General features: G+C 68.1%; 55 protein-coding genes and 1 pseudogene (1 of these 56 running past the window's edge). 24 read left to right on the top strand and 32 right to left on the bottom strand.

The genetic code is table 11. From position 1 onward, the window contains the following. Positions 1 to 180: 180 nt before the first annotated feature. The 5 genes from A5789_RS29325 to A5789_RS29345 all read right to left on the bottom strand — a co-directional run bounded on the left by A5789_RS29325 (position 181) and on the right by A5789_RS29345 (position 5,185). The gene (locus tag A5789_RS29325; protein WP_051757277.1) at positions 181 to 1,368 is read right to left on the bottom strand and encodes an acetyl-CoA C-acetyltransferase; all 1,188 of its coding nucleotides are present in this window, start codon (positions 1,366 to 1,368) and stop codon (positions 181 to 183) included. A gap of 9 nt (positions 1,369 to 1,377) precedes the next feature. Continuing rightward, on the bottom strand, positions 1,378 to 2,040 hold the full coding sequence (locus A5789_RS29330; protein ID WP_063010039.1) for a TetR/AcrR family transcriptional regulator: 663 nt from the start codon (positions 2,038 to 2,040) through the stop codon (positions 1,378 to 1,380). Between the two features lie 45 nt (positions 2,041 to 2,085). Further along, positions 2,086 to 2,820 (bottom strand): hypothetical protein, encoded by a 735-nt coding sequence (locus A5789_RS29335; protein ID WP_063010041.1) that lies wholly within the window; start codon positions 2,818 to 2,820, stop codon positions 2,086 to 2,088. A gap of 211 nt (positions 2,821 to 3,031) precedes the next feature. After that, on the bottom strand, positions 3,032 to 3,826 hold the full coding sequence (locus A5789_RS29340; protein ID WP_064906842.1) for an SDR family oxidoreductase: 795 nt from the start codon (positions 3,824 to 3,826) through the stop codon (positions 3,032 to 3,034). 75 nt (positions 3,827 to 3,901) lie between these two features. Further along, a complete protein-coding gene (locus tag A5789_RS29345) occupies positions 3,902 to 5,185 on the bottom strand; it encodes an acyl-CoA dehydrogenase family protein (protein WP_082941043.1) in 1,284 nt (427 codons plus the stop codon). A gap of 141 nt (positions 5,186 to 5,326) precedes the next feature. Between A5789_RS29345 and A5789_RS29350 the strand changes: the two genes are divergently transcribed. From A5789_RS29350 to A5789_RS29400, 11 genes are all read left to right on the top strand, one after another. Continuing rightward, positions 5,327 to 6,874, top strand: coding sequence for a FadD3 family acyl-CoA ligase (locus A5789_RS29350; protein WP_064906841.1), 1,548 nt, complete (start codon positions 5,327 to 5,329; stop codon positions 6,872 to 6,874). Beyond that, on the top strand, positions 6,871 to 7,773 hold the full coding sequence (locus A5789_RS29355; protein ID WP_255359499.1) for an enoyl-CoA hydratase: 903 nt from the start codon (positions 6,871 to 6,873) through the stop codon (positions 7,771 to 7,773). The genes A5789_RS29350 and A5789_RS29355 overlap by 4 nt, the downstream gene beginning before the upstream one ends. Then, complete coding sequence (locus A5789_RS29360; RefSeq protein WP_030518688.1) at positions 7,774 to 8,931, top strand: acyl-CoA dehydrogenase family protein; 1,158 nt, start codon at positions 7,774 to 7,776, stop codon at positions 8,929 to 8,931. It begins immediately after the preceding gene. A gap of 55 nt (positions 8,932 to 8,986) precedes the next feature. Next, positions 8,987 to 9,991 (top strand): acyl-CoA dehydrogenase family protein, encoded by a 1,005-nt coding sequence (locus A5789_RS29365; RefSeq protein ID WP_063010045.1) that lies wholly within the window; start codon positions 8,987 to 8,989, stop codon positions 9,989 to 9,991. A 31-nt stretch (positions 9,992 to 10,022) separates the two neighbouring features. After that, positions 10,023 to 11,123, top strand: coding sequence for an acyl-CoA dehydrogenase family protein (locus A5789_RS29370; RefSeq protein WP_064906840.1), 1,101 nt, complete (start codon positions 10,023 to 10,025; stop codon positions 11,121 to 11,123). Between the two features lie 297 nt (positions 11,124 to 11,420). Beyond that, the gene (locus A5789_RS29375) at positions 11,421 to 11,921 is read left to right on the top strand and encodes a MarR family winged helix-turn-helix transcriptional regulator (protein ID WP_030518691.1); all 501 of its coding nucleotides are present in this window, start codon (positions 11,421 to 11,423) and stop codon (positions 11,919 to 11,921) included. Positions 11,922 to 11,929: 8 nt separating this feature from the next. Beyond that, the gene (locus tag A5789_RS29380) at positions 11,930 to 13,183 is read left to right on the top strand and encodes an MFS transporter (RefSeq protein ID WP_064906839.1); all 1,254 of its coding nucleotides are present in this window, start codon (positions 11,930 to 11,932) and stop codon (positions 13,181 to 13,183) included. Between the two features lie 834 nt (positions 13,184 to 14,017). After that, positions 14,018 to 14,353 carry a hypothetical protein gene (locus tag A5789_RS29385; protein ID WP_063010200.1) on the top strand — a complete coding sequence of 112 codons (336 nt, stop codon included), beginning with the start codon at positions 14,018 to 14,020 and terminating at the stop codon, positions 14,351 to 14,353. Beyond that, complete coding sequence (locus A5789_RS29390) at positions 14,331 to 14,852, top strand: DUF6879 family protein (protein WP_063010051.1); 522 nt, start codon at positions 14,331 to 14,333, stop codon at positions 14,850 to 14,852. Before A5789_RS29385 ends, A5789_RS29390 begins: the two co-directional genes overlap by 23 nt. After that, complete coding sequence (locus tag A5789_RS29395) at positions 14,849 to 15,718, top strand: helix-turn-helix transcriptional regulator (RefSeq protein WP_082941044.1); 870 nt, start codon at positions 14,849 to 14,851, stop codon at positions 15,716 to 15,718. The genes A5789_RS29390 and A5789_RS29395 overlap by 4 nt, the downstream gene beginning before the upstream one ends. After that, positions 15,715 to 16,464: a DUF427 domain-containing protein gene (locus A5789_RS29400; protein WP_064906837.1), complete on the top strand. Its 750-nt coding sequence runs from the start codon at positions 15,715 to 15,717 to the stop codon at positions 16,462 to 16,464. The genes A5789_RS29395 and A5789_RS29400 overlap by 4 nt, the downstream gene beginning before the upstream one ends. 57 nt (positions 16,465 to 16,521) lie before the next feature. Here the strand turns inward: A5789_RS29400 and A5789_RS29405 are convergent, their stop codons facing one another. From A5789_RS29405 to hsaA, 5 genes are all read right to left on the bottom strand, one after another. Further along, positions 16,522 to 17,430, bottom strand: coding sequence for an AraC family transcriptional regulator (locus A5789_RS29405; RefSeq protein ID WP_063010057.1), 909 nt, complete (start codon positions 17,428 to 17,430; stop codon positions 16,522 to 16,524). Positions 17,431 to 17,653: 223 nt separating this feature from the next. Next, positions 17,654 to 18,244 (bottom strand): 3-hydroxy-9,10-secoandrosta-1,3,5(10)-triene-9,17-dione monooxygenase reductase subunit, encoded by a 591-nt coding sequence (gene hsaB / locus A5789_RS29410; RefSeq protein ID WP_030517281.1) that lies wholly within the window; start codon positions 18,242 to 18,244, stop codon positions 17,654 to 17,656. 23 nt (positions 18,245 to 18,267) lie between these two features. Further along, positions 18,268 to 19,167 (bottom strand): iron-dependent extradiol dioxygenase HsaC, encoded by a 900-nt coding sequence (gene hsaC / locus A5789_RS29415; protein WP_030517282.1) that lies wholly within the window; start codon positions 19,165 to 19,167, stop codon positions 18,268 to 18,270. A 67-nt stretch (positions 19,168 to 19,234) separates the two neighbouring features. Next, complete coding sequence (gene hsaD, locus A5789_RS29420) at positions 19,235 to 20,116, bottom strand: 4,5:9,10-diseco-3-hydroxy-5,9,17-trioxoandrosta-1(10),2-diene-4-oate hydrolase (protein ID WP_030517283.1); 882 nt, start codon at positions 20,114 to 20,116, stop codon at positions 19,235 to 19,237. Continuing rightward, positions 20,116 to 21,285, bottom strand: a complete 1,170-nt coding sequence (gene hsaA, locus A5789_RS29425; protein WP_030517284.1) for a 3-hydroxy-9,10-secoandrosta-1,3,5(10)-triene-9,17-dione monooxygenase oxygenase subunit — start codon at positions 21,283 to 21,285, stop codon at positions 20,116 to 20,118. Before hsaA ends, hsaD begins: the two co-directional genes overlap by 1 nt. Positions 21,286 to 21,510: 225 nt before the next feature. Here hsaA and A5789_RS29430 point away from each other — a divergent pair, with 225 nt between their 5' ends. Both A5789_RS29430 and A5789_RS29435 read left to right on the top strand, forming a co-directional pair. Then, complete coding sequence (locus tag A5789_RS29430; protein WP_064906844.1) at positions 21,511 to 22,734, top strand: Rieske 2Fe-2S domain-containing protein; 1,224 nt, start codon at positions 21,511 to 21,513, stop codon at positions 22,732 to 22,734. Continuing rightward, on the top strand, positions 22,734 to 23,051 hold the full coding sequence (locus A5789_RS29435) for a hypothetical protein (protein ID WP_030517286.1): 318 nt from the start codon (positions 22,734 to 22,736) through the stop codon (positions 23,049 to 23,051). Before A5789_RS29430 ends, A5789_RS29435 begins: the two co-directional genes overlap by 1 nt. A 142-nt stretch (positions 23,052 to 23,193) precedes the next feature. On the opposite strand, the gene A5789_RS29440 is transcribed toward A5789_RS29435, so the two are convergent. The 6 genes from A5789_RS29440 to A5789_RS29465 all read right to left on the bottom strand — a co-directional run bounded on the left by A5789_RS29440 (position 23,194) and on the right by A5789_RS29465 (position 28,078). Next, positions 23,194 to 23,601 carry a cupin domain-containing protein gene (locus tag A5789_RS29440; RefSeq protein WP_063026290.1) on the bottom strand — a complete coding sequence of 136 codons (408 nt, stop codon included), beginning with the start codon at positions 23,599 to 23,601 and terminating at the stop codon, positions 23,194 to 23,196. Positions 23,602 to 23,721: 120 nt separating this feature from the next. Continuing rightward, positions 23,722 to 24,327 carry a TetR/AcrR family transcriptional regulator gene (locus A5789_RS29445; protein WP_063010068.1) on the bottom strand — a complete coding sequence of 202 codons (606 nt, stop codon included), beginning with the start codon at positions 24,325 to 24,327 and terminating at the stop codon, positions 23,722 to 23,724. 318 nt (positions 24,328 to 24,645) lie between these two features. Beyond that, a complete protein-coding gene (locus A5789_RS29450) occupies positions 24,646 to 25,131 on the bottom strand; it encodes a hypothetical protein (protein WP_063010070.1) in 486 nt (161 codons plus the stop codon). A 176-nt stretch (positions 25,132 to 25,307) separates the two neighbouring features. Next, positions 25,308 to 26,357 (bottom strand): 4-hydroxy-2-oxovalerate aldolase, encoded by a 1,050-nt coding sequence (gene dmpG / locus A5789_RS29455; RefSeq protein WP_062994502.1) that lies wholly within the window; start codon positions 26,355 to 26,357, stop codon positions 25,308 to 25,310. A 13-nt stretch (positions 26,358 to 26,370) separates the two neighbouring features. Beyond that, the gene (locus tag A5789_RS29460; protein ID WP_030517291.1) at positions 26,371 to 27,282 is read right to left on the bottom strand and encodes an acetaldehyde dehydrogenase (acetylating); all 912 of its coding nucleotides are present in this window, start codon (positions 27,280 to 27,282) and stop codon (positions 26,371 to 26,373) included. Between the two features lie 10 nt (positions 27,283 to 27,292). After that, entirely contained in the window at positions 27,293 to 28,078 is a 786-nt protein-coding gene (locus A5789_RS29465) for a 2-keto-4-pentenoate hydratase (protein WP_063010072.1), read from the bottom strand. A gap of 152 nt (positions 28,079 to 28,230) precedes the next feature. On the opposite strand from A5789_RS29465, the gene kstD reads away from it, so the two are divergent. Then, positions 28,231 to 29,934, top strand: coding sequence for a 3-oxosteroid 1-dehydrogenase (kstD, locus tag A5789_RS29470; RefSeq protein ID WP_082856678.1), 1,704 nt, complete (start codon positions 28,231 to 28,233; stop codon positions 29,932 to 29,934). Positions 29,935 to 30,058: 124 nt separating this feature from the next. Next, positions 30,059 to 30,922: a MaoC family dehydratase gene (locus tag A5789_RS29475; protein WP_064906836.1), complete on the top strand. Its 864-nt coding sequence runs from the start codon at positions 30,059 to 30,061 to the stop codon at positions 30,920 to 30,922. Positions 30,923 to 31,193: 271 nt separating this feature from the next. Here A5789_RS29475 and A5789_RS29480 read toward each other — a convergent pair whose 3' ends face one another. The 6 genes from A5789_RS29480 to zapE form a co-directional block, all read right to left on the bottom strand. Next, the gene (locus A5789_RS29480; protein ID WP_064906835.1) at positions 31,194 to 31,643 is read right to left on the bottom strand and encodes a hypothetical protein; all 450 of its coding nucleotides are present in this window, start codon (positions 31,641 to 31,643) and stop codon (positions 31,194 to 31,196) included. Further along, positions 31,640 to 32,914, bottom strand: a complete 1,275-nt coding sequence (locus A5789_RS29485; protein WP_063010078.1) for a DUF58 domain-containing protein — start codon at positions 32,912 to 32,914, stop codon at positions 31,640 to 31,642. Before A5789_RS29485 ends, A5789_RS29480 begins: the two co-directional genes overlap by 4 nt. Next, positions 32,911 to 33,873 (bottom strand): MoxR family ATPase, encoded by a 963-nt coding sequence (locus A5789_RS29490; protein WP_030517297.1) that lies wholly within the window; start codon positions 33,871 to 33,873, stop codon positions 32,911 to 32,913. The genes A5789_RS29485 and A5789_RS29490 overlap by 4 nt, the downstream gene beginning before the upstream one ends. 49 nt (positions 33,874 to 33,922) lie before the next feature. After that, entirely contained in the window at positions 33,923 to 34,414 is a 492-nt protein-coding gene (locus A5789_RS29495; protein WP_063010206.1) for a hypothetical protein, read from the bottom strand. A gap of 5 nt (positions 34,415 to 34,419) precedes the next feature. Then, entirely contained in the window at positions 34,420 to 35,358 is a 939-nt protein-coding gene (locus A5789_RS29500; RefSeq protein ID WP_227463120.1) for a DUF4129 domain-containing protein, read from the bottom strand. Positions 35,359 to 35,471: 113 nt separating this feature from the next. Beyond that, complete coding sequence (gene zapE / locus A5789_RS29505) at positions 35,472 to 36,578, bottom strand: cell division protein ZapE (protein WP_227463119.1); 1,107 nt, start codon at positions 36,576 to 36,578, stop codon at positions 35,472 to 35,474. A gap of 87 nt (positions 36,579 to 36,665) precedes the next feature. On the opposite strand from zapE, the gene A5789_RS29510 reads away from it, so the two are divergent. Then, the gene (locus A5789_RS29510) at positions 36,666 to 37,268 is read left to right on the top strand and encodes a TetR/AcrR family transcriptional regulator (RefSeq protein ID WP_064906833.1); all 603 of its coding nucleotides are present in this window, start codon (positions 36,666 to 36,668) and stop codon (positions 37,266 to 37,268) included. Positions 37,269 to 37,321: 53 nt separating this feature from the next. Here A5789_RS29510 and A5789_RS29515 read toward each other — a convergent pair whose 3' ends face one another. From A5789_RS29515 to A5789_RS29540, 6 genes are read right to left on the bottom strand one after another with little or no spacing between them, the layout of a single operon-like run. Next, positions 37,322 to 38,497, bottom strand: a complete 1,176-nt coding sequence (locus A5789_RS29515; protein WP_064906832.1) for a lipid-transfer protein — start codon at positions 38,495 to 38,497, stop codon at positions 37,322 to 37,324. Next, positions 38,494 to 38,913, bottom strand: a complete 420-nt coding sequence (locus A5789_RS29520; protein ID WP_030517303.1) for a MaoC family dehydratase — start codon at positions 38,911 to 38,913, stop codon at positions 38,494 to 38,496. Before A5789_RS29520 ends, A5789_RS29515 begins: the two co-directional genes overlap by 4 nt. Beyond that, entirely contained in the window at positions 38,910 to 39,860 is a 951-nt protein-coding gene (locus A5789_RS29525; RefSeq protein ID WP_082941055.1) for a bifunctional MaoC family dehydratase N-terminal/OB-fold nucleic acid binding domain-containing protein, read from the bottom strand. Before A5789_RS29525 ends, A5789_RS29520 begins: the two co-directional genes overlap by 4 nt. Positions 39,861 to 39,882: 22 nt before the next feature. Next, positions 39,883 to 41,052, bottom strand: a complete 1,170-nt coding sequence (locus A5789_RS29530) for an acyl-CoA dehydrogenase family protein (RefSeq protein ID WP_063010086.1) — start codon at positions 41,050 to 41,052, stop codon at positions 39,883 to 39,885. After that, positions 41,037 to 42,116, bottom strand: a complete 1,080-nt coding sequence (locus tag A5789_RS29535; protein ID WP_063010088.1) for an acyl-CoA dehydrogenase family protein — start codon at positions 42,114 to 42,116, stop codon at positions 41,037 to 41,039. Before A5789_RS29535 ends, A5789_RS29530 begins: the two co-directional genes overlap by 16 nt. 54 nt (positions 42,117 to 42,170) lie before the next feature. Continuing rightward, entirely contained in the window at positions 42,171 to 44,354 is a 2,184-nt protein-coding gene (locus A5789_RS29540; protein ID WP_064906830.1) for an acyl-CoA dehydrogenase, read from the bottom strand. 150 nt (positions 44,355 to 44,504) lie between these two features. Between A5789_RS29540 and kstR the strand changes: the two genes are divergently transcribed. The 5 genes and pseudogenes from kstR to A5789_RS29565 form a co-directional block, all read left to right on the top strand. Next, the gene (kstR, locus tag A5789_RS29545; protein WP_030517308.1) at positions 44,505 to 45,161 is read left to right on the top strand and encodes a cholesterol catabolism transcriptional regulator KstR; all 657 of its coding nucleotides are present in this window, start codon (positions 44,505 to 44,507) and stop codon (positions 45,159 to 45,161) included. A 166-nt stretch (positions 45,162 to 45,327) separates the two neighbouring features. Further along, positions 45,328 to 47,901 carry a trehalose-phosphatase gene (otsB, locus tag A5789_RS29550; RefSeq protein ID WP_063010092.1) on the top strand — a complete coding sequence of 858 codons (2,574 nt, stop codon included), beginning with the start codon at positions 45,328 to 45,330 and terminating at the stop codon, positions 47,899 to 47,901. A gap of 136 nt (positions 47,902 to 48,037) precedes the next feature. Next, the gene (locus tag A5789_RS29555; RefSeq protein WP_082856661.1) at positions 48,038 to 48,967 is read left to right on the top strand and encodes a metal ABC transporter solute-binding protein, Zn/Mn family; all 930 of its coding nucleotides are present in this window, start codon (positions 48,038 to 48,040) and stop codon (positions 48,965 to 48,967) included. Between the two features lie 230 nt (positions 48,968 to 49,197). After that, a complete protein-coding gene (locus A5789_RS29560) occupies positions 49,198 to 50,040 on the top strand; it encodes a metal ABC transporter ATP-binding protein (protein ID WP_064923430.1) in 843 nt (280 codons plus the stop codon). Continuing rightward, positions 50,037 to 50,927: pseudogene (locus tag A5789_RS29565) on the top strand (metal ABC transporter permease); the annotation flags it as partial. The gene A5789_RS29560 and the pseudogene A5789_RS29565, both read left to right, overlap by 4 nt. A 138-nt stretch (positions 50,928 to 51,065) precedes the next feature. On the opposite strand, the gene A5789_RS29570 reads toward A5789_RS29565, so the two are convergent. Then, positions 51,066 to 51,953, bottom strand: a complete 888-nt coding sequence (locus tag A5789_RS29570; protein WP_174554943.1) for an A/G-specific adenine glycosylase — start codon at positions 51,951 to 51,953, stop codon at positions 51,066 to 51,068. Positions 51,954 to 52,114: 161 nt separating this feature from the next. Between A5789_RS29570 and A5789_RS29575 the strand changes: the two genes are divergently transcribed. Further along, the gene (locus A5789_RS29575) at positions 52,115 to 52,738 is read left to right on the top strand and encodes a carbonic anhydrase (protein ID WP_030517314.1); all 624 of its coding nucleotides are present in this window, start codon (positions 52,115 to 52,117) and stop codon (positions 52,736 to 52,738) included. 148 nt (positions 52,739 to 52,886) lie between these two features. Beyond that, positions 52,887 to 53,540: a hypothetical protein gene (locus A5789_RS29580; RefSeq protein WP_063010098.1), complete on the top strand. Its 654-nt coding sequence runs from the start codon at positions 52,887 to 52,889 to the stop codon at positions 53,538 to 53,540. 36 nt (positions 53,541 to 53,576) lie between these two features. Here the strand turns inward: A5789_RS29580 and disA are convergent, their stop codons facing one another. The 3 genes from disA to A5789_RS29595 all read right to left on the bottom strand — a co-directional run bounded on the left by disA (position 53,577) and on the right by A5789_RS29595 (position 56,990). Next, positions 53,577 to 54,680, bottom strand: a complete 1,104-nt coding sequence (disA, locus tag A5789_RS29585; RefSeq protein ID WP_064903600.1) for a DNA integrity scanning diadenylate cyclase DisA — start codon at positions 54,678 to 54,680, stop codon at positions 53,577 to 53,579. 125 nt (positions 54,681 to 54,805) lie between these two features. Beyond that, positions 54,806 to 56,209, bottom strand: coding sequence for a DNA repair protein RadA (radA, locus tag A5789_RS29590; protein ID WP_030517317.1), 1,404 nt, complete (start codon positions 56,207 to 56,209; stop codon positions 54,806 to 54,808). 52 nt (positions 56,210 to 56,261) lie between these two features. After that, positions 56,262 to 56,990: a hypothetical protein gene (locus A5789_RS29595; RefSeq protein ID WP_063010102.1), complete on the bottom strand. Its 729-nt coding sequence runs from the start codon at positions 56,988 to 56,990 to the stop codon at positions 56,262 to 56,264. 272 nt (positions 56,991 to 57,262) lie between these two features. Between A5789_RS29595 and carD the strand changes: the two genes are divergently transcribed. Next, positions 57,263 to 57,671 carry the 5' portion of an RNA polymerase-binding transcription factor CarD gene (carD, locus tag A5789_RS29600; protein WP_019931623.1) on the top strand. Its footprint extends 80 nt past the window's final position, so 409 of the gene's 489 nt are visible here — the first part of the coding sequence; its start codon is at positions 57,263 to 57,265; its stop codon lies off the right edge, out of view.

Raw genomic sequence — 57,671 nt, forward strand, 5'->3', positions numbered from 1 at the left:
CCCCCCCCCCCCCCCCCCCCCCCTTTTTTTTTTCCACCCCCACCCCGCAAACCGCTCTGCCGGCTAGGCGGGGGGGCGCGGTTTTTTTTATAAGACACATATATGAGAAGAGGCCCCGCGGCGGGGGGGGCCTCTTCCGTGTTCACCGGATCGGATTCGCCTGACGAAAGGCGAAGCGGCTCAGGAGATTCGCTCGATGATGGTGACGTTGGCCGTGCCGCCGCCCTCGCAGATGGTGAGCAGGCCGTAGCGGCCGTTCACCCGCTCGAGCTCGTTGAGCAGGGTGGCGAACAGCTTCGCGCCGGTGGCGCCGAGCGGATGTCCGAGCGCGATCGCGCCGCCGTGCACGTTCACCTTGTCGGGGTTCGCGCCGGTCTCCTTCAGCCAGGCCAGCACCACGGAGGCGAATGCCTCGTTGATCTCGACGACATCGATGTCGTCGATGGTCAGCCCGGTCTGCTCCAGCGCCCACTTGGTCGCCGGGATCGGCGCGGTGAGCATGTAGATCGGGTCGGCGCCGCGGGCGCTGACGTGGTGGATGCGGGCGCGCGGCTTCAAGCCGTATTCGGCGACGGCCCAGTCGGAGGCCAGCAGGGTGGCGCTGGCGCCGTCGGAGATCTGGCTGGCGACCGCGGCGGTCAGGCGGCTGCCCTCGCTGAGCGGCTTGAGTCCGGCCATCTTCTCCAGGCTGGTCTCGCGCGGGCCCTCGTCGATCCAGAAATCGCCGACCGGCACGATCTCGCGATCGAAGGAACCCTCGGCGATGGCCTTGCGGGCGCGTTCGTGGCTGCGAAGTGCCCAGCGCTCCATATCTTCCCGGCTGATATCCCACTTCTCGGCGATCAGCTGCGCGCCGTTGAACTGCGAGACCTCACCGGTGCCGTAGCGGTGGTCCCAGCCCTTGGCGCCGACGAACGGTGAGTCGAAACCGTATTCCTTACCGGCCAGCATGGCGGCCGAGATCGGGATCGCGCTCATGTTCTGCACGCCCCCGGCGACGATCACCTCGGCGGTGCCGCTCATGATGGCCTGCGCGCCGAAATTGATCGCCTGCTGGCTGGATCCGCACTGACGGTCCACCGTGGTACCGGGGACCTCCTCCGGATATCCGGCCGCCAGCCAGGCTGTCCGGGCGATGTTGCCGGCCTGCGGGCCGATGGCGTCGACACAGCCGAAGATCACATCGTCGACGTTGCCGGGATCGATGGCGTTGCGGCCCAGCAACCCCTGCAGTGCCGCCGCGCCGAGGTCGGCGGGATGCACACCGGCCAGCGCACCGCCGCGCTTACCGATCGGCGTCCGCACGGCATCGATGACGTAGGCCTCGCGTACCGGCGCGTACCGGCGGCGATCGGACGGTGTGGACATGTAACGCTCCTATTCGGATGTGCCGGATTCGGCGCCGGACTGAGATGCTCCGGAATGAACTGCGCCGGAACGGTTCTCGGGGTTGGTGAGCCCATCGAGCACGATGGTCAGATACTGCTTGGCGAGGGTGTCCGCGGTGATGCGGCCGCCGGGCTGATACCAGCGCACCGCCACCCAGACGGTGTCGCGCAGGAAGCGGAAGGCGAGCTCGACATCGAGCTCGGGGCGGAAGCTGCCGTCGCGCACGCCCTCGGTGAGCACATTGCGCCACAGCTCCCGGAATTCCCGGTTGTATTCCGCGATGTACTCGAAACGCGGTGTGTCACTGAGCCTTTTGGCCTCGGCCTGATAGATCGCGACGGCCGAATGCCAGCGGTCGAACGATTCACAGGAGGCGATGACCAGCGCCTCGAGCGTGGCTCGCGGCGACAGGTTGGAGGCGACGATCTCGCGGTAGCGGCCGAACAGATCGTCGAGGAAGCCGCGCAGAATCTCGTCCACCATCGCCTCTTTCGAGTCGAAGTGGTGGTAGAGACTGCCGGATAGAATCCCCGCCGCATCGGCGATATCGCGGACCGTGGTCGCACGCAGGCCGCGCTCGGCGAACAGGCCGGCGGCCAGGCCGAGCAACTCGTTGCGGCGTGCGGATTTGGAGGCCTCGGATGCGGTCACTCGGCCATAATACAACCAAGCATTTGCTTGGTCTACGGTGGTGGCTCACCGAATGGAATAGCGCAGCGGCGAGGACATCGACAGATCGACGAGGAGCCGATCGCAGATCTCCATCGGCGGGATACCGGCCCGTTTCATCCGTGCCACCAGCGCGAGCCGACGCTCGCAGCTGTCCCATTCCACCGTCAGCGGCCCCCGGCCGGGTCCCGCGTCCACGGTCGCCATCGCCCGCGGGGGGCCGGCCGGATCCGGGATCTCACTGAGTTTGAGCACGATGCCGCGCCGCCACGCCAGATAGGTGTCGCGATCGGCGGCGCCCTCCAATTTGCCGGTGGCCGCGGCCAGTCCTCGATCGATGCCGTCGGCGAAGGCGAGGCGATCGAATCGGAATCGCCGGCAGCGCCGGACCACCTCCAGTAGATCGGCGCGCACCTCGCACAGCAAGGCGGTCTGCTGCCGGCGGCGTTCCCCACCGGGATCGGCCTCCCCCGGGCCGCAGCCGGCGCCGATGCGCCGCACTCGCCGCCGATCGCGGGCCATATCCGCACGCAGGGCGGCACGCGGATCGCGTGCCACCTCGGCCTCGTCGACCTCGTGTTCGTGCAGAATCTGCGCAGCGCGGGTCGCCGTCGCGTGCGCATCGGGGTGATCGAGCAATTCCGCACCGAGGGTGAGAGCGGCGAGCACGACGCTGTCCTGCCGCCGCCGCGCGAGCACCACCTCGCGAATCAACTCGAGTTCCAGTACGTCGTTGTCTTCCTGTCGACCGTCCAGACCCATGGGTCGTGGTCCCTTCGAACTGTCGGAACCGGACGTTCTCAGGATCCCACAGGTAAGGGCAGTCGGCGCCAGTGTTTTTTCGCCTCCGCTTCGCTGCGGCGGGGTTCTCGGCCCCCTGGGCCGAGAACCACCAGGGTGTACCTCTCGCAGCTGTGCACCCTGGTGCGTTACCTCAGGGCCGTCGGGGCGTGCCTCTCGCAGAGGTTTCCTCTCAAGCGCGTTGGCTGCTTACCGAGACGACTTCGCCTGTCATGTAGGAGGTGTAGTCGCTGGCGAGCATCGCGATGGTGGCGGCGACCTCCCACGGCTCGGCGGCCCGGCCGAAGGCCTCGCCCGCGGCCAGGCGATCGAGCAGTTCGGTGGAGCTCACCTTGTCCAGGAAGGGGTGGCGGGCGATGCTCGGCGCGACCGCGTTGATCCGCACGCCCAGTTCCGCGGCCTCCACGGCGCTGCAGCGGGTCAATGCCATGACACCGGCCTTGGCGGCCGCGTAGTGGGCCTGGCCGTGCTGGGCCCGCCAGCCGAGCACGCTGGCGTTGTTGACGATCACGCCGCCGTGGCCCGCGGTGCGGAAGTAGTTCAGCGCGGCGCGGGTGCAGCGGAAGGTGCCGTTCAGCGTGATGTCCAGGACGCGATCCCACTGTTCGTCGGTCATGTCGACGACCGGTGTCTCACCGCCCAGGCCGGCGTTGTTGACCATGATGTCGATGCGGCCCAGGCGCTGCACCGCGGCGCGGATCAGTTCGTCGACCTGTTCGGTACTGGTCACGTCGCAGACCACCGAGGCGACCTTGCGCTGCGGGAATTCCGCGGCCAGCTCCTCCTCGGTCTGCTTCAGCCGGCGTTCGTGCCAGTCGGAGACCACGACGTCGGCGCCCTCGTTGAGCATGCGGCGCGCGGTGGCCGATCCGATGCCCGTGCCGGCGGCGGCGGTGATCACCGCGACCCGGCCGGCGAGCAGTCCGTGACCGGAGATCGGCTGGGGCGGAACCGAGAGATCAGGCACTGTAGGTCCTTCCTTACGGCCGAACAGCGGCTTCGGCCGATGGTTTCCGGCCGAGCGTTCGGCCGGGCGGGGTGGTCAGCGGGCTTCGCGGGGCAGGCCGAGCACGCGTTCGGAGATGATGTTGCGCTGCACTTCGTTCGAGCCGCCGTAGATCGTGTCGGCGCGGGTGAACAGATAGAGGCGCTGCCATTGGTTCAGATCGTCCGCCGGGTGCGGATCGAGGGCGGAGCCGGTGCCGCCGACCGGAGGCCGGGCGATCAGGCCTTCGGCGCCGAGCACGTCCATGGCCAGTTCGCCGAGGCCGCGATGCCAATTGGCCCACAACAGCTTCGAGACCGAGGCCTGGCCGGCGGCGGTGCGGGCGTCGACGTTCTGATGCGCCGATTCCAGGGTCCGCAGCGCGTGTGCGCGCAGCACGCGCAAACCCACCCACGCCTGGTCGATGCGTTCGGCCAGAGCCGGATCCGCCAGCGCGCCATTGGCTTTCGCCACCGCCTCCAGATTCGACAGTTCGCGCGCGAACCGGATCTGCTGGCCGACGGTGGAGATGCCGCGCTCGAAGGTCAACGTGCCCATGGCGACTCGCCAGCCCTCACCGGGTTTGCCCACCACCAGATCGGCGGCGGTGCGGGCGTTGTCGAAGAACACCTCGTTGAATTCGGCGGTTCCGGTGAGCTGGATGATCGGGCGCACCTCGATACCGGGCTGCTTCATCGGCACCAGCAGATAGGACAGGCCGTGGTGGCGGGTCGAGCCGGATTCGGTGCGGGCGATGACGAAACACCAGTCCGACAGATGCGCCAGCGAGGTCCAGATCTTCTGGCCGTTGATCGACCATTCGTCACCGTCGAGCCGGGCGCTGGTCGACACGTTCGCCAGGTCCGAACCGGCCCCGGGCTCGGAATATCCCTGACACCATAGTTCGGTGACCGAGCGGATACCGGGCAGGAAACGCTGTTTCTGCTCCTCGGTGCCGAAGGCGAGCAGGGTCGGGCCGAGCAGCTCCTCCCCCAGGTGCGAGACGCGCGCCGGGGCATTCGCGCTCGCGTACTCCTCGTGGAAGATCACCTGCTGGCGCAGCGTCGCCGCCCGGCCGCCGTACTCGAGCGGCCAGCCCAGGCAGGTCAACCCCGCCGCGGCGAGGTGGCGGTCCCACTCCAGCCGCTCGTCGAAGGCTTCGTGCTCACTTCCGGGCCCGCCGAGCCCGCGCAGCTCGCGGAACTGCCCGTTCAGGTTTTCGGCCAGCCATTCCCGCACTTCGGCGCGGAATTCCTGGTCGGCTGCGTTTTCCGTACCGGGGGCCGCCGTGCCGGAGGCATCCGCGCCGGCGGCGGAATCGGGGGTCTGGATCGCACTCACTCCGGTAGAGTAACCTACCAAGCACTTGCTTTGTAGGGCGGTGAGCTCTGCAGCGCGAATCGACCGACGGACCGAGCCGTCACCACGCCGGACAAGCCGGCTGCTCGGCCCGTCGACCAGCGTGTAGAAGACGAGGACGACGTGACACCCCCTGTGCAGACCACCCCTCTCGCCCTGCACGAAGCCGCGCGCATCCACGGCGATGCGGCGGCGGTCAGCGACGGCGAGGTGCACCTGAGCTGGGTGCAACTACTCGATGCCGTGCGGCAGACGGCGGGGGCGCTGATCGCGCGCGGAATCCAGCGCGGCGATCGGATCGCGATCTGGGCGCCCAACACCTGGCACTGGGTGGTGGCCGCACTGGCCACGCACTACACCGGCGCCGCACTGGTTCCGCTCAACACCCGCTACGTCGCCGACGAGGCCGCCGATGTAATCGCCCGGGTCGATGCGAAGGCGCTGTTCATCGCCGATCCGTTCCTGGGCCGGCAGCGCCTCGCGGAATTGCGCGCGGCCGCACCGGAATTGGCGGTCGGCACGATCATCGTCATTCCGGCGGACGGCGAATCGGCCTACGACGATGCCGTCGCCTGGTCGCAACTGGCCGAACTCGCCGCGCAGACGCCGGTGGAGAAGGTGATCGCGCGCGCGGAATCGGTCGAGCCCGAAGACATCGCCGACATCCTGTTCACCTCGGGCACCACCGGCCGCAGCAAGGGCACGCTCGTCGCCCAGCGCCAGGCGCTCGATGTGGTGCGGGCCTGGGTGGAGCGGTCGACGCTGAACAGCTCCGATCGCTATCTGGTGATCCCGCCGTTCTTCCACAACTTCGGCTACAAGGCGGCCATCCTCGCCTGCCTGGTCACCGGCGCCACGATCGTGCCCCAGGCGACCTTCGACGTGCCGCAGACGATGCGGATGGTGCAGGAGCAGGCCATCACGGTATTGACCGGTCCGCCGACGATCTACCAGACCATCCTGGAACATCCCGCCCGCGCCGATTTCGATCTGAGCAGCCTGCGGGTGGCGGTCACCGGCGCGGCGACCGTACCCGTGGTGCTGGTCGAGAGAATGCGCAGCGAACTGGAATTCGAGGTGGTCGTCACCGCGTACGGCCTCTCCGAATCCTCCGGCTTCGGCACCATGTGCCTGCCCGACGACGATCCGGAGACCATCGCCAATACCTCCGGTGCGGCCATGGCCGGATTCGAGGTGCGCATCGGCGATCACGGCGAGGTGTTGCTGCGCGGGCCGAACGTGATGGTCGGCTATCTCGACGATCCCGAGGCCACGGCCAAGACCATCGACGCCGACGGCTGGTTGCACACCGGCGACGTCGGAATCCTCGACGAGCGCGGCTATCTCAAGATCACCGACCGGCTCAAGGACATGTACATCTCCGGCGGCTTCAACGTCTACCCGGCCGAGATCGAACAGACTCTGGCCCGGCTCGACGGCGTCGCCGAATCCGCCGTGATCGGGGTGCCGGACGAGCGGATGGGCGAGGTCGGCAAGGCCTACATCGTGCGCCGGGCGGGTGCCGAACTGTCCGAAGACGACGTCGTCGCCTACGCGAAGAAGACCCTGGCCAATTTCAAGGTGCCGCGATTCGTGGAGTTCCGGGACCGGCTGCCCTACAGCGCCGCCGGCAAGGTGCTCAAGCGGCAACTACGTGAGGAGATCTCGTGACCACAGACGCAACCCCCGCGCCGATTCCGGACGAGGGCGAAGTCGTCACCTACGAGCGCCGTGGTCCGATCGCCCTGGTCACGATGAACCGGCCCGACTACCGCAACGCCCAGAATTCGGTGATGACCTACGCGCTCGACGCCGCCTTCACGCGGGCGGTCGAGGACGCCGAGGTCAAGGTGATCATCCTGGCGGGCAGCGGAAAACACTTCAGCGCCGGGCACGACATCGGCACGCCCGGACGCGACCACCACATCGAATACGACAACAAGGCCGCGCTGTGGTGGGACCACGTCGACCGGCCCGGCGGCGATCAGCGCTTCGCCCGGGAGCTCGAGGTCTACCTCGGCATGTGCCGGCGCTGGCGGGAGATTCCCAAACCCACCATCGCGATGGTGCAGGGCGCCTGCATCGCGGGCGCGATGATGCTGGCCTGGGTGTGCGACATGATCGTCGCCGCCGACGACGCCTTCTTCTCCGATCCCGTTGTCCGGATGGGCATTCCGGGCGTCGAGTACTTCGCGCACCCCTGGGTGCTGGGTCCGCGGCGGGCCAAGGAGGTGCTGTTCACCGGTGATCGGTTCAGCGCCGAGCAGGCCTACGAGTGGGGCATGGTCAACCGGGTCGTGCCTCGCGCCGAATTGGAATCGCACACTCTCGAGCTGGCCGAGAAGATCGCCACCATGCCGCAATTCGGCTTGGCGCTGACCAAGAAGGCCGTCAACCAGTGCGAGGACCTGATGGGGTTGCGCGCCGGTATGGATTCGGTCTTCGGCCTGCACCACTTCGCCCACGCCCACAACGCCGAGGTCGGCACCGACTCGCTGGCCGGTATGACCGCCAAGTCGATGAAGGCGACCGCAACGACCGCCACGACCGCAGAACGGAGCGGCAAGTAGATGGATCTCGAACTCGATTCGGCCGCAGCGCAATTTCAGCTCGAAGTGCGCGAATTCCTGCGCGCGAACGTCCCCGCCGAACCGCTGCCGTCGATGGACACCCGGGAGGGTTTCGAGGCGCATCGAGCCTGGGAGCACACCCTCGCCGATGCCCGGCTCTCGGTGGTGTCGTGGCAGCGCGAATACGGCGGGCGCGACGCCTCGCTGCTCGAGTGGGTGCTGTTCGAGGAGGAGTACTACGCCGCGGGCGCGCCCGGGCGGGTGAGCCAGAACGGCATCTTCCTGCTGGCCCCCACCCTGTTCGAACACGGTACGCCGGAACAGCTCGAGCGCATCCTGCCGAGAATGGCTCGCGCCGACGACATCTGGGCGCAGGCGTGGTCGGAGCCGGAGGCCGGTAGCGACCTCGCGGGCATTCGATCCAGCGCGAAGCGGGTCGAGGGCGGCTGGGTGCTCAACGGGCAGAAGACCTGGAGTTCGCGAGCCTCGTTCGCGGACTGGGCCTTCGGCCTGTTCCGCAGCGAAACAGAGGAGGAGCGGCGCAGTAAGGGTTTGGCCGCTTCGCGGCATTCAGGCCTCACCTATGTGATGTTCCCGCTGTCCGCGGACGGTGTGACCGTGCGGCCCATCCCGCAGCTCGACGGCGAGCCCGGTTTCGCGGAGATCTTCCTGGACAACGTCTTCGTCCCCGATCGCGATGTGATCGGCGAACCGGGCGCGGGCTGGCGGGTGGCGATGAGCACCTCCAGCAACGAACGCGGCCTGTCGCTGCGCAGCCCGGGCCGGTTCAACGCCACGGCCGCGCGCTTGATCGAGCTGTGGCGCGAGACCGCCGATCCGGCCGACACCGCGGCCCGCAACCGCGTGGTCGACGCGTGGATCGGCGCGGAGGCCTACCGGCTCAACACCCTCGGCACCGTGACCCGGCTGTCGGAGGGCGGCAAACTCGGCGCGGAATCGTCGATCAACAAGGTCTTCTGGTCCGAACTCGATATCGCGATGCACGAGACCGCCCTGGATCTGCTCGGCGCCTCGGCCGAGCAGAGCAGCGCCTGGACCGACGGCTACCTGTTCTCGCTGGCGGGCCCGATCTATGCCGGTACCAACGAGATTCAGCGCAATATCGTCGCCGAGCGCCTGCTCGGGCTACCGCGTTGAGATCCGCCATGTGCCACCCCGCCTCCCCGCGCCGCACCCCCGAATGGACCCATCGATGAGATTTGCACTGTCCCCCGAACAACGCGACTTCGCCGACAGCCTGCGCAAGATGTGCGATGCCGCGGGTACGCCCGCCGTCATCCGCAACTGGAACGGCGGCGGCGCCCGTGGCGGCCGGGCACTGATCCGGCAACTGGCCGGCGCCGGCGCTCTGGGCCTGGCCGTGGCCGAGGAATACGACGGGATGGGCGCCGAGACCATCGACCTGGTGGTGGCGTGCCGGGAATTCGGCCGGGCCGCGGTGCCGGGCCCGGTGATCGAGACCGCCGCGGTGATTCCGGCGCTGTTGCAGGCGCTCGACGATTCCGGCCCGGCGCGGCGATGGCTGCCCGGCTTCGCCGAGGGTGAGTCGCTCGGCACCATCGCGCTCTCGCCGCAGACACCGGCCCTCGACGCCGATTCCGCCGATGTGGTGCTGGTCGTGGACGGTGACAAGCTGTGCACGGCTCGCCGAGGCGACCGGATCGAGTCGGTGGACGCGGCGCGGCGGCTGTATACGGTGAGCCCGGACGAGGTGGTGGCACAGGGTGATTCGGTGCTCGCCGCGGCGGAGACGGCGTTCGACGCCGGTGCGCTGGCGGCGGCGGCCCAGCTGCTGGGCGCGGGTAACGCGATGCTGGCCACCAGCGTCGCCTATGTGATCCAGCGGCATCAGTTCGGGCAGCCGATCGGGCGCTACCAGGCCATCAAACACCATCTGGCCGATGCGAAGATCGGCCTCGACATGGCCGAACCGCTGCTGTACCGCGCGGCGCTGAGCTTCGGCACCGCCGACCGCGCCCGCGATGTCTCGGCGGCCAAGTTCGCCTGCGCGGAGGCCGCGTACCGGACGGCGCGGATCGCCCTGCAGGTGCACGGCGCCATCGGTTACACGGCCGAATGCGATCTGTCGCTGTGGCTGACCAAGGTGACCGCTCTGCGATCCGCGTGGGGCACCGCCGATTTCCATCGCGCCCGGATCGCCGCGGCGCTGCGTACGCCGGTGGCGGCCGGCGCGTGAACCACCGAGACGACGAGACGGGAGTACGGCGATGACCGATACCGCGGAACTGCAGGAACTGGCCGCGACCGTACGCGCCGTCCTCACCCGGCACGGCGACCGGGCCGTCCTGCGGCAGGCGATCGACAGCGAACTCGGTTACGACGAGCGGCTGTGGCAACTGCTGTGCGAGCAGGTGGGTGTGGCCGCGCTGGCGATTCCGGAGGAGTACGGCGGCGTCGGCGCCGGGATCGATACGGCGCTGGTGGTGATCGAGGAACTGGGGCGCACGCTGCACAACCCGCCGATGCTCGGATCGGCGGTCCTCGGCGTCCAGGCCGTGCTGGCGACGGGCGATGCCGCCGCGGCGCAGCGATTGCTGCCCGGGGTCGCCGAGGGCAGCCGGACGCTAGCGGTGTGCTGGGCGGACGAAAAAGGCTGGGCGACAAGCGCAGTCGCGAGCACCGGTGCGGCTCGCGGACCCGCGGGATACGCGGTGCGGGCCGACGGCGGCACATTGACCGGGACCGCGCACTACGTCCTCGACGGCGCCAACGCCGACACCCTGCTGGTGGTGACAGCCGACGGACTCTACGAAATCGACGCCACCGCACCGGGAGTCACCCGCACCGTCGTCCGGACCATGGATCCGACGCGGCGCCTGAGCACCGTCGCCTTCGACGGCGCGGAGGCCACCCGGCTGGGCGGGGATGCGGACGCGATCACGGCTCGCCTGCGGGCGGTGGCCTGGACCGCCCTGGCCGCCGAACAGGTCGGCGCGGCCGATCAGTGCCTCGACACGACCGTGGAGTACAGCAAGTCGCGCGTCCAGTTCGGCCGCCCGATCGGCAGTTTCCAGGCGCTCAAGCACCGCATGGCCGATATGTACGTGCTGGTGGAATCGGCCCGCTCGGCCGCGTACGCCGCGATCGCGGATCTCGATCGACCGGTGACCGCGGAGACGACGCTCGACCTCGAGTCGGCGCGCATCCACTGCTCACACGCGTTCCGTTCGGTGGTGTCGGAGACCGTGCAGATGCACGGCGGTATCGCCATCACCTGGGAGCACGACGCGCATCTGTATTTCAAGCGGGCGCACGGCGATGCCGAACTGTTCGGGATGCCGGGGCGGCCGCTGGCTCGACCCGCCTGATCCGGCATCGCCCGACAATTCACGCGGCCGCGCTCGCGTACTCCGACCCCGCGCCCCACGGTCGCGGGGTCGAGTCGTGTTCGCGACCCGGCCGTCCGGCTCTGCCGTTCCGCCCCGTTCAACCCTGCTGGTACAGCCGCCTGCCGCCACCGCCGCCACCGACAGCGAAGCGGCTACCGTTGCGGCTGCGGCCGCAAGAGCGGCGCTGACCTGCCTAAACTAGCTGTGCGCGAGGTCACCGGAAAATAGATAGTTAGGCTATGTACATACATAGTTAGCTTATGTAACATAATTTTCGTGCAGTCGAACGAGTCGCCCACTCTCCCCGATTCGGCCCGGAGCTCGGTCTCCGCCCCGGATCCGGCCGAGGTGCTCATGGTCGACATCGCCGTCACCGCCGCGCGGCTCACTCGACTGGCCGGCACGCTGGGAACCCGAGCGCTCCCGCGTGCGATGGTGCGGGCGCTGTCCACGCTCGAAGAGCACGGTCCGCTGCGAATCAGCGAATTCGCGGAGATCGACGGTTGCTCCCAGCCCTCGGCAACGGCGCTGATCGGCCGGCTGACAGCCGCCGGACTCGCCGCGCGCACCAAAGACCCCGACGACTCCAGAGCCGTGGTCGTCGAGCTGACGCCGGCGGGGCACGAACAGTTGTCCGTGTCCCGTCGCGCGTTCGGCACCGCCCTCGCGGCCCGGTTGCCCGACTTCGGCATCGACCGGCTCAGCCACCTCGAAAGTGAACTGACCGATCTCCTCGAAGCCCTGAAATCGGCTGCACCGCACACAGTCTCGAAGTAGGAGCGTTGATGAGCACCACTCTCTCATCGCCGACCGCGACCGAGGCGACGACCACTCCGACGACCAAGCAGCCCAAATCGGTATGGGCAGTAGCTTTCGCCTCGGTCATCGCCTTCATGGGTATCGGCCTGGTGGATCCGATTCTGAAACCGATCGGCGAACAGCTGCACGCATCGCCGTCGCAGGTCACCCTGCTGTTCACCAGCTACATGCTGGTCACCGGTGTCGCGATGCTGATCACCGGCGTGGTGTCGAGCCGCTTCGGCGCCAAGAAGACGCTGCTCGCCGGCCTGGCCATCATCGTGGTCTTCGCCGCGCTGGCCGGATCGTCGGGAACGGTCGGGCAGATCGTCGGCTTCCGCGCCGGATGGGGACTGGGTAACGCGCTGTTCATCGCGACCGCATTGGCCACCATCGTGGGCGCGGCCAGCGGCGGAGTCGCCCGGGCCATCGTCCTGTACGAGGCGGCACTGGGCATCGGTATCGCCGCCGGACCGCTGGTCGGCGGATTCCTGGGCGGATTCAGCTGGCGCGCACCGTTCTTCGGTGTCGCCGTCCTGATGGCGGTGGCGTTCGTCGCGATCGTCGCCCTGCTGCCGGAGATGCCGAAACCGGCCCACCACACCTCGATCACGGCCCCCTTCAAGGCCTTACGGCACCGCGGACTGCTGCTGGTCAGCATCACCGCACTGCTCTACAACTACGGGTTCTTCACCCTGCTCGCCTACACCCCGTTCCCGCTGAACATGGGCACCTATTCGATCGGGTTCATCTTCTTCGGCTGGGGTCTGCTGCTGGCGCTGGCTTCGGTGGTCTTCGCGCCGCGACTGCAGCGCATATTCGGCACCGTGCCGATGATCGCGACCGCGCTGGCGCTGTTCGCCGCGGATCTGGCCGCGATGGCGATCTGGGCCGATCACAAGCCGGTGCTGATCGTGGGCACCGTATCGGCGGGCCTGTTCCTCGGCGTGAACAACACCCTGATCACCGAGGCCGTGATGATCTCCGCCCCGGTGGAACGCTCCACCGCCTCGGCCGCCTACAGCTTCGTCCGGTTCGTCGGTGGCGCCGCCGCCCCGTATCTGGCCGGCAAGCTCGGCGAACATCAGATGGCCCTGCCGTTCTGGGTCGGCGCCGCGTGTACCGCGGTCGGCGTCCTGGTGCTGCTCGGCGGCCGGTCGGCCCTGTCCCACATGGACGAGCACGACCCGGCCGAACACAGCCCGGCCGAAGCCGAAGCCATCACCGTCGGCGACGACTGACCGAGCTCGTCGTCCCGAGCGGCCCACCCCGTCGCCGTGACGACACCCTCCGCTGCGGTACCCCTTCTCTGACCGCAACGGCGGCGAGCCGGAATCCCCTCGCGAAACCCGCAGGGGATTCCGGCCTTTCCTATCCACGTCGCCGCTCGTGCGGCTGGAACCGGTGAACAAATCGTGCAAACCTGGCCGTTCTCGGCAGTTTTCTCGCATTTCCGCCGAGGTTTGCACGAAAAGTTCGGGCATACCGCTGCGGGCCGGTGCCGCGTCGACCTTTCCCGGCCGAACACCCGTACCGGTAGGGCCGGGCAGCCCAGACGACCACACCCAGCGGCAACCCGACGACGACAATCCACGCCACGGTAAGCACGCGGTTATGCCTCCCACCGACGCAGCGACCGGAGAACTCGTCCGCACGTCTCCGCATCGGCAGAATCGATCGGGCGAAGAGGCGGGGGTACATCGGATGCGGATGAAACACGCTGCGGCAGAGGCGAACTTCTGAACTCCAGGTAAACACCACCCGAATCGCCGTCCCCATAATCGGCTATCTCCAGCACGCCACCGGGAAACACGTAAAGCCTTGCGCGCCTGGGCCTTGCTTCCATGTCGTCTCCATCCCCTCGTGCGCCGTGGTATGGCACCCGGCACCGGGGAAGTCGTTTCGGCCCGGTGCCGGGGCTCGGTCAGAACGGTAGGAGCGGGCGCATCAGTCGGTCTACCAACTTGGCATTACTTGGCAAAAGTGCCTTACCTGCGACGAAAGCCGTCGATTTACGAGAAAATACTGCGAGGAAGAGTCAAGAAGTGCCACACCTCTGGACGGGAGATAGGACGTTGAACCTGAAGTTCCTGGGCAAAGGCGGATCCGACTCAGGCGGCTGCCCCAGCCTCTACGCAACCGATCGAGGCACCTACATCGTGCAGGGATGGGAGACGCCAACTGTTGGAACCGTTGAGATCCCGCATTTACTGCCGGCATTTGCGGAGCCGGATACGTTCATCGGCTCAACGATGACCGACACCGGCCGCGGTACGTTCGCGGTGTCCGGCCGCGCGATCAGCGAACCGGACGTGTTCAGCATGCTCACCTTGGCAGAGAATGAGACGGCGATCGAGGTTCCGAAACAAGTACGGAGGTACTACGGCAATGCTGCTGCGCCCCAACACTGAGCCGGACCTGTGGCCGAACCTGTTTCGTGAGCTCACGCGGAGCGCCTTCCATCTCGAAGTTCGGGACGAATACCACGTACCCGACGAAGAATCCCGGGTACGGGCATTCCTCGCCGGCGAGCCGGCACCGTACAGCCACACGCCCTGGCAAGACCTCATGCGAGAAACAACCGCTCGAGGTGTGACAGTGTCCCGGGTACGCGTGGTTACCGAGCCGCATTCGGACTACCAGCGGTGGTTGCTGTCGGTCACCGGGTCGAATATCGATGCCGGTGAAGACATCCGATACGTACCCCGCCACATCGCTGGACAAGTGCCGCCGGACGACTGGTGGTTGATGGATGCACAACGCGTGGTCTACAACCTGACTGATTCGGCCGGAGTGCCCGCCGGCGGCCTGGCGGTCACCACCGATCCCGAAATCGTCGAGTACTGCCTTCGAGTACGCGAACGTCTGTGGAAGCTGGCAATCCCGTATGCGGAGTACGCCAAGCAGTGACGAACGCAATCCATGAACAACGGCGAGCCCTCGGGGCGATCCTCCGAGGGCTTCGTCGCGACGCCGGCATGTCCGGCCGCCAGCTGGCCGCCCTGGCCGGCTGGCACGAATCGGTGGTGTCGAAGATCGAGACCGGCGACAGAAGCCCGACAGAAGCACATTTACACGCCTACTGCGCCCACACCGGTAACGAGGACCAGCTGCCGGACCTCATAGCCACGTTGCGAAACGTCCAAGCCGCATATCTCGAATGGCGGAAGGTTCTCGGCACCGGTACGAAACGTCGCCAGCAGGAAGCGGTGAAGCTCGCCGAAGAGTCGAAACTGATGCGGATCTTTCAGCCGAACATCATCCCCGGCATCCTGCAAACCGCCGAATATGCGGCGGCCGTCTTGCGCCGGTACATCGACTTCTACCAGGTGCCTGATGACCTGGACGAGGGCGTGTCGAAACGGCTCGAGCGCCAGCAAATGCTGTACCGCGGCGATCACCGGTTTCACATTCTGGTGGCCGAGCAAGCCCTACACACCACTGTCGGCACGGACGCGGTAGTGCTCGGACAACTCGACCGGCTTCTAGCCGTCATCGGGCTCCCCCGAGTCCTCCTCGGCATCGTTCCGGCACAAGCCGAAGTACCGATGCAAACGACCAATTTCGTCATCTTCGACGAACGACTGACACTCGTGGAAGCTGTCACGGCCGAGTTGACGATTACTCAGCCGCGAGAGATCGCTGTCTACGGTCGATTGTTCGCTGAACTCGCCGAAGAATCCGTGACAGGAGACAAAGCCCGAGAGATCATCCGCCGCGCGATCGAATCTCGGACGCACACCGCGTCACCTTCCGCGCGTACCGTGGTGCAATGACCGAGACGAATCGGGGGCGGGTACGGACCGAGGCGGGTCACCGGCGAATCCGGGCCTATGTGGACGGGCACGTCGTCGCGGACACCATCCGTCCACTGCTGGTCTGGGAGAGCCCCTACTACCCCACCTACTACGTGCCGGTCGAGGACGTTCGCGCCGAACTGGTCGCGACCGGATCAACCAAGCATTCCACCAGTCGCGGCGAGGGCGACATCTACGACGTGGTGATCGGCGATACCACCAGACCCGCTGCGGCCCTTCGCTATCCGGAGTCGCCGATCCCGGAGCTGCGCGAGCACATCCGCTTGGAGTGGGAACAGATGGATCAGTGGTTCGAGGAGGACGAGCCGATCTACGTCCATCCGCGCAATCCCTATACGCGCGTCGACATCCTCGCCAGTTCACGCACCGTGCGGGTGGAACTCGGCAGCGAGGTGGTGGCGGAATCGGATTCGCCGCACATCCTCTACGAGACCGGGCTCGTCCCCCGCTACTACCTGCCGCTGACCGATGTGCGGATGGATCTGCTCACGCCCTCGGCCACCACGACGAGCTGTCCCTACAAGGGCACCGCCGAGTACTACAACATCCGCGTCGGCGACACCGACTATCCCGATCTGGTCTGGTACTACCGCACTCCCCTGCCGGAGAGTCAGAAGGTCGCCGGGCTGGTCTGCTTCTACAACGAGAAGGTCGAGCTGTACGTGGACGGGGTCCGGCAGGAACACTCGACCCCGTTCAGCTGAATCACGGCGCTACCTCCGGCCCGCCGGCACAGGGCTTTCCGGACGCCTCCGATCTCCTCACACCGCGAGGACGGGCGGCAACTCCTCGGCGCGGCGATAACGCCCGGGAGCGAGGGTGTACTCGCGCTTGAACGCCTTGGCGAAGGCGAATTCGGAGCCGTAGCCGACCCGGTGCGCGACCGCCGCGATCGGCAGGTCGGTCTCGCGCAGCAGGCGCGCGGCGGTGAGCATGCGCCAGCGGGTCAGATACGCCAGCGGCGCTTCGCCGACGGTCGCCGCGAAGCGGCGGGCCAGGGTGGCGCGGGAGACTCCCGCCACCGCGCTCAGCCCCGGCACGGTCCAGGCCCGCGCGGGTTCGGCGTGGATGGCGCGCAACGCGGCCGACACCGCCGGATCGGCAAAAGCGCCCGCCCAGCCGGAGGTTTCGGCCTGTTCGTACCAGGAGCGCAGGACGAACAGCAGCAGCGTATCCAGCAGCGCGGGTACGGCGGCGTCGGTGCCCGGCCGCGGTTCGGTGAGCTCGCCGACGAGCAGATCCACCGCGGCACGCAGCGCCGGGGAGCGGCCCGGATCGGCGGGTAGATGCAGGAAGTCGGGCAGTTGGTCCAGCAGCGGGTGGCTGCGGCTGCGGCTGACCTCGTACGCACCGCACAGCAGCGTCGTGCGCGCCCCCGGTCCGGGAAGTTCCCGTGGCTCCCCCGGCCTGGCCACCTCGGTGACCGCACTGTGCGGACTGTCCGCTATCACATGCGCCGCACCGCGTGGCATGAACAGCACATCGCCCGGCCCCATCACCACCGGCTCCGAATCCGGTGCCACCAACCAGCATTCACCCTGCAGCACGATATGGAATCCGGCGCCCGGAACCAGCGGATACCGCCTCCCCCACGGTGCATGCCGCACGAACAGCCCGGAGGCGGGCATTCCGGTTCGCACCGCCGCCACCGTCTCGCTCAAGATATCCACACACTGCCCCACTCGGCCGATCTCACACCGCGACGATCACCAGCATGCTGACCGATCCGGCAACGGTCAACGCACCGGCATGGCGGCGCCCGGCTGTCACCGTGCGACGCCGACGCGCGGGCCCACTACGACCCGCCCGACGTCTTCCGGATCCCGACCGGCCACGCGAAACAGCGGAGGGCGGCCACCCGGAAAGGTGCCCGCCCTCGACGATCGCCCGGACCTACAGCCAGGTGTCCAGGGTGGTGGTGGTGAGGAAGTGTTCGAGGTCGGCTCGCCAGGGGGCCGGGGTGGTCTTCTCGGGTTCGATGGCGGTGTACTGGCCGCGGTAGAAGAGCAGCGGCCTGCCGGAGTCCGTGGACTCCGACAGGGCCTGTACCCGGCCGATCACGATGTAGTGATCGCCGCCGTCGACGACGCTGTCCACCGTGCACTGGATCGTGGCCAGCGCGTCGTCCAGGACCGGAAGTCCCAGCTCCGAAGTGCTCCAGCCGATTCCGGCGAACTTGTCGGGTTCGCGGGAACCGAAGCGGGCACACACCTGTTGTTGTTCCTCGGCCAGGACGTTCACGCAGAACCGCCCCGACTGCTCGATCGCGGCCCAGGACCGCGACCCCTTGGTGGGGCAGAACAGCACCAGCGGCGGGTCGAGGGAGAGGGCGGCGAAGGACTGGCAGGCGAAACCGATCGGCGCCCGCTCGGCGTCCTCGGCCTCGGTGAAGGTGGTGATCACCGTGATACCGGTGCAGAACTGCCCCAGCACATTCCGGAACTGCCGGCCGTCGATCTCCGGGTATTCGCCCGTGGCGGTCATGGTTGTCGCCCTCTCCGCGCTCGCTACTTGAATCCCACCGTGAAGTCGTGACCCCACAGGCTCACCGCGGTGGATTCCCGCGCGATCCAGGAGTGGTCGTCGACTTCCAAACCCTCACAGCCGAATTCGATGTCGAATCCGCCGGGGGTCTTCATGTAGAACGACAACATCTTGTCGTTGATGTGCCGGCCGAGGGTGGCCGACATCTTGACCTTCTTGCGCAGCGCGCGATCCAGGCAGAGCCCGACGTCGTCGGAATTCTCCACCTCGACCATGAGGTGCACGATGCCGGTCGGATTCGGCAGCGGCAGGAACGCCAGCGCGTGATGGCGGGGATTGCAGCCGTAGAAGCGCAGCCACGCCGGGTCGCCGTCGGCGGGCCGGCCGACGACCTGGGGTGGCAGCCGCATCGAATCGCGCAGCCGGAAACCGAGCACATCCTGATAGAACGCCTGCGCTTCGGCATCGTCGTTGCAGGTCAGCACCACATGGCCCAGACCCTGTTCGGCGGTGACGAACTTGTGGCCGTAAGGGCTGACGAAGCGCCGGGCCAGGTACTGGGCGCCGTAGAACGCCTCGAGCGTATTGCCGGAGGGATCCTGGAAGCGGATCATGCCCTCGACGCGCCGCTCCGCGAGCTCGTCCTTGGTGCCCTCTTCGAAGGCGACGTCGGCCTTGGTCAGCGTCTCCCGAAGTCGTTGCAGCCCAGGGGCGTCGGTGACCTCCCAGCCGGAGACCTGCAGGCGGTCCTTCTCGCCCGGCACGATCACCAGGCGGGCGGGGAAATCGTCCATCCGCAGGTAGAGGGCGTCGGGGTTGGGCCCGTCGGCCTCCATCATGCCGAGCACCTTGAGCCCGTACTCGCGCCAGGCGGCCACGTCGGTCGCCTCGATGCGCATATAACCGAGCGCACGAATACTCATCGGGTCTCCTTTGCTTTGCGGGACACCCGCACCCGGTCGGCCCGATGACCGGCTGCGCCGTGGTAGGTCATCGGGCCTCCTTCACACCGAAGAGGAAATCGGTTGCCAGCCGGTTGAATTCGTCGAACTTTTCCAGCTGCGCCCAGTGCCCGCAACCGCCGAACACGTGCAGCTGCGCGCGCGGGATGGTCTTCAGCGCCACCAGCGCGCCGTCGAGCGGATTCACCCGATCCTCACGGCCCCAGATGAGCAGCACCGGCTGGCGCAGCTTGTAGGCCTCCCGCCACAGCATGCCCTTCTCGAAATCCGCACTGGCGAACGACTTTCCCATCGCGCGGGTCGCGGCCAGCGCTTCGGGCGTGTTGGCCGAGGCGAAGCGCTCGTCGAGCAGTTCCGGCGTGATCAGCGACTGGTCGAAGACCATGATCCGCAGGAACTTCTCCAGATTGTCGCGGGTGGGCTCGACGTTGAACTTGCCCAGCGCCTTGACACCCTCGGTGGGGTCCGGGGCGAACAGGTTGGTGCTCAGTCCGCCCGGACCCATCAGCACCAGCTTGCCGGCCCGGTCCGGATAGTCGAGGGCGAAGCGCACCGCCGCGCCGCCGCCCAGCGAATTGCCCAGCAGGTGAACGCGGTCGGTGATGCCCAGGGTGTCGAGCAGATCCTTCAGCGCCGAGGCGCTGTGCACGAAGTACTGCGGGTGATCGGTCGGCTTGTCCGACTGCCCGAAGCCCGGCTGGTCCACGGCCAGCACGTGGAAGTGCTGCGCCAGCACCGGGATGTTGCGCGCGAAGTTCGACCACGACGAGGCACCCGGACCGCCGCCGTGCAACAGCACGATGGTGGGGCCGTTACCCTCACCGGCCTCGTGGTAGTGCAGCTTCAGATCCGGGCGGACCTGGGCGAACTTCGAGGTGGACTCGTAGGTCAGCTCCGAAACGGCGGTCATCACACCATCCCGTCGGTGACCGGCAGCCCGAACGCGTGGGTGCCGTACATCATGTAGGCGCGCTCGGGATCGTTGGCGGCGTGCACGCGACCGGCGTGCGCGTCACGCCAGAACCGCTGCAGCGGAGTGCCGTTCGCGAGCGCGGTCGCACCCGAGCTCTCGAACAGCTTGTCGATCGAGGCGATGGCCCGGCCGGTCGCACGGACCTGATCGCGGCGCGCAGCCACGCGCAGGTCGAACGGAATCTCCTCGCCGGCAACCAGGAGCTTGTACTCGTCGGCGACGTTGCCCGACAGCTGGCGCCACGCGGCGTCGATATCGCTGGCGGCCTCGGCGATGCGCACCTTGGCGAACGGGTCGTCCTTGGCCTTCTCACCGGCGTAGGCCGCGCGCAGGCGCTTGCCCTGGTGCTCCACGTGCGCGTCCAGCGCGCCGTAGGCCATGCCGACGATCGGCGTGGAGATGGTGGTGGGATGGATGGTGCCCCACGGCATCTTGTAGACCGGATCGGTGTTCTGCTGCAGACCCGGCGCGGTCAGGTCGTTCATGCTCTTGTAGCTGAGGAACCGGTGCCGCGGCACGAAGACGTTCTCCAGCACCAGCGTGTTGGAACCGGTGCCCTTGAGGCCCACCACGTTCCACACGTCGTCGATGCGGTAGTCGGTGCGCGGAACCAGGAAGCTGCCGAAGTCCACCGGCTTGCCGTCCTTGATCACCGGACCGCCGACGAAGGTCCAGGTGGCATGATCGCTACCCGACGACCAGGCCCAGGAGCCGTTGACGATGTAGCCGTCGCCGCTCTCGGTCACCACGCCGGCGCCCATCGGGGCGTAGGAGGAGGAAATGCGGACCTGGGTGTCCTCGCCCCAGACCTCTTCCTGTGCCTGCTGGTCGAACAGCGCCAGATGCCAGTTGTGCACGCCGATGATGCCGGCCACCCAGCCGGTGGAACCGCAGGCGCTGGCGATCTTGCGCACGGTGTCGTAGAACACGACCGGGTCGGCGGCGTATCCGCCCCACTGGCGCGGCTGCAGCAGCTTGAAGAAACCGGTCTCTTGCAGCGCCTTCATGGTCTCGTCTGGGATGCGGCGCAGATCTTCTGCCTCCTGCGCTTGTTCGCGCAGCTTCGGCAACAGTGCTTCGACCCGCTCGGTTACTTCTTGCGTCATCTCGGGGGCTGCTCCTGCCTGGTCGAAATCGGAACGGGTGTATCGGTCGCATTCCGTTCTGCGGAACCGATACTTGTCTTGAGACTAGAACACGTTCTTATTTATGTCGAGAACGGGTGTTCATTGTCCCACAACGAACACCTTTGCCTGGTAGTCAACGGAATAGCTGGCGCTGGGCCGCTCAATTTTGTAACGTGTTCTAGTACTTCCAGAGGAGGGATGACGATGGCAGAAACCGCACAGCGGAGCGGGAAGGTCCGCGAGATCGACGTCGGCTCGACACCGACGCGGTACGCGCGGGGCTGGCATTGCCTGGGCCTGGCCGAGACGTTTCGCGACGGTAAGCCGCATGCCGTGCAGGCTTTCGGCACCAAACTCGTGGTGTGGGCCGACAGCAACGACGAGCTGAAGGTGCTCGACGCCTACTGCCGCCACCTGGGCGGCGATCTCAGCATGGGCGAGATCAAGGGCGACTCCATCGCGTGCCCGTTCCACGACTGGCGCTGGGGCGGCAACGGCCGCTGCACCTCGATCCCCTATGCGCGCCGCGTGCCGCCGCTGGCCCGTACCCGCGCCTGGACCACCCTCGAGCGCAACGGCCAGCTGTACGTCTGGCACGACCACGAGGGCAACCCGCCGCCGGACGACGTCACGATCCCCTACATCGAGGGGCCCTACACCGATGCCGACGGCAACCCGGTGGAGGAGCGCAACAGCGATTGGACCCCGTTCACCTGGAACACGATGCTGATCGAGGGCGCCAACTGCCGCGAGATCGTGGACAACGTGGTGGACATGGCCCACTTCTTCTACATCCACTTCGCCTTCCCGACGTACTTCAAGAACGTCTTCGAAGGCCACGTGGCCACGCAGTTCCTCGAGACCAAGGGCCGTCCGGACATCGGCATGGCCGCCAAGTACGGCGGGGAGACGCTGCTGAAGTCGGAGGCGTCCTACTTCGGCCCGTCCTACATGATCAATCCGCTGACCAATATCTACGGCGGCTACCAGATCAAGGTCCAGCTGATCAACTGCCACTACCCGGTCACGCAGGATTCGTTCGTGCTGCAGTACGGCCTGTCGGTCGAGAAGCCCAAGGGCATCGACGACGAGACGGCGGAGAAGCTGGCCAAGTCCATGACCGACTTCTTCGGCGACGGCTTCCTGCAGGACGTGGAGATCTGGAAGCACAAGTCCAAGATCGACAACCCGCTGCTCTGCGAGGAGGACGGCCCGGTCTACCAGCTGCGCCGCTGGTACGACCAGTTCTACGTCGACGTCGCCGATATCGACCCGAAGATGGTGCAGCGCTTCGAATTCGAGGTCGACACCACCAAGGCCAACGAGCACTGGGAGGCCGAGGTCGCCGAGAATCTGCGGCGCAAGAAGGAAGAAGAAGAGGCGGCCGGCAAGACGGACCCTGCCGTCAAGCAGGAGGCGGGTGCCTGATGGTCTCCTGGGCGAAAGCACCCGATTTCGCGGACCGCCCGGAACGCCGGGAACAGGTGCGTGCCCAGACGGTCGTCGACAAGCAGCGCTATCTCGAAGACGGCCTGACGCCGGTGGCCTGCCGGGCATGCGGAGTGGAAGTCCTGGTCCGCAAGTCCTCCTCGCACCAGCGCTCGGTGCAGTGGACGGTCAGCCCGGCCGAACACTGCCCGGTCTTCGCGAAGCTGGCCGGGCCGGGGCGGCCGGATCCGTGCCCGGACCTGGAGAAGTCGATCCAGTATGCGATCGATGAGGGCATCCTGGCGATCGACGAGTAGGCAGGCGTGTTGCTCAGGCCCGCCCACCGTATTCGACAGGGATTCGGTGGGCGGGCCTGAACTATTCTTCGTGCAAACCTCCGCGCGAAAGGCGGAAATCGCGCCGAATCAACGAGGTTTGCACGATTTGTTCACCCGGCGATCAGTCCAGCCGGAAGTCCGCGAAATCGAATCCGGGCGCGACCACGCAGCTCACCAGCACATATTCGTCGCCGGCCGGACGTGCGGCCTGGCTGACACCGGCGGGCACTACGGCCTGCAGGAGTTGTCCCCGTTCGACGTCGGGGCCGAGAATCACTTCGTCGCCGCCGATGTTCAGCAGCAGCGGACCACCGCGCTGCCACAGCCAGATCTCGTCCGAGCGCACCGTATGCGGCGCGGAACGTTCGTGCGGCAACAGCAGAAAGTGGATGGCGGTGGCGGACGCACGCGGCCCGTCGTAGCCCTCGGGCTCGAATTCGACCGGGCTGCGGTAGGTTTCGCGGAACCAGCCGCCTTCGGGATGCGGTTGCAGATCCAGCGCCTCGGCCAGCGCGGGTCGTTCGGACATCGTCGCCTCCTGCACAGTCGTCGTCCCCCCGGATTGTGCGCGGCTACGGCCGACGCCGCGAACTCGGCGGCATGGCGCCGGCTCGCTGCCGCGGATCGGCGCAGACGTTCCGGCGGTGGGTCATCGCGCGTCGCGCCCCACGCTGTAGGCCATCGCGACGTGAGTGAACAGAGTGGTGCGCTGTTCTCGGACGGCGGGGTCGTCCGGTTCGAGCAGGCACTGCTGCGAGGTTCCGTCGTGCACCGCGACCACCGCGCGGCCGAGGCCCTCGCGGTCGGTGACGGTGCGTCCGGCGTGGTTCAGCAGCGCCTCCAGGACCGGCAGCAGGGCCGCCACGATGGCGCTCTCCCGCGCGACCATCACCCGCCGCAGCGGCGGATTGCGCAGGGCGTGGGCGGTGAATTCGGCGGTGATGCGAAACCACTTGTCGTCCAGCGGAACCGCCCGCAGCACCTGCTCCACACCGGCGCGCAGATCCTGGACGTCGGCGCCGGTCTCCGACTCGAGCACTCCCGTCAGCTCGCGCAGCATCTCGGCCGAGCGCAGCTCCCACATCGCCAGGAACAGCTCTTCCAGCGAGCTGAAGTTGGAGTAGAACGCACCCCGGGTGAACCCGGCGCGCTCACAGATCTGCTCGACCGTGCAACGACCGAACCCCTCTTCGGCGAAAGCGTCGAAGGCGGCGTCGAGTAACCGCTGCCGAGTTTCGGCCCGCCGCTTGGTCATTCGCGGTTCGCGCGTCGCTACGCCCCTCGGTGCGGCGACATCACCGACGGAAGCGGCCCCTCCCGGCGTTCCCGATTCGGCCGATGCGTCGCGGCGGCGTTGCGATGTCCGGCCGCGCCCGGCCTCGGACGAATTCCGCGCACCGACCGACGTCACGAACGCTTCCTCTCCATGGACACGTGGATACACGAGTGTATCAACCTGTCTGTTCCCGGTCGCCGATCGAAACGACCCGGTCGATCCGCCCGGCCGCACGAACGACCGCGGGCCGCGAACGTCGGAGCGTTCGCGGCCCGCTGAGCCGATTCCGTGCTGCCGTCAGCTGAGGTTGGTGCCCGACCAGCCGAAATTGAAGGTGTGTCCCTTCGAGCTGCACTGCACGGCACCGCGTCCACCGGCACTGCAGGTGGCGCCGCCGTAGTTGATGACGCCGCCGTAGTCGTAGCCGTCGGACGCGGGCCCCGAGTCGATGGAGCGGCTGCCGGCGCGTCCGAGCGGGCCGGTCAGACCGAAGGTCGGATGCGCCGGGAGGAACGGCAGATCGATGGCGACGTTGTTGATGGGAATTCCGAACAGGTAGGCGATTCCGGGGCTGATATCACAGCCCACATCACCGTTCGGGTGCATCGAGCAATTGGCGTATCCGGCACTGAAATACACCGTGTCGCCCACCAGGTAATCCGCCGGATTCTGCACGGTGGGCCCGTTCGCGGCGACGAACGGCTGCGCACCGGCCACCGCCCCACCGGCCATCGAAATCGCGACGGCGGCAACGGATCCACCGATCAACGCCCGCATGTTCACAGCAACTCCTCTATTTGTCCGAACGATTACCCGAGAACAGAATTGCTTGCCGCGCAATGGTACAGCGCGTCCCAGACCCATAATTCGGATCGGTTCGGACCGCACGCGCGTTAACGGCGGAACACGAGAACGGGCCGCGAACGACTCACGTTCGCGGCCCGTCGATCTCGATACGCTCAGGCGGAGGCGGTCTGTTCCCGCTGCAATTCCAGCGCGATGTCGATCAACTGGTCCTCCTGGCCGCCGACCAGCTTGCGCTTACCGGCGCGCACCAGCATTTCGGCCGCCGAGACGCCGTAACGCTCGGCTTGACGCTCGGCGTGCTTGAGGAAGCTCGAGTACACCCCGGCGTAGCCCATCATCAGGGCCTGGCGGTCCAGCAGGCATTCCTGCGGCATCGCCGGGCGCACGACATCCTCGGCGGCGTCGGCGATCGCGAAGAAGTCGATACCGGTCTTGATGCCGATCTTGTCGGCGACGCCGACGAACGCCTCGACCGGGGTGTTGCCCGCACCGGCGCCGAAACGCCGCGCGCTGCCGTCGATCTGCTTGGCGCCGGCCTTCACCGCGTAGATCGAGTTGGCGACGGCGAGGTCGAGGTTCTCGTGGCCGTGGAAGCCGACCTGGGCGTCGTCACCGAGTTCGGCGGCGACCGCGGCGATGCGGTCGGACACCTGGTCCAGCACCAGCGCACCGGCGGAGTCCACGACGTAGACGCACTGACATCCCGCGTCGGCCATGATGCGCGCCTGCTTCGCGAGCACCTCCGGCGGCTGCGAATGCGACATCATCAGGAAGCCGACGGTTTCCATGCCGAGGTCGCGGGCGTAGCCGAAGTGCTGGATCGAGACGTCGGCCTCGGTGCAGTGGGTGGCGATGCGGACGATGGACGCGCCGTTGTCCTGGGAGATCTTGATGTCCTCCTTGACGCCCACGCCGGGCAGCATGAGAACCGCGATCTTGGCCTGCTTCGCGGTCTGCGCCGCGATCGTGATCAATTCCTGCTCAGGGGTTTTGGAGAACCCGTAGTTGAACGAAGAACCACCCAGGCCGTCACCGTGGGTCACCTCGATCACCGGCACGCCCGCGGCGTCGACGGCCGCGACGATATCGCGCACCTCGGTGGCGGTGAACTGGTGACGCTTGTGATGGGAACCGTCGCGCAGCGAGGTGTCGGTGACGCGGACGTCGAGTTCCTGGGAGAACGGCTGCAATACGTAGTTCATGATCTGGTCCCTCCTAGACCCGAGCCGTGAGGATCTGTTCGGCCATGACCTCGCCCACCCGGGTGGCGGCGGCGGTCATGATGTCGAGGTTGCCGGCGTAGGGCGGCAGGAAGTCGCCCGCGCCCTCGACCTCCACGAAGACCGAAACCTTCGCCATCCCACCGGAAATCACGCTCGGCTCGTCGAACTGCGGTTCGTTGAGCAGGCGGTAGCCGGGCACGTACTCCTGGATGTCGGCGACCATCTTGTGGATGGATTCGCTGATCGCATCGGTGTCGGCATCCTCGGGAATGGCGGCGAAGATGGTGTCGCGCATGATCATCGGCGGCTCGGCCGGGTTGAGGATGATGATCGCCTTACCGCGCTTCGCACCACCGATGGTCTCCACACCCTTGCTGGTGGTCTTGGTGAACTCGTCGATATTGGCGCGAGTACCCGGACCCGCCGAGACCGAGGACACCGAGGCGACGATCTCGGCATAGGGCACCTCGACCACGCGCGAGACGGCCGCGACGATCGGAATCGTCGCCTGCCCACCGCAGGTGATCATGTTGACGTTCGGGGTGTCGATATTCGCGCCCAGGTTCACCGGCGGCACGACCGCCGGGCCGACCGCGGCGGGGGTCAGATCCACCGCGCGGATACCGGCCGCCTCGTATTTCGGCGCGTATTCGCGGTGTACGTAGGCCGAGGTGGCCTCGAAGAGCATGTCCGGCTTCTCCGGCAGCGCGAGCAGCCAGTCGGCGCCCTCGTGCGAGGTCTCCAGACCCAGCCCGCGGGCGCGCTTCAGCCCCTCACTGTCCGGATCGATACCGATCATCCAGCGCGGCTCGATCCGCTCCGACCGCAGCAGCTTGTACAGCAGATCGGTGCTGATGTTGCCGGAGCCGACGATCGCGGCTGTCACCTTCCCGTTGTCAGTCACTTGATCTCCCTCAGCTGAATGTCAAACGGACGGAACCGAGTCCAGCGAACTCGGCATGGAAGTCGTCACCCGGGCGGGCGTCGATGGCGCGGGTGCAGGAACCCGGCAGCACGATGTCACCGGCCTTCAACCGCACCCCGAACGAGGCGACCTTGCGGGCCAGCCACGCCACCGCGATGGTCGGATCGTCGAGCACCGCGTCGCTGCGGCCCTGCGCGACGACCTCGCCGTTGCGGGTCAGCGTCGCGTCGATCGCCTTGATGTCCAAGGTATCCGGGGCCACCCGCTCCGGACCGAGCACCCAGCCGGCCGAGGAGGCGTTGTCGGCGATGGTGTCGCACAACGCGATATTCCAGTTCTTGATGCGGGTGTCGATCAGCTCGATCGCGGGGGCGTAGGCCACCGTCGCGGCCAGCACGTCGGCCTCGGTGCACTCCTCGCCGGGCAGATCCGCGCCCAGCACGAAGCCGACCTCGACCTCGACGCGCGGGAACAGGTACTTCGACGTGTCGACCGGAACATCCTCGAACACCTGCATATCGGCGAGCAGATGGCCGTAGTCGGGTTCGTCGACGCCCATCATCTCCTGCATGGCCTTCGAGGAGAGCCCGACCTTGTGGCCGACCACCTTCGCGCCGTCGGCCAGCCGCTGCCGGATGTTGATGAGCTGAATCTCGTAGGCGTCGACCACATCGATCGCCGCATACCGCGTGACCAGCGGATCGATCGGCACCCGGTCTCGTTCGGCGACCGCGAGCTCCGCGGCCAGTTCATTCCGTACCGCGTCGGACAGCACGCTTGTTCCTTCCATTGGGGCGCTCGGTCTGGTGACCAGCCGGTGAGCGGGATACAAACTGAAACGAGTTTTCCTGCATTTTCTCGTGTCAGCAGTCCCATCTGCCAGACCAATATAGACCGAACCTGATCCGATTCTATAACGTGTTCTACATGACTGATCGGGAATACGACGTGGTGGTGGTCGGCAGCGGCGCCGCCGGGATGACCGCCGCCCTCGCCGCCGCGCACCACGGCCTGCGTGCGGTGCTCATCGAGAAGGCCGCACACTACGGCGGTTCGACCGCGCGTAGCGGTGGCGGTGTGTGGATCCCCGGCAACAAGGCGCTCCAGGCGTCCGGCCGGCCCGATGACCGGGAGGAGGCCCGCCGCTACCTGCACAGCATCATCGGTGACGTGGTGCCGAAGGAGAAGATCGACACCTACATCGATCGCGGCGCGGAGGCCTTCGACTTCGTTCTCGATCACAGCCCGCTCCGGATGACCTGGGTCCCCGGCTACTCCGACTACCACCCCGAGGCCCCGGGTGGCCTGGGCTCCGGCCGCTCCTGCGAGCCGAAGCCGTTCGACCTGAAGGTGCTCGGCGCCGAGGCGGCCAAGCTGGAACCGCCGTATGCGAAGGCCCCGCTGAACGTCGTGGTCATGCAGACCGACTTCGTCCGACTGAACCTGATCCGCCGCCACCCGAAGGGCATGATGCGGGCCATGCGCGTCGGCGCCCGCACCTACCTGGCGAAATTCACCGGCAAGCACATCGTCGGCATGGGCCAGGCGATCATCGCCGCGATGCGCAAGGGCCTGATGGACGCGAATGTCCCGGTGCTGCTCGACACCCCGCTGACCAAGCTGATCACCGACGGCGACCGGGTCGTGGGTGTCGAGGCGACCGTCGACGGCGAGCCGACGATCTTCAAGGCCCGCTACGGCGTGGTGCTGGGCACCGGTGGTTTCGAGCACAACGCCGAGATGCGCGAGCAGTACCAGCGCAAGCCCATCACCACCGAGTGGACCACGGGCGCCGCGGCCAACACCGGTGACGGCATCCGGGCCGGTATGGAGGTCGGCGGCGACATCGGATTCATGGAGGACGCCTGGTGGGGGCCGACCATCTTCAAGGGCGGCAAGCCGTGGTTCGCGCTGGCCGAGCGCAATCTGCCCGGCGCGATCATGGTGAACGCCGACGGTAAGCGATTCGGTAATGAGTCCGCTCCTTACGTCGAGGCCGTGCACACCATGTACGGCGGCAAATGGGGTCAGGGTGACGGTCCGGGCGAGAACATCCCGGCCTGGCTGGTATTCGACCAGCGCTACCGCAACCGCTACATCTTCGCCGGGCTGCAGCCGGGCCAGCGCTTTCCGTCCCGCTGGATGGAAAACGACAACATCGTCAAGGCCGACACCCTCGAGGAGCTGGCCCAGCGTCTCGGCGTGCCGGCGGACAATCTCGCCGCCACCGTCGCCCGCTTCAACGCCTTCGCGGAAAAGGGCGTGGACGAGGACTTCGGGCGCGGCAAGAGCCACTACGACCGCTACTACGGCGATCCGACGGTGAAGCCGAACCCGTGCCTGGCGGCCCTCGTGCAGGGCCCGTTCTACGCCGCCAAGATCGTGCCCGGCGACCTGGGCACCAAGGGCGGCCTGGTCACCGACACCGCGGCGCGCGTGCTGCGGGCGGACGGCAGCGTGATCGAGGGCCTCTACGCCGCCGGCAACTCCTCGACCCCGGTCATGGGCCACACCTACGCCGGTCCCGGCGCGACCATCGGACCCGCGCTGACCTTCGGTTATCTGGCGGTCATGGATATCGTCGAGAAGGCGCGCGAGGAGAAGGCCCCCACCGGCGCGGCGAGCAAGTAGAACCGTTCAGTGGGACATCCCCTACCGTGCGCCCGGCCCGGCCGAGACGAATGGAGCCGGGCGCACCGGGGACGCCCTCGGTCGCCGCGGGTGCGATCGCGACGTGGCGGAGTAAGGAAACATCATGCCGATTGACTTGAAAACCGCTCTGGGAGCGGACCTTCCGGCCCAGGAGTTCTCCTGGACGCCGTCGGATGTGCAGCTGTACCACCTGGGCCTGAGCGCCGGTACCCGCTGGACCGATCCGGGTGAACTGCGATATCTCGACGATCGGGAGCCGCAGGTGCTGCCGACCTTCGCGACCGTCGCACCGACGATGCGGGTCACCGAACCGCCGAAGGTGAGCTATCCCGGCGTGGAGATCGACCTGGCCAAGGTCGTGCACGGCAGCCAGGAAATCGTTGTGCACCGGCCGATTCCGGCCGAGGGCAAGGCCAGCAGCACCGGGCGGGTCACCGAGGTGTGGGACAAGGGGTCGGCGGCGGTGATCGCACACGAGACGGTGATCACCGGATCCGACGGGCAGCCGCTGTGGACGGCGCGTTCCTCGATCTTCGCCAAGGGCGAGGGCGGTTTCGGTGGTGAGCGCGGCCCGAGCACCAAGGCCGAACTGCCCGATCGGACCCCGGATTTCGAGGTGCTCACTCCGACACTGCCGCAGCAGGCGCTGCTGTACCGCATGTGCGGTGACCGCAACCCACTGCATTCGGATCCCGAATTCGCCCGCGCCGCAGGCTTTCCCAATCCGATCCTGCACGGCCTGTGCACCTACGGTCTGGTGTGCAAGACCGCGACCGACACCGTGCTGGACTCGGACGCGAGCCGGGTCACCGGCTTCCGGGCGCGGTTCGCGGGCGTGCTGTATCCGGGCGAGACGATCCGGTCGCGGATCTGGCGCGAGGGTGACGAACTCGTCATCGGCGCCACCGCGGTCGAACGCGAGGACGCCCCCGTGCTGAGTGATGTGCGGTTGAGTTTCTCGGCCTGACACCGGCTACCCGCCGCCGAACGAGAAACCGCCCGACCGGCAGTGCCGGTCGGGCGGTTTCGTCCTATCCCGGTTCGCTGATGTTCCGGGCGGTGCCTGTCGGCGTCAGTCCGGGAAGCCGGTGGCGAACAGGCCGGCGATCGCGACGGAACAGATGACAGCGATGATCGGGATAATCCACATGCCATCAGACTACAAGGTGTAGTAGAAAACCACGACATCGCGTAGTAGGGCAAACACCCTGGTTGTGGGGTATATCACGCTCGTTCGACTACGTCGGTTCCGCCGAATCCGGGGCATCCTCGCGCACTGTCAGGCCCTGCACGATCGCGGCGTACAGGACGATGACCAGCACGGGCGCGGCCAGCGGCAGCCAGGCCAGCCGTCCCGGAATCAGCGTTGCGAGCACCGCCGCGGCGGCGAATCCGAGCGCGCCGATCACCGAGGGCAGTGTGGTGGGAACCACACCCGCCGGGGCGTGCAACGTGGCGGTGTTGAGCAGATAGGTGGTGGCGACCAGACCCGTCCCGGCGGCGGCCAGTGCCCCGGTATCGGCCCACGCCAGCGCACCGAGCGCGATCAGCACCGCCACCACCGCGACCGATCGGAACCACCAGCCCGCGACCACCGTCACGAACACCGGAATCGCGGCCCACGGCAGCACGATGCCCACCGCGGTGGCCAGCAGCAGCCCGGACAGCACGGCCAGAAATCTCGTCATCGCTTCACCCGCACCATTCGCCGATGTTCGGGCAGCAGGCGCATCGCCTGGTCGAGGCGAGCCCCCTCGGGCCAGGGCACGATATCCACACCGACCGTGCCCATGTCGCGATACATCGCGGTGCGTTCCAACTGCCACATCCGGGCCAGCGTCGGATCCAGGCCGTCCTTGAACGGCGTGCCGCGCAGCACGTCGACCACCACCACGGCATGTCCGCGTTTGCGCAGGTCGATCAGCGCCAGCGCGAATTCGGTGTCGAGCAGGGTCGAGAACGCGACCACGACCGCGCCGATCGGTACCGCCGAATGCGGGGCCAGCGTGCCGACATTGGGAATGTGCTCGTCGCCCACGCCGAGCACCGTGTCGATGATGCGATAGAACTGGCGGCGTCCGATATCGGGCCGCAGCCAGCGCGGCGCGCGGCCCAGGCACACCACGGCGGTACGGTCGCCCGCCTGCAGCGCGGTCTGCGCGACCTGTGCGGCGCCGCGCACCGTCAGCTCCATCGAATCCGAGGCCGGACCCGGCGCCTGCAGCGAGGTGTCCACCAGCACAACGACATCCGCGGCGCGATTGGTGAGCCGTTGGGTGACGTACAACCGGCCGCGACGCGCACTCACCGGCCAGTTGACGATGCGCAATTCGTCACCGGGAGCGTAGGCGCGAATATCGGCGTATTCCACGCCCGGACCGTGCCGGCGGGTCAGATGGGTACCGATCCGTTCCGGAAGTTCGGTGCGCGGCAGGCGCATTCGCTGTGGGTCCGCGATCGGATATACGTAGACCTCGCCGGCCGCGACACTCGCCGCGGCCTGGGCCAGACCGGCCGGGCTCAATGCCGTCAGCCGCACCGTCACCGGATAGCGGCCCCAGCGCTGCGTGGACAGCGCCAACCGCAGGCCCGCCGGAGCCGGTCCGGAATCGGACGACTCCTCCACGCGCACCTCGAGTCCGTTCGCCTCCTCGGGGCGACAGCGCAGCAGCGCATGCCCCTGTTCGACGAAGGCGGCGACCGCGAGTTCGACCTCCTCGGATTCGAAGCAGCGCAGCACTCCCCCGCCGTCGATCTGAATCCTGGTGCGCGACAACTGAATCGGCGCGGTGGCCAGCACACCCAGCATCGGCGCCGCGAACACCGCCAGCTGCCAGCGCTCCAGCATGATCGCCGGCACCAGCGCGACCGCGGCGGCGACCGCCAGCATGTACACCAGTGGCGCGGGCCGCCAGCGCAGATCGACCTCGCTCGCCGAGGTGGTATCGCGATGTCTCATGTCACCGTCGCGCGCGGTACGGGCAGGCGGCGCAGCAATTCGGAGATGACGTCCTCGCCGCGGATCCGGCGCACCCACATCTCCGGGCGCAGCGTGATCCGGTGCGCCATGGCCGGAACCGCCAGCGCCTTCACATCCTCGGGGATCACGTAGTCGCGCCCCAGCAGCAGCGCCCGGGCCCGCGCCATCTGCACCAGATCCAGTTCGGCGCGGGGGCTCGCACCGACCTCGACCTGCGGATGACCGCGGGTGGCGGCGGCCAGGGCGACCACATACGTCACCACATCCGGGTGGACGGTGACGAATTCGACCGCCTGGCGCATCTCCACCAGACCTTGCGCGTCCACCACCTGGCCCACCTGCGGGGTGACCGCGCCGCGTTCGAGCCGGCGGCGGATCATCTGGGTCTCGTCCTTCTCCGACAGATATCCCAGCCGTAACTGCATGGCGAATCGGTCCAACTGGGCCTCGGGCAGCGGATAGGTGCCCTCGTACTCGATCGGGTTGTCGGTGGCCAGCACGATGAAAGGCTGTGGCAGCGGGAAGGTTTCGCCGTCGATACTCACCTGCCCCTCGGCCATCGCCTCCAGCAGTGCGGCCTGCGTCTTGGGCGGTGTGCGGTTGATCTCGTCGGCGAGCAGCATGTTGGTGAACACGGGCCCGCGGCGGAAATTGAACCGCCCCGAGGCCATGTCGTAGATGGTCGAACCGATGAGGTCCGCGGGCAGTAGATCCGGGGTGAACTGCACGCGCGTGAAGTCCAACCCCAATGCGGTGGCGAAAGATCGGGCGATGAGCGTCTTACCCAAGCCCGGTAGGTCCTCGATCAGGACGTGGCCGCCCGATAGCACCGCGACCATGATCAGCTGCAGCTCATCGCGCTTGCCGACCACGACGCGGGCGATCTCCCGCAGCACCGCATCGGTGCGTTTGATGGTCACATCCAAAGGTGTCGTCATATCCGATCTCGCACTAGTTCCAACCCATTTCACATGTTCTGCAAGCGGCTCACATGCTCTGCAAGCGACGTAGAATCTCGTCCAGTGCGGCCCGGCCCGGCGCGCGCGAGGTCTGATCACGCGGCGACGAATTGGCCGGATCCACCCAGCGCCACAGTTCCGGACCGAACTGCAGCCGTCCGGCGGCCTCGGTGGCCTTGCGGTTCTTCGCGATCCGATGCCCGCTGGACAGTTCGAACTCCTTGGCCAGCAGCGGGCGCAGATAGCGATCCCAATCGGCCCGGGTGCCGTCGGCACGGGTCGCGAGCATCTGCGCCCGCGCGTGCCAGCGACTCAGCATTTCGGCCGGGCCGTTCTCGAAGTCGTGGTCGTCGAGGTCGCGGGCCTGGGCCCGAGAACGCTCGACCAGCGACCACAGCAGTAGTGCCAGGGCCCCGAGTACCGGCACCCCGACCAGAATCGGCAACATCTCGCGCTGGTTGCTCAGGCCGACCAGCTCGATCAGCGCGATCATCAGCACCGCGCCGACCACGATCGTCATCCGGGTCACAGCCGCGCCCCCTGCAGATCCGCCAGCACGATGCGCAGCAGTTGTTCGGCGCGCATGCGCTGCCATTCCAGGATCGAATGCGGGCTGAACCGGGCCTCCTCGAACAGCGTCACGAGTTCGCGGGCCGAGGCGTCGTGCAGGACACCCCGATCGAAGGCCCGGGCCAGCACCTCCGAGGGGGTATCGGAGATCAGTGGCGCCACCTCGCGAGCCTGCGCCAGACCGCTTTCCATCGCGACGTAGCAGGCGATGATCGCGGCGCGCGCGTCCTTGCCCGAGGCCATCATCGCGGCCAGGCCCATCTCGGCGACCTGCGCCAGCGAGACCGGCGCATCGGCGGCCACGGGTGGGGGCAGCAGCGCCGGCGCGCCCCGGCGGTCCCGAGCGCCGAAGGCCACCACGCCGAGACCGAGGATCGCGACCGCCACCAGCACCGCGGCGCATGCGCCGACGAACAGCAGAGCGTGACCGCTCAGCTCCGGGCTGCCGGAGAACGGCTGGGTGGTCGGCGGCGCGGTGGTTTCGGGCTGCTGTGCGGTGGCGGGCGGATTCGATCGCGGCGCGGCGGCTTCCTCGCGCCCGCCGGCGAGCAGATACACCGCCCAGACGATCGCGGTCAGCACGGCCGCGACCGCGGTGCCGATGAGGACCACGATCCCGAACCGGCCCAACCGGAACGGCTGCCGCTTACGGTCACGGTCGACCTCGGCCATCGCCAGCGGCAGGTGGTGCTGGCTGGTCAGTACCCCGGCCAGCAGGATCACCACCGACACCAGCGACAGCACCGGCATGAGTGCCACCGTCACCGCCGAGGGCGGAGACGGTGCATGCGGACCGCCGGTACCCGGCAGGTATCCGCGCAGCGCGAAGACGACGCACGCCATCAGTGCGATCAGCCCGATCGCGCGTGGTATCGCCGTTCTCACCCCGGCCACGGGCCTCTCCCAGAAAACATCCGAACTGCACAAACAGGCACATCGTTACATGCCGAACGGTCCGTGAGGAGGGAAATCGTGACACCGGACGGTGACCGATCCGGTCTATGCCCCTAGCCGCCAGTTGACAGCCGAAGAAACTGTGACCGCGCACAGCATTCGGGCTCGTCGACGGCACGTCCGTCCAAACGAACGCACTTCACTTCGGTGGACGCCGACGGGTGCTCGGTCACCGCGCTCCGCGACTCGGCCGACTCGACGACGCTCGCCGGGCGAGCGCCGGGCAACCGGCCCAGCCGGCTCGCGGTGCGGTCCAGATCCGGGGCGGCGGCGACGTCGCGGATCAACTCCGGCAGCGGAACCTCGGCGTAGAGGGTGAGTGCCAGATCGGCGTCGTAGAGCACGTCGACGAGGTTGACGAACCGCGTCACCGCGTCGACCGGTACCCGCCGCAGCGGCGGCACCGCGCACAGGACCCAGCGCCGGTAGGTGTGGGTGAGGGTCAGGAAGTCGATGGCCGACAAGGGCGTCGCGCAGATCTCGTCGAAGTCGACCACCAGCAGGTCCGCCTCCACGGTTCGTGCTCGGAGCAGCAGGTGCGCGATCGGCACCTCGGCCGGCCGGTCGGCGCCGGACCGGCGCCCGCGCACATAGCGCCCGCTCGCGAATCCGGTCCGCGGATGGTCCCCGCGGGCACGGTAGTCCTGCGGGCCGTCGACCGCGAGCACGGCCAGATGCGCACGCAGCAGGGCGATGGCAGGTTCGAATTTCGCGTGCGTCAGCGGATTGGGCAGCAGCTCCTCGGGCGGATAGTTCGAGGTCGCCACCAGCACGATGCGGCGCGCGAACAGGGCCTCGAGCAGGCGGGTGATCAGCATGGCGTCGCCGACGTCGTGCACGTGGAATTCGTCGAAACAGATCAGTTCGGTGTCGCCGAGTACTGCGTCCAGCGCGGCCGGCAGCGCGCCGGATTCGGCGATCGCCGTATGAAGCCGGGCGAAGAACTGGTGAAAGTGGAAGCGGCACTTACGTGTCGAATCCACCCGATCGAAGAACTCGTCCATGAGCATCGTCTTGCCGCGCCCGGGACGACCGTGCAGATAGACCCCGCGCGGGACCGGCCGCGGGAACGACCACCGGCGCCGGCCCCATCGCCGGGCCACCGTGGCCAGTGCCGCCGCGGCTGTGCGCTGAGCGTCATCGAGAACCAGTCCGTCCACGGTCTCCACCCTCCTGAGAGCTCTACATCCGTAGAGCGCCTCTACACTTGTAGAGGATGATCCCGTGGGAAACGAGAGAAGGTGACGATGTCCACACGTCCAGCGGGTGAGGTAGGTGCGACGGACCGGCGCGGACTCATCGTCGGCACGGCGATCGACCTGATCGCCCGCCAGGGGCTGCGGGCGCTGACTCATCGGGCGCTCGATACCGAGGCCGGCTTGCCGGCCGGGTCTACCTCGTACTACTTCCGCACCAAGCGCGCACTGATCGAGGCGATCGTCGACGCGATCACCGAGCGCTCGCGCACCGATTTCCGCGCCGCCGACCTACCGGCCTCCGGCCCGGACGACATCGCCGCCGCGGTCGCCGCGTGGCTGGACAACCTCCTGGCGCAACGCCGTAACCATCTGATCGCCCGCCACATGCTGATCACCGACCTGCTCGGCGACCCCGACCTGCATCCCCGCCTGGTCGCGAGCCTGTTCTCCCATCGGCACGCCCGTGAGCTGTTCCGCGCGCTGGGCGCCACCGACCCCGACACGGCCGCGTCCGATTACATCGCCGTCATCGAAGGCTTGGTCTTCGACCGATTCGCCGGTGCGCGAACAGGTTTGGCGGCCGGAACAGCGCGGAGTGTCGAACAGCTGGCCCGCCCGCTGCGGGCCCACTTGCGCGTGGGGTCCGGATAACCGCGATGAGCCATCGGTCGATCCGCATCGGGGTTGCCCCACGGGCGCCCGGATCAGGCCGCGGTCAGTACCAGTCCGGAGGTCGGCACACCGGTGCCGGCGGTGACGACGATGTTCTCCACGCCCTCGACCTGGTTCACCGAGCTGCCGCGGATCTGGCGCACTCCCTCGGCGATGCCGTTCATCCCGTGGATGTAGGCCTCGCCCAACTGGCCGCCGTGGGTGTTGAGCGGCAGCCGGCCGCCGATTTCGATCGCCCCGTCGGCCACGAAATCCTTGGCCTCGCCGCGACCGCAGAAGCCCAGCTCCTCGAGCTGCATCAGCACGAACGGAGTGAAGTGGTCGTAGAGAATGGCCGCCTGCATATCCTCCGGCCGCAGTTCGCTCTGCGCCCACAGCTGGTCGCCCACCAGGCCCATTTCCGGCAGGCCGGTCAGGGCGTCGCGGTAGTAGCTGGTCATCACGTACTGGTCCGCACCCGACCCCTGGGCCGCACCGGCGATCAGCGCGGGCTTGTTCGGCAGGTCCCGGGCGCGCTCGGCACTGGTGACCACGATGGCCACCCCGCCGTCGGTCTCCTGGCAGCAATCCAGCAGATGCAACGGTTCGGCGATCCAGCGCGAGGCCTGGTGGTCGTCGAGCGTGATCGGCTTGCCGTAGAAATGCGCCGCCGGATTCACCGCCGCGTGCTTGCGGTCGGCGACCGCCACCCGGCCGAAATCCGCACTGCTCGCGCCGTATACGTGCATATAGCGCCGGGCCACCATGGCGACCTGCGCGGCCGGCGTGCCCAGGCCGTGGGTGTAGGAGAATGCGTTGTCCACACCCGACGAGCTGGGATTGCCGGTCGCCAGATGAGTGGCGAACTGCCCGAAGCGATTTCCGGACCGCTCGTTGAACGCGCGGTAGGCCACCACGACATCCGCGACTCCGGTGGCGACCGCCATGGCGGCCTGCTGCACGGTCGCCGCCGCCGCGCCGCCGCCGAACGGGATGTTGCTGAAGAACTTCAGGCTCGGGATACCGGTGGCCCGCGCGACCGCGGCCTGGGTGTTGGTATCCATGGTGAAGGTCGTCAGGCCGTCCACATCGGCGGGCGTCAGGCCGGCGTCGGCGAGCGCGGCGGTGACGGCCTCGGCCGCCAGGCGCAGCTCGCTGCGGCCGGAGTCCTTGGAGAAATCGGTGGCGCCGATGCCGACGATGGCGGCGCGGCGGCTCAGACCCGTCACTGGCGTGCCTCCTGCAGGGAGATAACGGCTTTCGCCGTGATGTGGTCGCCGAGGCTGTCCTTGCCGACCACGTCGATGGTGATGTCCGCGCCGTCCACGGCCGCCACGGTTCCATTGAGCGTCAGGGTGTCGCCCGCGTACAGCGGCACCCCCAGGCGCAGGGCGATGGATTTCACCACCGCCCCCGGCCCCGCCCAATCGGTGACGAAACGCTGCACCAGACCGGTGTCGGTGAGGATGTTGACGAAAATGTCCTTGGACCCGCGCTCCACGGCCTTGTCGCGGTCGTGGTGCACGTCCTGGAAGTCGCGGGTGGCCAGGGCGGTGGAGACCACGAACGTCGGGTCGGCGTGAATCACCAACTCGGGCAGAGTGGTTCCGACCTGCACGGCGGTCGGCTGAATCGTGGATGTCATCGCACGGCCTTCCAGTAGGGCACGGTGTTGTCGTCGTCGAGCTGCTGGAAGCCCACTTCGACGGGCAGGCCCACCTCGACCTCGGCGGGGTCGATGCCGCGCAGCTCACCGAGCATGCGCACGCCCTCCTCGAGTTCGACCAGAGCGACGACGTACGGCACCTGACGGCCGGGCACCTTCGGCGCGTGGTGCACCACGAAACTGAAGACGGTGCCGCGACCGGAGGCCACCACGTAGTCGGACTGTTCGGTGTGGTCCTTCCACAGCGCCGGAACCGGCGGATGCTGCAACGATCCGTCCGGGCGCTGCTGGATCCGCAGCTCACCGAGTTTTGTTCCGGCCCAGAAGAATTCGGTGTCCTTGGACACGGTGGGCCGGACCCGCTTCGCCAGATCCTCCGCCGACTCCTCGCCGGGTTCGGTAGCGGCCGGCTTCGCCGTGCCGGGTGCGAACTTCAACATCCGGAACAACATCTCGGTGACGGGTTCGTCGTCGACGTACCAGGTCAGCAGATAGGTCGCGAACCAGCCCTCGCCGAGGCCGGTTCGCTTGGGCCCCACCAGTTCTCGCAGTCTGGTCCGCGCCACCGGACGCTCGCCGGGGCGCAGGTAGCGGTGGTAGGTCTGCTCACAGTTGGTCGCCACCACCGAGGTGTAACCGGCGGCGTCGAGCAGATCGTTGACCGCGTTCATCGGGTCGTCGGCGGGCCGTGAGCCGTGCAGACCGGGCATGGTCCACACCTGGGCCATGGCCGGCGGTGCGACGATGCCGGGATGTCCGGCGGCGCGGGCGGCCTCGTCGTCGACGTAGATCGGGTTGGCGTCGCCCAGCGCCTCGACCCAGTTGTTGATCATCGGCTGGTTCACCGGGTCGCGGCCGAGGCGCGGAGCGGACTCGCCCAGCTGCTGGATCTTCTCGCCGGCGGCGCGGATCTCTTCCGCCGTCATGGTTTCCGACACGCGAAAACTCCTATCTCGGTACGCGGGGCAGGCGCAGGCCCATCTGCGCGATCAGTTCGCGCATGACCTCGTTGACGCCGCCACCGAAGGTCACGACCAGGTTCTGCTTGGTGCGTTTGTCCAGCCAGGTCAGTAGTTCCGCGGTGACCGGATCGGCCGGATCGCCGAAGCGCCCCACGATCTCCTCCGCCAGCCGGCCCGCCTCCTGCAGCGCCTCCGTGGAGTACACCTTGGTCGCCGAGGCGTCGGCGATCACATCCCGCTGGTCGGAATCGGGGCGCTCCATATTCGAGGCGACCTGCCAGTTCAGCAGTTCGTTGACCCGCACCATGGCGTGCAGGCGGCCCAGCGCGCGCCGCACCTCGGGCTCCTCCAGGACACCCTGGCGCCGCGACCAGTCACGTACCCGCTCGTAGAGCTGCTCGATCTTGCCGGACGGTCCCAGGCTGACCCGCTCGTGATTGAGCTGGGTGGTGATGAGCTTCCAGCCGCCGTTCTCCTCCCCGACCAGCATTTCCGCCGGCACGCGGACGTTGTCGAAGTAGGTGGCGTTGGTGTGATGCGCGCCGTCGGCGGTGATGATCGGCGTCCACGAGTAGCCGGGATCGGTGGTGTCCATGATCAGGATCGAGATGCCCTTGTGCCGGGACTCGACCGAACCCGTGCGCACCGCGAGCCAGATGAAATCCGCCTCGTGCGCTCCGGTGGTGAACACCTTCTGCCCGTTGACGATCCAGTCGCCGTCGGCGTCGCGCACCGCCGAGGTCCGCAGCGCGGCCAGGTCGGTGCCGGCGTCCGGCTCGGAATATCCGATGGCGAAATGGATGTCGCCGGTGAGGATTCCGGGCAAGAACTTGCGCTTCTGCTCGTCGGTACCGAACGACTGCAGCGCCGGGCCGACGGTCAGCAGCGTCACCAGCGGCACCGGCACATCGGCGCGGACCGCCTCGTTGTAGAAGATCTGCTGTTCCAGCGGGCCGAAGCCCTGGCCGCCGTACTCCTTCGGCCAGCCCACGCCCAGCCACCCGTCGCGGCCCATCCGCTTGACCACCGCGCGGTAGGCGTCGCCGTGGCGGTTCACCGCCATCTCGGCCTCCTCCTCGGGAGTGACGAGATCGGCGAAGTAGGCGCGTAATTCGTCGCGCAGCTTGTGCTGTTCAGCGGTCAGATCGATGTACATCTGGCTCCCAACCGGTCCAGCCGGAACGACGCACCGCCGAGCCAGCGGGCGATGTCCTTGGCTTGTGAGTAGTAGCGGTGCAGCGGGTGAGTCACATCGACGCCGATGCCGCCGTGCAGGTGATGGCACCGCTGCATGGCCGCCGGCAGCTCGGAGGCCACGCAGAACGCCAGCACATCGAGGTCGTCATCGACACGTTCCAGGTGCTTGTCACCACTGTAGTTCTCGCCGCCGAAGGTTTGCGCCAGCGACCAGTTCGCGGATGTCGCGGCCACCTGCAAGGCGCGCGAGACCACGTAGACGTCGGCGATTTCCTGTGCGACAGCCTGGAATTCGGCCAGCGGGCGGCCGAACTGCTGCCGGGTCCGCAGGTGTTCCGAGGTCAGCGCCAGCACGCCTTTGAGCAAACCGTCGGCGACCGCCCCGAGGGTGGCCAGGGCGATGCGGTGCAGGTCCTCCAGTGGGATATCCAGCAGTTGCGCCGCCGGAATCACCGTGTCGTCGAAGGCCACCGAGAATTCCGGCGCGCCCGTGGAACTCGGGCTCTCGGTGCGGGTGATGCCGTTCGCGTCACCGTCGACGACCGCGATACCGCGATCGGTCGGCACCAGAATCCACTGTGCCTGTTCCGCGTACGGCACCGCGATCTTGCGGCCGGTGATCCGCACCGAATCGCCGTCGGCCACCGCCTTCGTCTGCGGTTCGGCGACGAACGGGGCGCCCGGTTCGTGCAGTGCCGCGGTCAGGATCGCGCCCTTGGCGACGGCGGGAAAGACCTTGGCCGCCAAGTCGTCTCCGACATGGCCGACCAGCGGCAGTACGCCGAACCCGAGGGTCGACAGTGCCGGCACCGCCACCGCGTCGGTCGCGAGTTCGGTCAGCAGGGTCGAGACCTCGAGCAGTCCCATCCCGTCGCCGCCGTGCTGTTCCGGCAGCGGCAGCGCCAGCAGCCCGCTGTCGACCAGCGCGGGCCACAACGCGAGATCACGCGCGCTGTCGTGTTCGAGCAGGCTCACGACGACTTCGGCGACCGCGTCCTGACTCTCGTCTCTGGTGAAGTCCAATTCTTTTGCTCCCTGTCGGATGTGGGCTGCTCTGGTGGCCACTGCCCTGCGGTATCAGCCCTTCGATTCGCGCGGCAGCCCGAGAATCCGCTCACCGGCGACGGTCAGCAGGATCTGTTCGGTGCCGCCGGCGATCGACAGACAGCGAGTGAGCAGGAATTCCTTCACCACGTCGGTATCCAGCGCACCGGCCGTGCCGGACAGTTCGACCGCGAATTCGGCCACTGCCTGCCGGTGCCGGACGCCGACCAGTTTGCGGACGCTGCTCTCCGCCGCGGGGTCACCGCCGGACAGCAATTTCGCGGCCGCACGCGCCTCCAGCAACGTGCCGGCCACCGAATCGGCGACCAGCGCGCCCAGGCGATCGGCGACCACCTCGGCACCCGGGCCCGCGGTGGGAGCTGCGGCGATCAGGGCCTCGAGCTCGTCGCCGATTCCCTTGCCGCCCATGGCCACTCGCTCCGCCGAGAGCGTGGACCGGGCGATCCGCCAGCCGTTGCCGAGCTCTCCCACCAGGCAGTCGTCGGGGACGAACACGTCGTCGAGGAAGACCTCGTTGAAGCGCGCCTCCCCGGTGATCTCCACCAGCGGCCGGATCTCGAGCCCCGCACTCTTCATGTCGACCAGGAAGTAGCTGATGCCCTTGTGCTTCGGCGCGGCGGAATCGGTGCGCGCCAGACAGATTCCCCACGTGGCACGGTCGGCGAGCGAGGTCCACACCTTCTGGCCGCGCAGCTTCCAGCCGCCCTCGACCCGCTCGGCGACGGTGCGCAGCGCCGCGAGATCGGAGCCGGCGCCCGGCTCCGAGAACAGCTGGCACCAGATGACCTCACCGGTCAGCGTGGGCAGCGCGTAGCGCTCGATCTGCTCGGGCGTACCCCACTGCAGCAGGGTCGGAATCGCCCAGTTGGCGATCGCCAGATCCGGCAGCTCGATTCCGGCCTTACGGATCTGATCCTCGATGAGACTGCGCTGAATCGGGTCGGCGTCGCGACCGTAGGGAGCCGGCCAGTGGCAGGCCAGTAGTCCCGCCTCGGCCAGTGCGCTGCGCTGCTCTCCGGCGGGCAGCGCGGCGATACGGGCCAGGTCGGCGGCCAGCACGGTCCCCTCGGCCGTGTCCAGACCCGCTGCCTCCCATGCCGATCCGCCTTCGGCGTCACCGAGGTCGACAGAGACGTTGCGCCGCACTCCGGCATGCGTCAGCTTCGCCACCTCGGCCCGCCAGTGTGCCGAGCCGCCCAGCAACGCCCGCAGCGCGGTCGCGCGCCGCAGGTACAGGTGCGCGTCGTGCTCCCAGGTGAAGCCGATACCGCCCAGCACCTGGATGCAGTCCTTGGCGTTCTCCACGGCGGCGTCCAGCGCGATCGCCATCGCGACGGCGGCGGCCAGTCGCAGTTCGCCACCACCCGCGTCGGTAGCTCCCGCGGCGGTCGCCGGATCGGCCGCTGCCGCCGCGTCCGCCGCCACGGCGCGGGTCTGTTCGGTGCGGCACAGCATCCAGGCGCAGATGTGCTTGATCGCCTGGAATTCGCCGATCTTGCGGCCGAACTGCTCCCGGACGTTGGCGTAGTCGACCGCCGTCTCCAGGCACCAGCCCGCGATCCCCGCGGCCTCGGCCGCGATCAGCGCGGCCACGAGATCGCCCACCGCGTAGGGCGGTTCGAAGATGTGCCCGGCCGGCACCGCGACGCCTGCGCAGACCACACGGGCCAGCGGAGTGCTGGGGTCCAGGGGCTCGAGCGCCTCGACCGTCACGCCCGGCGTGCCCGCCGGCAGCAGGCACCACAGCTCGCGGTCGCCGGAGCGTACCGCCAGCAACAGCGCGGTCTGCTCGTCGGCGCCGAGCACGGTCTCCCAGGTGCCGGTCACTTCCAGCGCGTCGGTTGCGTTGTGCGACAGCACAACAGGCTCGCCCAGGGCGATACCGCAGGGCGTATCCTCGTCGAGGGTGTCGCCGGCAACGAGGCCGGCCAGCGCGGTAGCCGTCACCGGTCCGCCCACGAGATCATGCGCCGCCTGCTCGATCAGCACGGCCAGATCGCTCACGCAGCCGCCCGCGCCGCCGGCCTCCTCGGGGACCGCGACGCGGAAGATGCCGAGGCCCACCAGGCCCGGCCAGAATTCACGCCAGTACCCCGGCGCGCCACTGCGCATTGTTGCAATCGGGTGCACCGCTGCGGCCCATCCGCGCATCGACTCCTGGACGGCTTTATGCTCGTCAGTGGTGGCGATGGTCACACTCCATACCGCCTTTCCGGCGTGACTCCCACACCTAGAACATGTTCTAATGTGACGGTCGGGCGTAAGTCAAGGGGCGTCCGTCGCCGCCGCTGAACTACGCTCGTCGGCCACCGGAACCGACGTGCGTGCAGGAAAGGACTTTCACGAATGGCCAGTCCCTCCCGAGAGCAGGCAGCCGACTCGGGTGCGCAGAACGGAGCCCGCAATCGCGCGACGGTCAGCACCCTCAGCGAGGACGAGCTGAGCTCGGCGGCCCAGCGCGAACGGCGCAAGCGGATCCTCGACGCCACCCTCGCGCTCGCCTCCAAGGGCGGTTACGACGCGGTGCAGATGCGCGCGGTCGCCGAACGCGCCGACGTCGCGGTCGGCACGCTGTATCGGTACTTCCCCTCGAAGGTGCATCTGCTGGTCTCGGCACTGGCCCGGGAATTCGAGCAGTTCGACAGCAAACGCAAGCCGCTGGCCGGGCAGACCCCGCAGGAACGCATGCACGTGATGCTGACCCAGGTCACCCGCGCCATGCAGCGCGATCCCCTGCTCACCGAGGCCATGACGCGAGCGTTCATGTTCGCCGACGCCTCCGCGGCCGCCGAGGTCGACCGGGTCGGCAAGGTGATGGACCGCTTCTTCGCGCGGGCCGTGAACGAGGGCGAGCCCACCGAGCGCGATCTGGCCATCGCCCGCGTCATCAGCGACGTGTGGCTGTCGAATCTGGTGGCGTGGCTCACCCGGCGCGCCTCGGCGACCGATGTGGCCGAGCGCCTCGACCTGACCGTCGACCTCTTGCTGGGCGAAAAGTCCTGAGCGCGCGGCAGGGAGCGGATTGCCGGACAATGTAGGTCCGGCGTTCGAAACCTGCCTGGCGAGCTCGTGTAAACAGCACGTATCACTGCGCCAACACGCGGGCAAACCTGACCCAGTAAAGTTTCTCGCGCCCTGAAAAATCTCCTCCGATCACTAGGTTGGATGCGTGAGCGCACAGGATCTGCCACACGAACTTCGCCGTGCCTTGTCGGCCGTAGCCCGCGTGCCGCGGCTATTGGTCGCTTCGGACTACGACGGGACAATCGCGCCCATAGTCTCCGATCCGGCAAAGGCCTATCCCCATCGGGAATCGGTCAGCGCATTGCGTGCGCTCGCCGGCCTGACGACCACTACCGCGGCCGTCATCTCCGGCCGCGCGCTGCGAGATCTCGCGGCGCTTTCCCGGCTTCCCGTCGAGGTGCAGTTGATCGGAAGCCACGGCTCCGAATTCGATGTCGGATTCGTGCACGCCATCGACAACGACGCCAAGCAGTTGCTGACCGAGGTGCGCCACGCCCTGGCCGCCATCGCCGACGACAATCCCGGCGTCACCGTCGAGGCCAAGCCGGCCAGTATCGCGCTGCATGTGCGCAACGCCACTCCCGAGGTGGGCCGGCGTGCGCTGCAGCAGGCCCGGCAGGGTCCGGCGAGCTGGGTCGGCATCCAGGTCACCGAGGGCAAGGCGGTCATCGAACTGGCCGTCATCCAGACCGACAAGGGCGCGGCTCTCGACATCATCCGCCATCAGGAGGGCGCCTCGGCCGCCGTCTTCTTCGGTGACGACGTCACCGACGAGAAGGCCTTCGCGCGGCTGTCGGGTCCGGACATCGGCATCAAGGTGGGCGACGGCGAGAGCCTCGCGGAGTACCGGGTGCCCAGCACCGAGGAGGTCGCCAAGGCTTTGGCGTTCCTGCTCGAGGAGCGCCGTACCTGGCTGGCGGGTGCGTCGGCGCCGCGCATCGAGCGGCTGACCATGCTGGCCTCGCCGCGCTCCAAGGCGCTGCTCACCCCCGACGGGACCGTCAGCTGGTTCTGCCATCCCGAGCCGGATTCGGCGGCGGTCTTCGCCCATCTGCTGGGCGGCCCGGCTGCCGGACATTTCACCATCGCCCCCGAGCGTCAGAGCCTGCCGCTGTCCCAGCGCTACGTCGACGGCACTATGACCGTCGAAACCCGTTGGTCCAGTTTGAAAATCGTCGACTACCTGCCGCACGACGTCGCGCTGGAACGCACCGATCTGACCCGCGTGATCACCGGTGACGCGCGCGCGGTGGTCACCTTCGCACCCCGCCCGGAGTTCGGGCAGGTGCCGGTGACGCTGGTCCGCGAACCGGCCGGCCTGCGCGTGCACGGCACCAACGATCCGATCGTGCTGCGCTCCCCCGGCGTGCAGTGGGAGATCTCCGAAGAGGGCATCCACCACGTCGCCCGCGCGGTGGTCGACCCTTCGCAGGGGCCGATCGTGCTCGAAATGCGCTGCGGCACCTCCGATCTCGCCCCAGCGATGGTCAGCGAGGCGGATCGGCGCAACGAGGCCGAGCGGTACTGGCGCGACTGGGCCGCCGATCTGAACCTGCCGCCGCTGAAGCCCGATCTGATGAAGCGTTCGGCGCTGACCCTGCGCGGGCTGGTACACGCCCCGTCGGGGTCGATTCTGGCCGCGGCCACCACCTCGCTGCCCGAGGACATCGGCGGCGTCCGCAACTGGGACTACCGCTACTGCTGGCTGCGCGACGCCTCGCTCACCGCGCACGCCCTGGTCACCCTGGGCTCGCTGGCGGAGGCCGAGGATTTCCTGGCCTGGACGCACCGCGTGCTCGAGACGCTGGCCGGACCGGAACGCCTGCACCCGCTGTACACGCTCTACGGCGAGACGCTGCCCCCGGAGGCCGTGCTGGATCAGCTGCCCGGTTACGCGGGCTCGCGGCCGGTACGCGTGGGCAACGCGGCGAATATGCAGGTCCAGCTGGATGTGTTCGGCCCGATCGTGGATCTGATCGCGGCCCTGGCCGAGGCTCGGGAGGGCAAGGGCATTCTCGACCCGGCCAAGGCACTGCCCGACCGCGACTGGGAACTCGTCGAGGCCATGGTCCAGGCTGTCCAGCGCCGCTGGCGCGAACCGGACCACGGCATCTGGGAGATCCGTGGCAACCCGCGTCACCACGTGTATTCGAAGGTGATGGGCTGGCTGACGGTCGACCGGGCTTTGAAGCTGGCCGAGCGGTTCGACCGCGGCATCGACCCGGTGTGGGTCGAACTGCGCGAGACCATCGCCGACGAGGTCAAGGCCAAGGGCTGGAACGAGCAGGTGCAGTCCTACACGGCCGCCTACGACGGCACCGATCTGGACGCCGCGACCCTGCACATCGGCCTCAGCGGACTGATCGAACCGTCGGATCCGCGCTTCGCGGCCACGGTCGTCGCCACCGAGGCCGAATTGCGCAGCGGCTCGACGGTATACCGCTATCACCACGACGACGGCCTGCCCGGCGGTGAGGGCGGCTTCCACCTGTGTGCCGCCTGGCTGGTGGAGGCCTACCTGCTGATCGGCAAGCGCGAGGACGCCGAGGCGCTGTTCGCCCAGCTGGTGGATGTCGCCGGCCCGACCGGACTGCTCAGCGAGGAGTACGACCCGGTCGCCGAACGGTCCCTGGGCAACCACCCGCAGGCCTACAGCCATCTGGGTCTGCTGCGCTGCGCCCAGCTGCTGAGCCAGCCGGTAGCGGCCATGGTGCAGTAGCCACCGGTCGGCGGATTCCCGTTCCAGGGCCCGCGGTCGCTCGGATCGAGCGGTCGCGGGCCCTGTTCGTGGTGCGGTTCACATCCCGGCCGGTCCGATCGATGGGGTCCGGGCCCGCCACATACGCTACATTTAAATGGAAATCGTTTCCGTTAAGAGCTCGTGTGCAGGAGTACCCCGCGTGATCAGAAGTTTCGCCGCTCGAATCGCTGTCGTCACGCTGGGGATCACCACCGCGGTCACGCTGGCCGCCTGCTCGGGATCGTCCTCGGATTCGGGGAAGCCGAAAATCGTCGCCTCCACCGATGTCTGGGGCAGCGTCGCGGCGGCGGTCGGGGGTCCCGATGTCGAGGTGAAGTCGATCATCGACAGCCCGGCCGTGGACCCGCACTCCTACGAAACCAGCCCGACCGATGCCGCCGCGATCCGCGATGCCGCGCTGGTGCTCTACAACGGCGGCCACTACGACGAATTCGCCGAGAAGGCGGCCGCGGGGCGCGGCAAACCCAGCATCGCCGCGTTCGACCTGCGCTCGACGCCGAACGACGAGAACGAGCACGTCTGGTACGACATGAAGACCGTCGACGCCGTGGCCGGGCGGATCGCCGACGAACTCGGCCGCATCGATCCCGAGCACAAGCAGGCCTTCACCGATCGCGCCGCCGGATTCCGCGCCCAGCTGGCGAACATCTCCGCGATCACCGCGAAAGCCGCGGCCGCCCACCCGAAGACGCCGGTACTGCAGACCGAACCGCTCGCGCACTATCTGCTGCTGGCCGCCGACACCGACGACCGCACCCCGCACGCCTTCGAGGAGGCGATCGAACAGGGCACCGATCCCTCGCCGGCGGATCTGGCGGCGGTGCGAGAGCTGTTGACCGGCAAGCAGGTTCGCGCGCTGGTCTACAACATCCAGACCGAGGACAAGACCACGAAGGATGTCGCCGCGACCGCGAAATCCGCGGGTGTGCCGATCGTCGAGGTCACCGAAACCCTCCCGGCGAACACCGATTTCGTGAAGTGGCAGACCGACAACGCGACGGCACTGGCCGCCGCGCTCGGCTGAGGGAGGTAGTGATGGCGGGACGCACCCGAACCGAAGCGCCGGAATCCGCCGGCAGCGGAGCCGACGCACTCTCCGGCGACGGCCACACCGATAGGGACGGCGACCAGCGGACCCGGCCGACCGCCGACGAATCCCCGGATACGGCGGCCCGGCCCGGCTCTGTCGCGAGCACGCCCCGTTTCGACGGCGCGGAGTGCGCGTTCTGCGAGGAGACCGGCGAGGCGGCGACGATTCCCGCGACCACATCAGCGGCGGCCACGGCGGCACCCGCGGTATCGCTGCGGGGTGCGAGCCTGGCGTTCGGGCCGCGCACGCTCTGGCAGGGCCTCGATCTCGACGTCGCGCCCGGCGAATTCGTCGCGGTGCTGGGACCCAACGGATCCGGTAAGACCTCGCTGCTGCGGATGCTGCTGGGGCAGCTCGCGCCGAGTGCGGGGACGGTCGAGGTGAGCGGGGCGCCCGCCCGGCTGGGCAATCCGCGTATCGGCTATGTGCCACAACAGAAGACGATCGATGCCGGTGTGCAACTGCGCGGGATCGATCTGGTCGGGCTGGGCGTGGACGGGCATCGCTGGGGGCTGGGCGGGCGCGGCCGGGGCGAGCGCCGGCGCCGGGTCGCCGACGCCATCGCCCAGGTCGGAGCCGAGCATTTCGCGAACGCACCGCTGGAATCGCTGTCCGGCGGTGAGCAGCAACGCTTGCGGGTGGCGCAGGCACTGGCCGGTGATCCGCGCGTGCTGCTGTGCGACGAACCGCTGCTGAGCCTGGATCTGGCCAATCAGCGGCTGGTGTCCGAACTCATCGATCGCCGCCGCCGCACCCACGACACCGCGGTGCTGTTCGTGACGCACGAGATCAATCCGATTCTGCCGCTGGTGGATCGGGTGCTGTATCTGGTGGAGGGCAGGTTCCGGATCGGCACGCCCGACGAGGTGATGACCTCGGATGTGCTCTCGGAGCTCTACGGCACCGAGGTCGACGTGCTGCGCGTCCGCGGCCGGCTGGTGGTCGTCGGCACCGGCGACGAAATCGATGCACTGGGCACCCACCACACCGAGGGAGCCGGCGAATGAACGAGAAACTTTCCGACGTCCTCACCAAGATGCTGGATCTGCACACCACCGCCGACCTGCTGTCCTACGACTTCGTGCAGCAGGCGGTGCTCGCGGCCGCCCTGCTGGGACTGCTCGCCGGGGTGATCGGGCCGCTCATCGTGAACCGGCAGATGTCGTTCGCCGTGCACGGCACCAGCGAGCTCTCGCTGACCGGTGCCGCGGCCGCGCTGCTGGTGGGTATCGGCGTGGGCGCGGGGGCGATCGCGGGATCGGTGATCGCGGCGGTCATGTTCGGTCTGCTGGGTTCCAAGGCGCGCGAACGTGATTCGGTGATCGCGGTGGTGATGTCGTTCGGGCTCGGCCTGTCGGTGCTGTTCCTCTGGCTGGGGCCGAGTCGCGCCGGATCGAAATTCTCCCTGCTCACCGGGCAGGTGGTCAGCGTCGGCGGCACCGGTCTCACCTCGCTCGCGCTCTGCACCGTCGGCGTGCTGGCGGTGCTCGCGTTCATCTACCGCCCGTTGCTTTTCGCCAGCACCGACCCGGAAGTCGCGGTGGCGCGCGGGGTTCCGGTGCGCGCGCTCTCGGTGGTGTTCGCGGTGCTGCTCGGCGTGACCGCTGCCTTCGGGGTGCAGATCGTCGGCGCCCTGCTGGTGCTGTCGCTGCTGATCACCCCCGCAGCGGCCGCCGCCCAGCTCACCGCGAGCCCGCTGCGGGCGACGCTGTTGTCGGTGCTGTTCGCCGAAATCGCCGCCGTGGGCGGGATTCTGCTGTCCCTGGCGCCCGGCGTCCCGGTCTCGACCTTCATCACGACCATCTCGTTCGTGATCTACCTGGCCTGCCGGTTCATCGGCCGCCCGGTCGTGAACGCGCGCCGCCGCACGGCCCTGCGTACCCCGGCGCCTGCCGCGACAGCGGCGCCGGATCCGGCTCCGCATATCGACGCCTCGAACGACCCGGATTCGCGACGGAACCGAGCGGAGGAACAGCTGCCGGTCCGCGGATGAGACCCGCGGTCGTCGATCGCCCGCCTCGGGTCGATTCGGTCAGCCGGACCGACCGGCCGGTCCGGACAGCATGACGGCGCCGCTCTCGCCGGCCAGCGCGAACAACCCCTCGGCGGTCTGCTCGATCAAACCGTCGACGAGCAGCGAATCCAGTGCCCGGTCGCGCTGGCCCGGATCGCGGGTCCAGGCCAGGTCGAGAGCCACCCGTTCGACCGGTCCGGTGGCCGCGCGCAGCACGTCCAGGAGTCGCCCGCGAGCCTGCCGATCGGTGCCGTCGTATTTCTGGGTACGGCGCACCACATCGGATGCCGGACGACCGGATGTGACCCACGTGCAGCGCGGCAGCGGGCAGCGCTCGCAGTCGGGAGTGCGAGCGGTGCAGACGGTGGCTCCCAATTCCATCAGCGCCGCGGAGAAGACCGCCGCCCGGTCGATCCGGACCGGGAGGAGGGCCTCGGTTTCGGCCAGATCGCGAGCGCGCGGATTGCCGGCCTCGGCGCGGCCGTGCACCGCACGGGCAACCACTCGGCGAACATTGGTGTCCACCACCGGAACTCGCTGCCCGTAGGCGAAACAGGCCACCGCCCGCGCGGTGTAGGCGCCGATGCCGGGCAGGGTGAGCAGCACCTCGACATCGTCGGGCACCACGTCGCCGTATTCGGCGGCGAGCACCCGGGCGCATTCGTGCAACCGCAGGGCACGGCGCGGATATCCGAGTTTGCCCCACGCGCGCAGCACCTCACCGGGCGAGGCGGCGGCCATCGCCGAGGGCACCGGCCAGCGCCGCACCCATTCCCGCCAGATCGGCTCCACCCGGACCACGGGCGTCTGCTGCAGCATGATCTCGCTCATCAGGATCTGCCAGGCGCTCACGCCGGGCCGCCGCCAGGGCAGGTCCCGGGCGGACTGCTCGTACCAGTCGATCAGAACGTCGCTGTCGACGCCCGCGACCGGGTCGCGCGTGGTCTCGCTCGCCGCCTTCGAGCTCACGACATCACCGCCGTGCCCGCCCGCCGGTGATCCGAAATTTGCCCACGTGTAGCCAATCGGACTCGCCGGTAGCCCGCAAGCTGTGGAAAATGGGACGCATGCCTCATACCAACCCGATCAGTGCCTGGAAGTCTCTCCGCGAGGGTAACGACAGGTTCGTCAACGGCACACTGCAGCACCCCAGCCAGGGCGCCGCCGACCGCGCCAAACTCGTCGGTGGCCAGCAGCCCCGGGCCATCCTGTTCGGGTGCGGCGACTCCCGCGTCGCCGCGGAGATCATCTTCGACCAGGGCCTCGGCGATATGTTCGTGGTCCGCACCGCCGGCCACGTCGTCGACGAGTCGGTGCTGGGCTCGATCGAATACGGCGTCGCCATCCTCAACGTGCCGCTGATCGTGGTCCTCGGACACGACAGTTGCGGCGCGGTCCGCGCGACCATCGACGCCCTCGACGACGGCAACGTGCCCGGCGGATTCATCCGCAGCGTGGTCGAGCGCGTATCGCCGTCCATCCTCACCGGCCGCCGCGACGGACTCACCGAAGTCGACGAACTCGAGGCCCGCCACGTGCAGGAGACCGCACGCCTGCTCACCGATCGCTCGAAGATCGTCTCCGATCGGGTCGACAGCGGACAGTGCGCGATCGCCTGTGTGAACTACAAGCTTGCCGACGGCCGCGCGCAGTTGCACAAGGTGATCGGCGATATCGGCGAAACAGTCTGAACCACAACGGTTCTCACACGGTGATCGCCGGGTGCCCGCACCGCCGCGGAAGGCGGCGCGAAAATGTACCCGGCGTCACCGCCATTTCGGCGCCGACACGCCGCGTACCTGAGCGGAACGGCACGATCGTGCCCTTACCGTTGTTGCCGTGCTGGAACCGAATGGACCGCTGCCGCCGGAGATCTACTGGCGTCGCCGCCTGCTCGCCATCGGCGCGCTGATCGTCGCGCTCGCTCTGGTCATCTGGCTGGCGCTGATGTTGCTGCGCGGCGGCGGGGACGACAAGGACCCCAAGGCCGCGGGGGCGACCTCCACCTCCGCGAAGGCGGGGGGATCCACCACCGCCGATCCCAGCGGTTCGAAGGCGCCGGCTTCGGGCACCGTCAACGCCACCGCCAGCGGCATCCCCGCCCCGTGCCCGGATCAGTCGCTGGCGGTGAAGGTGACCGTCGGCCAGCCGACCTACAAGGCCGGTGATCAGCCGGTGTTCACCATCGTGCTCACCAACATCTCCACCGCGGGCTGTACTCGGGATATGGGTTCGGGCCTGCAGCAGGTGTGGGTGCAGTCGCTGGACGGCCAGCGCAAGCTGTGGTCGAATACCGATTGCGATCAGGGCGGTCCGGCCGATCTCCGCACGCTCAACGGCGGCCAGCAGGCGGCGTTCACTCTCACCTGGTCGGGCACCACGTCGCAGCCGGGTTGTGCGGGCGATCGCGTTCCGGTGCCGGCCGGCGGGTACGCGGTGGTGGCGCAGTTCGGTTCGGTGCGCAGCGCGCCGGAGACCTTCAACATCGCCTGACTCACCGGCTCGAAACCGGTAGCGCCCGAAGCCGGTTCAGACCGTGCCGGATTCCGCCGATCGCACCGCGCCGGATTCCGACAGCCGGGACAGGCCCTCGCGGATCTGCCGGGCCAGATGCGCATCGATACCGTCGACGCCCTCGATATCCGAGGCGCTCGCCGAAACCAGGCCCGACAGCGAGCCGAATGCGGCGATCACGGGTTCGGCGCGGCGCAGCGGCACCCGCGGAATCTCGGCCAGCACCCGATATCCGCGCGGGCCCACGGCGGTGTCGAGGGCCTCGTATGTCGCCGGAAAGCCCAGTGGCGGAGCGAGGTTGGTGAGTTCGAGCAGATCCACCTCGAGCAGCCCGTCGAGCGCTGCCAGCGTGCGGTCGACCATCACGTCGTCGACCGGTTCGGTGCGGATGTAGTCGCGGACCAGCAGGCGGCGCAGGGCCTCGGTGTTGCCGACGAGTTCGGCCAGTTGCAGCGCCAGCTGCCGGCCGTCCACGCCGAGTTCGGCCACGTCGGAACTGATTTCGCGCGCGACGCGGCGGACCAGCTCCAGGCAGTGCACCACCGCCAGCACATCGCGCACCGTGGCGCAGTCGTTCAACTCCACCAGCGACAGCTGCCGGGTGGTCTCGTCCAGGCGCGAACGGTAGCGCTCCAGCGTCGCCATCGCCTGATTGGCGCGCGACAGGATGGTCTCCGAGGTCTGGATCGGATGCCGGTGCCCGTTGAGATAGACCGTGACGATGCCCGTCGAGCGGCTCACCGACACCACCGGATAGCCGGTCTGCGCGGCGGTGCGCTCGGCCGCCTTGTGCCTCGTGCCGGATTCGGTGGTCGGCAGGCCGGGGTCGGGAACCAGATGGACATTGGCGCGGCGGATACGTGCGCCGTCGGTCGAAAGCACCACGGCGCCATCCATTTTCGACAGCTCACGCAGCCGGGTCGGCGAGAATTCGACGTCGAGTTCGAATCCGCCGTCGCAGATTCGCTCCAGTTCCTCGTCGTAGCCGAGCACGATCAGCCCGCCGGTGCGGGCACGCAGGATCCGGTCGATACCGTCACGCAGTTCGGTGCCCGGCACCAGCCGGGCGATGGTGGTACTCAGGCCGCGGTCACCATCGGCCTCGACCGCCTCGGCCACGGGCGACCCATCCGCCGGAGCCACCCCATCTGCCGCAGCCACCGTGGCCGGCACGTCCGCTGGAGTCACGAACCTGCGGCGCGGCGCGGGACGGCCGAGCAGGTGTGTCACCCAACGGCCCGGGATCATTCCACAGCCTCCACACGCTCGCGTCGTCGCTTCGACAAACCACTCGAGGCGAGAGCCGCACGAACACTCGCGACCTCGTGCACCTTCATTCCGATGCCGGACAGGTCGGTTCCGGGCGGTACCAACGCCTCCGTGAAACCTAGCCGCTCGGCCTCGCGCAACCTGCGCCCGACCCCCGTGACACGCCGGACCTCACCGGCGAGGCCGACCTCGCCCAGCACCACCATGCCCGCGCGCAGCGGGATATCGCGTTCGGCGCCGGTGATCGCGACCGCGACGGCCAGATCGGCGGCGGGCTCGGTCAACCGCATTCCGCCGACCGTGGCGGCGTAGACGTCGTGCTTGCCCAGATACACGCCGCAACGGCTCTGCAGCACCGCAAGCACCATCGAGACGCGGTTGTAGTCCAGACCGCTCACCGCGCGTCGCGGAGCGGGTACCTGGGTGGATACGGTCAACCCCTGCACCTCGCCGAGCAGCGGCCGCTTACCGTCCATCGCAACCGTGATCGCGGTGCCGGGAACCTGATCCGCACGGTGATGCAGGAACAGCCCGGACGGATCGCTCACCCCGGCGATGCCGTCGTCGTGCAGTTCGAAACAGCCGACCTCGTCGGCGCTGCCGAAGCGGTTCTTGATGCCGCGCACCATGCGCAGGGTGGAGTGTTTGTCGCCCTCGAACTGCAACACCACATCCACCAGGTGTTCGAGGGTGCGCGGCCCGGCGACATTGCCGTCCTTGGTGACGTGGCCGACCAGCAACACCGCGATACCGCTCGCCTTGGCCAGGGAGGTCAGGGCCGCGGTCACCGCGCGCACCTGGGTCACACCGCCGATCACCCCGTCCGCGTCGGCGGCCAGCATGGTCTGCACCGAATCGACCACCAGCAGCGTCGGCCGGACCTGATCGACATGGCCGAGAATCGTGGCGAGATCGGATTCGGCTGCGAGATAAACCCTTTCGTGCACCGCCCCGGTCCGGTCGGCGCGCAGCCGGACCTGCCCGGCGGACTCCTCGGCGGTGACGTAGAGCGCACGCTCCTCGCGCTCCCGCGCCCAGCGGTGGGCGACCTCGAGCAGCAGCGTCGACTTGCCCACGCCCGGCTCACCCGAGAGCAGCACCACCGATCCGGGCACCACCCCGCCGCCGAGGACGCGATCCAATTCCGCGACACCGGTGGGCCGGGCGCGGGTGACCTTCGAGTCGATGGTCGAGATGGGCGCCGCGGCCGTCGAGGGCAGCAGTGCCCGGCGCCCGGCGGCATGCGCTCCCGCCCCGGCGCCGGCCGACACCACCTCGTCGACGGTTCCCCATTCGTTGCACCCCGGGCAGCGCCCCACCCATTTGGCAACCTCGTTCCCGCATGCCGAGCAGCGGTACAGCGATTTCACCTTGGCCACGTGCGCAGCCTAGATAGGGGGGCCGACATGGGCCGGTGTGCAGGAGCGAGCCTCAGTGGCCGCCGTGCTCGGCGACCGTCGCGCCCTCGTGCCGCGGGGTGTTCGGGCCGGCGTCGACGGGCACCTGCACCTGCACGGTGCCGGCGTTCTTGAAGTTGAAGGTGACGCCGTAGGTAAGGCCCGGCACGATGTCCTTGGTCAGTCCGGTGATCTCGACCAGGATCGGATGCGCGTTCGGGTCGGCCGGCTGATCGGGCGAACCGGCGCCCTCCTGGCGCGGCGACGCGCTGTGCTCCGGCGTGGGCGTGGCGGGCGAGCTGGTGGGCTGCGCGGCGCCGGTGGTCGGCGAGGCGTTCTCGGCGCCCGCCTGGGCGGCCTTGGCGGCCTCCGGGCTCGCGGCGACGACCGTCTGGCCGGGGATCAGTTCCGGCGTGGCCGGGGTGATCTTCACCTGGCCGAGGTCGGTGGTGATGCTGACCAGCTGGTCGGTCTTGGACGAGCCCTCGTTGATCGCGCTGAACGCGACGACGGACTTGCCACCCTTGGCGTTGGTGTACTCCTCCGACTGCGGCAGCAGGATGCGCACGTCACGCAGCGCCACGTTGCCGACGGTGGCCGCGCTGCCGTTGACGGCGGGCACCTGACCCGCGGTCTGCGAGATCTGGCCGGCACCGCATCCGGACAACGCCAGCGCCGCACCGGTGGCCAGCGCGGCAACAGCGATTGCGCGCCGCGACACCTTGGTCACATTCGACGCTGTGGTGGCTTTCAGGGCAGTCACGGGTTGTCCTCCATGTCGACCGGCTCACTCCACGATGGAGAGTAGTAGTAGGCAGCGTAGTAGTTCGCAGGGTGGTCGGTGTGGACCGGTCCGGTGTAATGTTCCGCGGCGACCCGCGAGCCGCGTATCCCGTTCTGCCGCAACGGGATGCACACGCATCGCGATCTGTCAAGCCCCAAGGTCGGCCTGTTGTGGCCCCTGACCTGCGCCGTTGATCGCGGCGTTATCGAGTCGCATGTTAAACTGTGAACATCGAAAGGGGCACGGGACACATGATTTTTAAGGTCGGAGACACCGTCGTTTACCCCCACCACGGAGCGGCGCTGATCGAAGCAATCGAGACTCGCACCATCAAGGGTGTTCAGAAAGAGTATCTGGTCCTGAAGGTCGCTCAAGGCGATCTCACCGTTCGGGTTCCCGCAGAGAACGCGGAGTACGTCGGCGTCCGCGACGTCGTCGGCCAGGAAGGTCTCGACCGAGTCTTCCAGGTGCTACGCGCTCCGCACACGGAGGAGCCGACGAACTGGTCTCGGCGGTACAAGGCCAACCTCGAGAAGCTCGCCTCCGGCGATGTGAACAAGGTGGCCGAGGTCGTCCGCGACCTGTGGCGTCGGGAGCAGGACCGCGGCCTGTCCGCCGGCGAGAAGCGGATGCTGGCCAAGGCCCGGCAGATCCTGGTCG

Origin of the sequence: Nocardia sp. 852002-51101_SCH5132738 (assembly GCF_001665695.1) — a bacterium.
Lineage (GTDB): Bacteria > Actinomycetota > Actinomycetes > Mycobacteriales > Mycobacteriaceae > Nocardia > Nocardia nova.

Excerpts from the sequence above, each read along its gene's own strand:
- A5789_RS29510 (WP_064906833.1), top strand. The coding sequence starts at position 36,666 with ATGTCCACACGTCCAGCGGGTGAGGTAGGTGCGACGGACCGGCGCGGA.
- A5789_RS29325 (WP_051757277.1), bottom strand. The coding sequence starts at position 1,368 with ATGTCCACACCGTCCGATCGCCGCCGGTACGCGCCGGTACGCGAGGCC.
- A5789_RS29360 (WP_030518688.1), top strand. The coding sequence starts at position 7,774 with ATGGATCTCGAACTCGATTCGGCCGCAGCGCAATTTCAGCTCGAAGTG.
- A5789_RS29440 (WP_063026290.1), bottom strand. The coding sequence starts at position 23,601 with ATGTCCGAACGACCCGCGCTGGCCGAGGCGCTGGATCTGCAACCGCAT.
- kstD (WP_082856678.1), top strand. The coding sequence starts at position 28,231 with ATGACTGATCGGGAATACGACGTGGTGGTGGTCGGCAGCGGCGCCGCC.
- A5789_RS29430 (WP_064906844.1), top strand. The coding sequence starts at position 21,511 with ATGGCAGAAACCGCACAGCGGAGCGGGAAGGTCCGCGAGATCGACGTC.
- A5789_RS29335 (WP_063010041.1), bottom strand. The coding sequence starts at position 2,820 with ATGGGTCTGGACGGTCGACAGGAAGACAACGACGTACTGGAACTCGAG.
- A5789_RS29490 (WP_030517297.1), bottom strand. The coding sequence starts at position 33,873 with ATGACGACACCTTTGGATGTGACCATCAAACGCACCGATGCGGTGCTG.
- A5789_RS29445 (WP_063010068.1), bottom strand. The coding sequence starts at position 24,327 with ATGACCAAGCGGCGGGCCGAAACTCGGCAGCGGTTACTCGACGCCGCC.
- kstR (WP_030517308.1), top strand. The coding sequence starts at position 44,505 with ATGGCCAGTCCCTCCCGAGAGCAGGCAGCCGACTCGGGTGCGCAGAAC.
- dmpG (WP_062994502.1), bottom strand. The coding sequence starts at position 26,357 with ATGAACTACGTATTGCAGCCGTTCTCCCAGGAACTCGACGTCCGCGTC.
- hsaB (WP_030517281.1), bottom strand. The coding sequence starts at position 18,244 with ATGACCGCCACGGGCGAATACCCGGAGATCGACGGCCGGCAGTTCCGG.
- A5789_RS29400 (WP_064906837.1), top strand. The coding sequence starts at position 15,715 with ATGACCGAGACGAATCGGGGGCGGGTACGGACCGAGGCGGGTCACCGG.
- A5789_RS29480 (WP_064906835.1), bottom strand. The coding sequence starts at position 31,643 with ATGACGAGATTTCTGGCCGTGCTGTCCGGGCTGCTGCTGGCCACCGCG.
- A5789_RS29485 (WP_063010078.1), bottom strand. The coding sequence starts at position 32,914 with ATGAGACATCGCGATACCACCTCGGCGAGCGAGGTCGATCTGCGCTGG.
- hsaA (WP_030517284.1), bottom strand. The coding sequence starts at position 21,285 with ATGACGCAAGAAGTAACCGAGCGGGTCGAAGCACTGTTGCCGAAGCTG.
- A5789_RS29390 (WP_063010051.1), top strand. The coding sequence starts at position 14,331 with ATGCTGCTGCGCCCCAACACTGAGCCGGACCTGTGGCCGAACCTGTTT.
- A5789_RS29525 (WP_082941055.1), bottom strand. The coding sequence starts at position 39,860 with ATGACGGCGGAAGAGATCCGCGCCGCCGGCGAGAAGATCCAGCAGCTG.
- A5789_RS29555 (WP_082856661.1), top strand. The coding sequence starts at position 48,038 with ATGGAAATCGTTTCCGTTAAGAGCTCGTGTGCAGGAGTACCCCGCGTG.
- hsaD (WP_030517283.1), bottom strand. The coding sequence starts at position 20,116 with ATGACCGCCGTTTCGGAGCTGACCTACGAGTCCACCTCGAAGTTCGCC.
- A5789_RS29435 (WP_030517286.1), top strand. The coding sequence starts at position 22,734 with ATGGTCTCCTGGGCGAAAGCACCCGATTTCGCGGACCGCCCGGAACGC.
- A5789_RS29370 (WP_064906840.1), top strand. The coding sequence starts at position 10,023 with ATGACCGATACCGCGGAACTGCAGGAACTGGCCGCGACCGTACGCGCC.
- A5789_RS29520 (WP_030517303.1), bottom strand. The coding sequence starts at position 38,913 with ATGACATCCACGATTCAGCCGACCGCCGTGCAGGTCGGAACCACTCTG.
- A5789_RS29475 (WP_064906836.1), top strand. The coding sequence starts at position 30,059 with ATGCCGATTGACTTGAAAACCGCTCTGGGAGCGGACCTTCCGGCCCAG.
- hsaC (WP_030517282.1), bottom strand. The coding sequence starts at position 19,167 with ATGAGTATTCGTGCGCTCGGTTATATGCGCATCGAGGCGACCGACGTG.
- A5789_RS29365 (WP_063010045.1), top strand. The coding sequence starts at position 8,987 with ATGAGATTTGCACTGTCCCCCGAACAACGCGACTTCGCCGACAGCCTG.
- A5789_RS29380 (WP_064906839.1), top strand. The coding sequence starts at position 11,930 with ATGAGCACCACTCTCTCATCGCCGACCGCGACCGAGGCGACGACCACT.
- A5789_RS29495 (WP_063010206.1), bottom strand. The coding sequence starts at position 34,414 with ATGACGATCGTGGTCGGCGCGGTGCTGATGATCGCGCTGATCGAGCTG.
- A5789_RS29530 (WP_063010086.1), bottom strand. The coding sequence starts at position 41,052 with ATGTACATCGATCTGACCGCTGAACAGCACAAGCTGCGCGACGAATTA.
- A5789_RS29575 (WP_030517314.1), top strand. The coding sequence starts at position 52,115 with ATGCCTCATACCAACCCGATCAGTGCCTGGAAGTCTCTCCGCGAGGGT.